This window comes from Microbacterium sp. F01 (genome assembly GCF_056156365.1).
The window spans coordinates 57672-115342 of record NZ_CM149592.1 but is presented as its reverse complement, the minus strand read 5'-3'; the positions used below and the strand labels follow the sequence as shown (position 1 = coordinate 115342).

Genomic DNA, 57671 nt, shown 5'->3' with positions numbered 1-57671 from the left:
CCCGCAGCCGGTCGGCGTCGACGCGGTAGACGATGGTCGCCGGCATGTTCCGCAGCAGCGGATTCGTGCGCGTGCCGTCGTCCTCCGACGACATGCCGAACATCGCGGGGTCGGGCGCCGGCTGGTCGAGATAGTCGTCGGGCACCGGGCCGTCGAGCATGACGAACGGGATGAAGGTCGCCATGGCGGCGCCGTCCCCCTGCTCGGCGTACGTGCGCTTCATATGGGCGACCACGGCGAGCACCGCGTCCCTGTCGGGGAGCACCTCCGCGAGCGGCGGCTCGTGCACAACGGCGATCCGCACGTCCTCGGGGTGCGCCGTGACCAGCGCGAGCAGGTTGACCGCGCCGCCACTGGTGCCGAAGGCATCGACGGGGCCGCAGTCCAGCGCCGCGATCACGCGATGCAGATCCGCCGCGTGCTGCTCGACGGTGATGTCGGCCGTGCCCACCGGGTTGCGCCCGGCGCCGCGCGGGTCGTAGGTCACCACGGGGCGATCCGCGAACTGTCCGGCGAGCTGAGCCAGGCCGCCCGCGTCCATCGGCGCGGCGAAGAGGAACAGCGCCGGCCGCTCGGCGGTGGCCGCTGTCAGATCCCCGTGGATGTCGTACGTGATCGCGTCCTCGCCCGCTCCCACGACGTGGGTGGCGACGGTCCGCTCGACGGTGTTCTCGGTCATCTCGGCTGTGCCTCCGACTCAGACCTGCGCCAGGACGCCCTCGAGGCGCGAGTAGCTGGCCTCCATGCCGTCGGTCATGCCAGTGGCCAGGACGATGTCGCGCGTCTCCTTGTCGGGGTACTCGATCAGGAGCGTGATGAGGGTGGCACCGTCCTCCTCGTAGAGGTTCAGGTCGTTGAGCGTGGACGGGTAGTCGGTGCCCGTCATGTGCTCGGTGGTGACGGCGCGGCGCGGTGCCTCGGACAGCACCGTCTCGCCGTCGAATCCGAAGGTCTCACCCTCGGTGCCTTCGGTCGGCTCCCACTCGTACTGGTACGTGCCGCCGACCGCAGGGTCGACCTCGCATACCGACATGCGCCAGCCGTCGGGGCCGAGCATCCACTTCTCGAGCAGCTCGGGCTCCTGGTGGGCGCGCCACACGAGGTCGATCGGGCCCTCGATGAGTCGCGTGATGCGCACGTGGGTGTCGTCGAGGATCTCGGTCTGCGTGCCCTTGCCGGCGGAGTAGGCCCGGAGCCCCTCGAGCACACGGTCGAGCTGGTTGATCGCCATCGTCGAGCCCTCGACCGCGCCGAAGTCGACGACCTGCTGGAGGGCGTCGGCCGACGCGAAGTGCGACACGTTGACCATGCGCGAGCCGGTCTCGGTCGGCTCGAACGTGAAGACCACCCGCATGACGGGCATGCCCTCGAGCGGGGCGCCGTCCTCGTTGGCGAAGTTGTCGAGCACCGTGAAGCTGCGGGGCGCGTCGATGTCGAGGAACTCCCACGAGCCGTAGGACTTCTCGCCCTGCGGGCTCGTCATGTAGTACACGGCCTTGCCGCCGACTTCGAGGTCGAAGGTCGGGAAGCTCGCCGGCCAGCCGGGAGGGCCCCAGAACCGCTCGAGCTGCTGAGGATCGGTGAAGGCCTCCCACAGCCTGTCGACCGGAGCGGCGAAATCTGCCGTCAGCGTCAGGGTGAGCGCTTCCGGATCGGTGGTGACGTCGGTGACGGGCATCGTCATTCTCCTTCGTTACTGCGGTGGTCGTTCTTCGGTTCTTCGGGGGCGCCGGGAGTGCCGGCGGGTTCGGCGAGCAGGGCATCGAGCCGGTCGATGCGTGCGCGCCACAGTTCCTCGTAGCGGGCGAGCAGTGCGCGAGCGCGGGCGATCATCTCGGGGTCCGCCCGGACGAGACGCTCGCGCCCCTCGGCGCGCTTGACGATGAGGCCTGCGGCCTCGAGCACGGTGACGTGCTTCTGCACGGCCGCGAACGACATGTCATATTCGCGGGCGAGCGCCGAGACGGAGTACTCGCCGGAGAGCGTCCGACGCAGGATGTCGCGCCGGGTCGCCGCCGCGAGTGCGTGGAACACGCGGTCGATCTCGTCATCGCTGAGCTCAATTCCTACAACCATTTGGTTGTAGGTTACGACGGGGATGCAGCATCCGTCAACCCCGTCTTCAAGACGGGGCTCGCCGAGCCCGGCCTCTTCCACCTGGCTAGGAACCTGGCTAGAATCCACCCATGGCGGCGTACAACATCCTCGAAGCGCGCAACAATCTGTCGCGCATCATCGCGTCCGTCGAGTCGGGAGCCGAAGAGGCTGTCATCATGCGGCGCGGCAGGCCGGTGGCGAAGATCGTGCCGGTGACGGACGATGAGCCGGCGCGCCATACCGGGGCGTCGATCGTCGCGTGGCTCGAAGCGAATCCTCTCCCACACGGAGTCGGTCGGACTCCCGATCAGATCGAGGCAGACATCCGCGAAATGCGCGAGGCGGGGGCGTGATCTACCTCGATGCTTGCATCGTGATCTACGCGACCGAACACCAGGGCGGCCTCGGGCGTCGAGCACGCGCGCAACTGGCGGCCGCGGCCTCGACGTCGTTCGCGATCAGTCCCCTCGTGATTCACGAAGTACTCGTCGGCCCGATTCGCCGGGCCGACCGTCGACTTCTCGAGGTCTATGACGCCCGGTTCCAGGATTACGCGACAGTCGATCTCGACCTGCCCGCCTACGTCCGCGCGGCCGAACTCCGCGCAGCTGCTCCCGGCCTGAAGACTGTCGACGCCCTGCATCTTGCCGCGGCACAGCTCGCCGGCTGCACCGCACTGTGGACCAACGACAAGCGCCTCGCAGCGTCCGCCGGCACCTTCGCGGTCGACGTGATGGGCGACTGAACGACTGACGCATGCTGCGGCCCGCGGCATCCGTCACGCCACTCCCGAGCCGAATAGACTTGTCAGGTCCGGCATCCCCGAATTTCTGGAGCTGAGCCGCGTGACCACCCCCTCTTCGACTTCCGTCGCCGACACCGTCTCGAATGCCGAGGCCACGCCCGAGAAGGAGCAGCCGTACGCGGCGCTCGGTCTCAAGCCCGACGAGTACGACAAGATCCGCGAGATCCTCGGCCGCCGCCCCACGTCGGGCGAGCTGGCGATGTACTCCGTCATGTGGTCGGAGCACTGCTCCTACAAGTCCTCGAAGATCTACCTCCGCAAGTTCGGGGAGAAGGTCTCGGACGAGATGAAGGAACGGCTCATGGTCGGCATGGGCCAGAACGCCGGCGTCGTCGACATCGGCGAGGGCTGGGCCGTCACCTTCAAGGTCGAGTCGCACAACCACCCGAGCTACATCGAGCCGTTCCAGGGCGCCGCGACCGGCGTCGGCGGCATCGTGCGCGACATCATCTCGATGGGCGCGCGCCCGGTGGCCGTCATGGACCAGCTGCGCTTCGGCGCGATCGACAACCCCGACACGGCGCGCGTCGTGCACGGCGTGGTCTCGGGCATCTCGTTCTACGGCAACTGCCTGGGCCTGCCGAACATCGGCGGCGAGACCGTGTTCGACGCGGTGTACCAGGGCAACCCGCTCGTCAACGCACTCGCGGTCGGCGTTCTCCGCCACGAGGACCTGAAGCTCGCCAACGCCACCGGCGCGGGCAACAAGGTCGTGCTGTTCGGCGCCCGCACCGGGGGCGATGGCATCGGCGGGGCGTCGATCCTCGCCTCCGACACGTTCGCCGACGGCGGCCCGACCAAGCGCCCCGCGGTGCAGGTCGGCGACCCGTTCGCCGAGAAGGTGCTCATCGAGTGCTGCCTCGAGCTGTACCGCGACGAGCTCGTCGAGGCCATCCAGGACCTCGGTGCCGCCGGCATCTCGTGCGCGACCTCCGAGCTCGCCGCCAACGGCGGATCGGGCATGCGCGTCGACCTCGAGAAGGTGCTGTTGCGCGACCCCACGCTCACGCCGGAGGAGATCCTCATGAGCGAGAGCCAGGAGCGCATGATGGCGATCGTCGCGCCCGAGAAGCTCGATGCGTTCCTCGAGGTCGTCGGCAAGTGGGACGTCGAGACGTCGGTGCTCGGCGAGGTGACCGGCGACGGCCGTCTGCAGATCTTCTGGCACGGCGAGCAGATCGTCGACGTCGATCCCTCGACCGTCGCGGTCGACGGTCCCGTCTACGAGCGCCCCGTGGCGTACCCGACGTGGATCGACGCGCTGCGCGAGGACTCGGCATCCGCCCTCCCGCGTCCGACCGACGCCGAGACGCTGCGCGAGCAGTTCACGAAGCTCGTCGCAAGCCCCAATCTCGCCGACACGTCGTGGATCACCAACCAGTACGACTACTACGTCATGGGCAACACGGCGCTGTCGTTCCCCGACGACGCCGGCATGATCCGCGTCGACGAGCACTCGGGTCTCGGCTTCGCCATCGCCACCGACTGCAACGGCCGCTACTGCCAGCTCGACCCGTACCAGGGCGCGAAGCTGGCCCTCGCCGAGGCATACCGAAACGTCGCCGTGTCGGGCGCCGAGCCGACCGCCGTCACCGACTGCCTCAACTTCGGCAGCCCCGAGAACCCCGAGGTCATGTGGCAGTTCTCACAGACCGTCGACGGCCTGTCGGACGCCTGCCTCGAACTCGGCGTCCCGGTCACGGGCGGCAACGTCTCGTTCTACAACCAGACCGGCGACCAGCCGATCTTCCCGACCCCGGTCGTCGGCGTGCTCGGCATCATCGACGACGTCGCCCGCCGCATCCCGTCGGGCTGGCAGGACGCCGGCGACAACATCTACCTCCTCGGTGTGACGTCGACCGAGCTCTCGGGCTCGCAGTGGGCGGGCACGATCCACGACCACCTCGGCGGACGCCCGCCGGCCGTCGACCTCGCCCAGGAGAAGAAGCTCGCCGAGCTGATCCACGCCGGTTCGCAGCAGTCGCTGATCGCGTCCGCGCACGACTTGTCGTCTGGCGGCCTCGCGCAGGCCCTCGCCGAGGCCACCATGCGCTTCGGTGTCGGTGCGCGCGTGTGGCTGAACGAGATCATGGAGCGCGACGGAGTGGATGCTGCGACCGCGCTGTTCTCGGAATCCACGGGCCGCGTCATCGTCTCGGTTCCCCGCGAGGACGACGTGAAGTTCCGCGGTCTGTGCGAGGGCCGCGGCTACCCGGTGCTGCGCATCGGCGTGACGGACGCGGCGGCCGACGGTGACGAGCCGGCACTCGAGGTACAGGGCCTGTTCACGGTCCCGCTCGCCGAGCTCCGCGACCTGTCGACCTCGACGCTGCCCGACGCGTTCGGCCCGATCATCGCCGAGCACACCGCCTGAGGGTCCCTAGGATAAGAACCATGGCGGCGGAAGACGACGAGTACAGCGGTTTCAACGACACCCGGCAGCGGCGCGTCAAGATCATCGCGTGGGTGACGATCGTCGCCCTCATCCTCGTCGGCGGCGGCGCCACCGTCTTCGCCCTTCTCTTCGGCTGAGGTCGCGGCGCGTGGCCGAGGTGTCAGCAGACTCCCGGCGACAATTGCGCTATATCGCGATTACCATGGCAGGGTGGAGCCCATCCTCCTCGTCATGTCGAGCCTGTGGTGGATCGCTCCGGCGGCCGCGGGCGCCGGAGCGGCGACCTATGCGGGCATGACGACGCGCAGCCGCCGGGCACGTCGCCTGGAGCTCGATGCCGCCCGTGCGGAGGAGTCGCAGGCGTACCGCGAGCTCGTCGCCGCGAAGGCGCGACTGCGCACCGCGCAGGCCGACCTGCTCACCGCGAAGTCGCGCTCCTCGCTCCCGCCCGCGCATGCCGCCGAAGCGCGACGCGAGCTTCAGGCCGCCAGGCAGGACGAGAAGACGGCGTCCCTGGCGCTCCGAGCCAGCCGCACGCGCGTCAAGGCCGGGTACGCCCAGTATCGCGCTGCCTCGTCCCGCGACCCGCTGCCGATCGAGCGCCTCTACGCCGCACACGACAGCGTCAACACCCGGTGGCTGGCGTACGAGACCGACGTCGACAAGGCGCTGGCGTATCCGCAGATGACCGACCCGCGGCATCCGGCCACCGTCGTCTTCCTGCGCGCACAGCGCGAAGCCCTCGCGAAGCGCCCGACCCTGCGCGACCGGGTGACGCCGCAGCAGTTCCTCGAGTACCGGGTCGCGGTGCGACACCTCGAGGCGACGTTCGCCGAGGCAGAGCGTCAGGCAGGCGTTCCCGGCACGGCTCGCCCGTCGTCGGCCGGGGCGACGGCCGCCGCGGGGCTCACTGCCGCGGCCGCGGTGCTCGCCGAGATCGCCGACCGCCTTCCCGCGCTGATCGCACGGATCCCCCCGCCCCGCGCGAGCGAGCCTCCTGCTGGCAGGGTGCCCTGAGCCGACCACGCGGCGGCGACCGGCCGTTAGCATGACAGTGTGCAGCAGTTCTGGGAGTTCGCGGGCAACTTCTGGTGGCTCGTCTTCCCGCTTATGGGCATCCTGGGCATGGTCGGCAATGCCTGGGAGCGTGGCGCGCGCATGCGCCACAAGCGCCGCCTCGAGGTGATGCACGCGAAGGCCGAGCTCAAGGCTGCTCAGGCCGCGGCGCGCGGCAAGCCGGTGGCGGCGGCATCCCTGCCTCCGATCACGGCCGCGACGGCGACCGCCGCGTCAGGACCGGGTGCGTCGGCGTCGCGTGAGACGCAGACGACCCAGCTCGAGCGCCTGTTCGCCGAGCACGACGCGGTCACCGCGCGCTGGCTGGAGTACGAGCTGGACGTCGCGAAGATCATCGCGTTCCCCGCCATGAGCGACGGACGGCAGCCGCTCACCGCCGCGTTCCTGCGCGCGAAGCGCATCGCCGACGGGCTGCGGCCCGCCTCGGCGAAGGCGCGGCTGCCGAAGGAGCAGCTCGCCGAGTACCGCAACGCGGTCGCCGACTTCGAGGTGGCGTTCGACGTCGCCGAGCGCGATGCGCGCCGCCTGCGCGACTCGTCGTTCACCGAAGACGAGCGCAAGCGCCTCAGTACCGCCAAGAAGCTCCTCACCGTCGCGATCGACGAGGCCGCGACGCCGGCCGAGCGCCAGCTCGCCTATCGTCGCGTCCGCGAGGAGCTCGATGGCCTCATCTCGATCTCCGACGAGGCCATCGAGGTGCTCGAGAACAAGGTCATGCTCGAGCTCGGGCCCGTCAGCTCCTCCACGACGACGGTGACGGATGCTGAGCCCCAGCCCCGCGCGGTGGCTCCGGCCTCGCCCGAACCTGAGCCCGTCGCCGAGCCTCTGCCCGCGCCGAAGCGCCCGAGCACGACGCCGCCTCCGGGAGCGACGTGGCCGGTGCCCTCGCGCACGAACGGCGATTCGCCGGGCCGCGTGACGCACCCCAAGCCCCACCGCTGACCTTCCGCCTCGGCGTCAGGCGGCGAGCTCGGGGTGGGCGTCGATCCAGCCGTCGATGCGGGCGAACCAGTCGAAGAGCCACGCGGCGCGGGCGTCCAGGTCGTCGGGAATCTCCGACCGCGGCACGCGCCAGGCGCGCATCGTGATGCCCTTGTCCATCGGCAGCTCGCGCCAGATGTCGCGCAGGGTGTGCAGCCGGTCGAGCCCGGTGTGCGCGATGAACACGACGTCGGCGTCGGGGGCGGCATCCAGTGCCGCGTGCATGCCGCCCGGCTGAGGCGCCATGACGTGCGTCATCGCCTCGGCACGTTCGGCCATCGCCTCGCGCCCGGCGTCGCGCAGCCGCTTGATACGGGAGCGGCGTCGTTTCGGGCTGACCTGACCGCCCTCGGGGAAGATGACGAAGGCGTCTTCTGGCCCCAGTCCGGTCGCGAGGTCACGCAACGCCGCCTCGACCGAGGCGCCGCCGCCCTTGCGCCCGTGGCCGAACCCCGACGGCACGATGAACCGCGCCGGAATGCGGTGCAGCAGGATGTCGATCGCGGGATCCCACTGCAGCGTGTACTTGAGCACGATCCGCGGCCGCCGCGCGACCTCGTTGAGCAGCGTGTGGATGAGGATGAACGAGTCGCCCGGACCGCCATGCCGGCTCGCCACCACGAGCGGGGTGCCGGGGGCGAACAGCGCCTCGAAAGCGGCGCGGCCGGTCGCAGCATCCGTTCCGTCCGAGCCGGTCGTGGTGATCGTGAGCCGCAGCACGCCGCCGAAGACCCAGAACAGGAGGCGCAGCGCCCATCCGCCGAGGCGATAGTGGGCGGTCACGAAGCCCGGCCGGCGCAGGGCGTAGCCGAACCCCGAGGCGATCCACAGTGCGAACAGCGCGATCACGAGCATCGCGTCCCACAGCAGGTACACGGTCACGAGCCACAGCACGCGCGGCAACCGGAACCGCCCGGGCACGAGCGACGTGAGCGCGAGGGCGACGAGCAGCCACAGCGGAGTGAGCAGCAGCATGACGAGCGCCGCCACGATCACGAGCGGAGCGAGAAGGATGCGGCGCACCCAGGTGGGCAGCATCCGCATCAGGTCTCCTCGTCGGCTCGGGGCGTTTCGTCTCGCTTCGCTCGCTCAACCCGCGGGGCGTCGCTCTGGGCGACCAGGCCGCGGTCCGTGAGGAAGGCGCGGCTGGCGTCGTAGGCGGCGTCGATGCGCCGGTGCACGGTGTCCATGCGGCGGTACGACATGAGCGAGTCGTCGCCGTCGAGCCCGCCGCCGCTCGGCAGCACGTGCAGCGCGACGCCCTCGGGGAGCGTCGCCACGTCGCGGGCGTAGCGGTGGCGGCGCGCGATCTCGAAGGCGACGCGCGCCGTGTCGACGGCGGACTTCGGAGCGACCAGCGGGGTCTCGATGCGGCCGACCTGCAGCACGTACACCGTGGTCGCGCCGACCTGCACCGCCTGCTCGATGGGGATCGAGTTGACGATCCCCCCGTCGATGAAATGCTCGTCGCCGATGCGGGTCGGTGGCAGGAGTCCCGGCACCGAGGCCGACGCCAGGATCGCCGGGATGAGCGGACCCGACTCGAAGACGTGCTCCGCGGCGCGCTCGATGCTCGCGGCGACGACCCGCAGCCGCACGGCGAGATCCTCGAAGGTCGTGTCCGCGCCGAGCGCCCGCTCCAGCAGGTGCTGCAGCGGCGCCGGCGAGTTGAGGTGCGTCTTCGTCTTCACGAGGCGCGTGAATTGCGCGAACAGCGAGTCGCCGTAGACCGCGTTGGCCTCGGGCGAAGTCCACGCGTCGAGCAGGCGCTCGATCACGGCGGGCGTCGGGTCGCTCGCGACGAGCGCGCCGTTGATCGCGCCGATCGACGTGCCCACCACGACATCGGGACGGATGCCGGACTCCAGCAGCGCCCGCAGCATCCCGATCTCGACGGCGCCGCGCACCCCGCCGCCGCCGAGAACGAAGGCCACCGTCATGCCCACACCCTATTGCGAGACTTGGCCTGGGCCGACCCGGCGTGCCCGATGCAATTCTCGTCCTGCGGTGTCCGGACATCGCACCCGACGGACGCACCCCGGGGCGCGCGACGCTGGGCGGGGAGTCAGGGGGTGAGGCTGTCGACCCAGTCGCGGTTGTCGGCGACCCACTCGGCCACGACCGGGCCGTAGTCGTCGCCGTCGTAGGCGCCGAACATGGCGTCCTCGAGCGAGTACAGCAGCTCGTTGTCCATGCGGAACTCCTCGAGCCACTCCGAGATCTCGGGGAACTCGCCCGCGAACGAGGTCGACGCCACCGTGTGGATGCCCTCGGCGTCGCCGAGCAGTCCGTCGGGGTCTTCGAGGTCCTTCAGCGGGAACGCGTTGTACGCCCAGTGCGGCCGCCAGAGGGTGACGGCGACGTCGCGCCCGGCATCCGTCGCGGCCTGCAGCTCGGTGAGCATCGCGGGCGTGGACGACGTCACGAACTCCATGCCCTCCAGGCCGTAGCCGGGGATCACGTCGTCCTGCGTGACGGTTACGAGCCCCGACCCCGCCTCGATGCCGACGAGGCGGTTGCCGAACACGTCGGCGTTCGCCGCGAGCTCGGTGAGCGAGTCGACGGGCGCGTCCTCGTTCACGGCGATCGTGAGCTTGGCCTCGTCGTTCCAGGCGCCGAGGTCGACGAGCTGGTCGCCGTACGTCTCCATGTAGTCCGCGTGCGTGAGCGGCAGCCACGTGTCGAGCGTCAGGTCGTAGTCGCCCTTCGCGATGCCGGTGTACGCGGCGGCGGGATCGGCGTACGCGAGGTCGACGGCGTACCCCTTCTCCTCGAGCACCGCCTTCCACAGCTCGGACGCGGCGATGCCCTCGTCCCAGCCGTTGAACACGGCGATCGTCAGGTGTCCCCTGTCGGAGCCCCCCACCCCCGTCTGCACGAGCGCGCCGTTGACGAGCAGGGCGGCGGTTCCGGCCAGGGCGAGGCCGGCGGCGATGATGCGTCGCTTGGTCATGTCGGTTCCTCCTGTCAGGCCGGGACGGGCTCGGGTCGCGGGGCTGCATCGTCGGACGGGACGGATGCTGCGTCCTCGGCCTTCGCCGACGCTGTCGAGGTCGCGGGCGCCGGGGTGGCAGCATCCGTCCCCCCGCTCGTGACGCCGGCGGCGCGCGGCGTGCGGGCACGCGGCTGCGAGAAGCCCGACGTGACGCGGTCGAGGATCATCGCCAGGATGACCACCGAGAGGCCGGCTTCGACGCCGAGGCCGATGTCGATGCGGCTGAGGCTCTGCACGACCTGGCCGCCGAGTCCGCCCGCGCCGACCATGCCCGCGATGACGACCATCGACAGGCTCAGCATGATGACCTGGTTGACGCCGGCCATGATGCTGGGGAGGGCGAGGGGCAGCTGGATCTGGCGCAGGATGCGGCCGGGAGAGGCACCGAAGGCGTGACCCGCCTCGACGATCTCGGGGTCGACACCGCGGATGCCCAGCTCGGTGAGTCGCACACCCGGCGCGAGCGCGAACGCGATGGTGGCGACCATGCCGGGCACGGGGCCGACGCCGAAGATGAGCATCGCGGGGATGAGGTAGACGAACGCGGGCATCGTCTGCAGGAAGTCGAGCACCGGCCGCAGCGTCTTCGAGACGCGATCGCTGCGCGCGGCCCAGATGCCGAGCGGCACGGCGATGGCGATCGCCACGACGGCGGCGAGGATCACAAGCGCGAGGGAGTCCATGGCGTTGGACCACTGACCGACCGCCACGATCACGAGGAGACCGAGCGCGCTGCCGACCGCGAGCACGAGGCCCTTCGACCAGTAGGCGAACGCGGCGATCACGAGGATCACGGACCAGAACGGCGGCGTCGACAGCGAGGCGTCGAGCCAGTCGTAGAGTCCGCGGAAGATCACGGCGACCACGTCGAAGAAGCCGCCGAGGGCGTCGATCACCCAGCGCACGCCGGTCTCGACGACATCGCCCAGGGGGAGGCGGAACAGGTCGGTCATCGCAGGGCTCCTTCCGCCGCGGGGACGGCGTCGAGCGCGCCGACCTCCGTCGGCGCCGCGGCGCGGCCCGCCGGCGCCGTGGTGGCCGACTGGTCCACGACCTCGAGGGTCTGGGTGATGACACTCGCGGGCACCGTGGCGGGTACGTCGATGATCGGGTTCTCGCGGGTCACGGGCGGCACGTCGCCGAGGGCCGCGAGCAGCGTGACGCGCGGGATCGTGCCGACGAGCCGGCCGGCGTCGTCGATCACGGCGACGGGCACCGGGCTCTCCACCGCGCGCTCGACGACATCGGTCAGTGGGTCGTCGACGTGGACGGCGGGCCGGCTGCCTCGAACGAGGGAGCGCAGGTCGGTGCGCCCGTCCTTGACGGCGCGGATGACAGCGCGGTCGGTGACCGAACCGAGGAACCGGCGGTTCTCGATGACCGACACCGAGCCGACCTGCAAGTCGCGCATGACGCGGAGGGCGCCCCGCACGCCGGCGCTGACCGGCGTCGTGGCGACCGGCGGCGCCATGACCGAGCCGGCCGTGAGCACGCGGGCGCGGTCGACGTCCTGCACGAACTGGGCGACGTAGTCGTTCGCGGGGTCGGTGAGGATCTCTTCCGGTGTGCCGTTCTGCACGATGCGACCGTCGCGCATCACCGCGATGCGGTCGCCCAGGAACATCGCCTCGTTGAGGTCGTGCGTGATGAAGACGATGGTCCGGCCGAGCTCGCGCTGCAGCTCGATCAGCTGCTCCTGCATCTCGCGCCGGATGAGCGGGTCGAGCGCCGAGAACGCCTCGTCCATGAGCAGGATGTCGGTGCCCGAGGTGAGCGCGCGGGCTAGCCCCACGCGCTGGCGCATACCGCCCGACAGTTCGTCGGGCATCGCGTCGGCACGATCGCCGAGCCCGACCTTTGCGAGGATCTCGCGAGCCCGCGCGCGGCGCTCGTCTCGCCCGACGCCCTGGATCTCGAGGGCGTACGCCGCGTTGTCGAGCACGGTGAGGTGCGGCAACAGTGCGAAGTGCTGGAACACCATCGAGATGGAACGCTGACGGATGCCGCGCAGCGCCTTGGCCGACGCCTTGGTGACGCTCTGCCCCTGCACGAAGACGTCGCCGGACGTGGGCGGAAGCAGTCCGTTGAGCATGCGCAGGACGGTGGACTTGCCCGAGCCGGACAGCCCCATGATCACGAAGATCTCGCCGGGCTGCACGGTGAAGCTCGCGTCGATCACCGCAGCGGATCCGGCGTCGGCGACGTCGGCACGAGTTGCGCCCGCGCGCAGGCGCTTGACGGCGTCTTTGGGGTTGCGTCCGAAGACCTTGAAGAGATTCCTCGCCTCGATGGCAGGCGGAACGGTCACTGTGCACCTCGGCAGTCCCGGTGCAGGGACTGCATCGGTCGCGCCCGGGTGGCGGCCATCCCCGCAGCGGATGTCGGATCCGCGCCGCGGCCGCCGACCATACGCTCACCGGTCTGACGCTCGGCGCCACCGGAGACCGCGGACTGGTCGGGAGGGCCCGTAAAGGACCTCATCCACCGTTTCATGCACCCGCATGGGCCGCAAATTCGACAGCGGTCTGGCCTTTCGGTACCTCGCGCACGCGCGATATCACGGTCACCGACGACGCGGGCCGCCTCACAGACTTCGCAGATCGCGACGGACTTCGCAGCGCGGCGCCGGAAGCCTGCGAGACCCGCGCGATTCTGCGAACTCTGGGAGCGCCGCGTGGGAGAGGGGTTGACGACCCGCACCTTCCATGGTTACCTACTCAAGTAACTAACCGACCAAGCGGAGTTGATGTGATCGAAGAAGGCCGGGCGCTGTTCCTCCAGATCGCCGAGAGCGTGGAGGACGCGATCATCGACGGCAGCCTCGCCGAAGAGGCGCAGGCGCCGTCGACGAACGAGCTCGCCGCCTTCTACCGGATCAACCCCGCCACCGCCGCGAAGGGAGTCGCGATGCTCACCGACAAGGGCGTGCTGTACAAGCGACGCGGCATCGGCATGTTCGTGGCGCCGGGTGCGCGCGAGCTCCTGATGAACGAGCGCCGCACCGCCTTCGCCGACCGCTTCGTCGAGCCGCTGCTCGCCGAGGCCCGCAAGCTCGGGCTCGGGCCCGAAGATCTGGAACTGCTCATCCGCGACCGCGCTGCGGCGCAGGTCGCCCTCACCACGGAAGGGAACGCACGATGACGACCGGGACGCACGTCATCGAGGTGAAGAATCTCACCAAGCGCTACCGCGACGTCGTCGCGGTGGACGACGTGAGCTTCACCATCGAGAAGGACACCATCTACGGCCTGCTCGGCCGCAACGGCGCCGGCAAGACGACGGTCATGTCGATCCTCACGGCGCAGAACTTCGCGACGTCGGGCGACGTCCGCGTGTTCGGCATGCAGCCGTACGAGAACGCCAAGGTGCTCTCGCGCATGTGCTTCGTGCGTGAAAGCCAGAAATACCCCGACGACGCGCTGCCGAAGCACGCCTTCGGCACAGCGAAGCTCTTCTTCCCGAATTGGGACGACGAGCTCGCCGCGCAGCTCATCGACGACTTCCAGCTGCCGCTGAAGACGCGCATCAAGAAGCTGTCGCGCGGACAGCTCTCGGCGGTCGGCGTGATCATCGGACTCGCCTCCCGGGCCGAGATCACTTTCTTCGACGAGCCCTATCTCGGGCTCGACGCGGTCGCCCGGCAGATCTTCTACGACCGGCTGCTGGAGGACTACACCGAGCACCCCCGCACGGTGATCCTCTCGAGCCACCTCATCGACGAGGTGTCGAACCTCATCGAGCGCGTGCTCGTCATCGATCACGGACGCATCGTGATGGACGAGGCGACCGACACCGTGCGCGACCGCGCCGCGAACATCGTGGGCGACAAGAGCGCCGTCGACGCGTTCGTCGCCGGGCGGCAGGTGATCCACCGCGAGAGCCTGGGGAACGTGGCATCCGTCACCGTCCTCGGGGCCCTCAGCCTCGCCGACCGCGAACGCCTCGCGGCCGCAGGCCTCGACGTCGCGCCGGTCTCGCTGCAGCAGCTGATCGTCCGCACCACCCAGAACGCGGCAGCCGAGTCGGCCGCCTCCGAGGAAGGAGCACTCCGATGAACCGCACCGTCAACGTCGTGCGCATGCAGCTGATCAACAAGCAGACGTTCGTCTGGGTGCCGCTGATCGTGCTCGGCTCCTCGTTCGCGATGTCGCTCGCGATCTACGCGATCCTGAACTCGTCGGGTCTTCCCGGTCCCTTCTACGGCGGCGGCTCGCAGGCTCCGCTGTGGGTTCTGCTGTTCGTGGGGATCTCGTCGCTGACGCTGACCTTCCCGTTCTCGCAGGCGATGAGCGTCACCCGCCGGGAGTTCTTCTTGGGCACGATGCTCGCCGCGGCGATGTGCGCGGTGCTGCTCGCGGTCGTCTTCGCGGTCGGCGGGCTGATCGAGGAGGCCACGAACGGCTGGGGCATCAACGGGTACTTCTTCGCCCTGGACTGGGTCGTCGAAGACGGAGCGCTCGGCGCCGCCTTCTTCTACTTCGTGATGGCGATGCTCATCTTCATGCTGGGGTTCTGGTCGGCCACGGTCTACAAGCGGTCGGGCGCCCTGCTGCTGACCCTCATCTGGGTCGGGGTCGGCGCATTGCTGCTCATCGCCATCTGGGCGATCACCCGTTTCGAGGTCTGGGGCGAGGTGATCACGGCGCTGGTCCAACTCGGCGCTGTCGGTCTCGCCGCGTGGGGCCTCGTCCTCACGGTCGTGCTCGGCGGGATCTCCTACCTCTCGCTGCGTCGGACGGTTCCCTGATCGGTCATGGAAACGGATGCTGCCACCCGGCGATCACGCCGGGTGGCAGCATCCATGTTCCACGTGAAACGGGAGGTCAGCGCGAGTCGGCGGCCTCGGTGTGGTGGCGGATGACCTCGGCGACCACGAAGTTGAACCACTTCTCGGCGAAGGCCGGGTCGAGGTCGGCCTGCTCGGCGAGGCTGCGCAGTCGCGCGGTCTGCTGCTCCTCGCGGGCGGGGTCCGAGGGGGGCATGCCGTGCTCGGCCTTCAGGTGGCCGACCTGCTTGGTCGCCTTGAAGCGCTCGGCGAGCAGATACACCAGGGCGGCGTCGATGTTGTCGATGCTGCTGCGCAGCCGGGCCAGCGTCGTCGTGGGGTCTTCTTCGGTCATGGCGCTCCTTCTCGCCCCTCGACGATACCCGTCATCGCTGTCGGCTCCCCCGGGATGACGCCGGGTCACACGATCCGGGTGAAGTTGCCCTGCGCACCTCGTCGCGCGCACCACCCAGCCCTAGAGTGTGACCCATGACCGATGCCTCGCCCTCGCTCGGCGCCACGTCCGCCGAGGCCGCCGCGCCACTGTCCGCCGACCCCGCGGCCGGCACGGACGCCGCCGCTGTCACGCCCGGCGTGAACGGAGACGCGTCTGCGGACGCCGCCCCGGTGTTCACCGGCGAGGCGCCGGAAGGCAAGACCTTCTGGGCGAACCTCAACAGCCCGTTCCGATTGGGACTGGTGCTCACGCTCGGCGGACTGGCGGCGATCGCCCTGGGCCTCGCGTTCTGGAACCTCTCGACGATCATCATCTACGTCGTCTTCGCGCTGTTCGCCGCGCTGGGCCTCGACCCCGTGGTGCGGTGGTTCGGCAAGCACAACGTCTCGCGGCCGTGGGCCATCGTGATCGTGTACACCGCGTTCGCGCTGGTGCTCACCGGCATCCTGCTTCTCGTGGTGCCGACCCTGATCAAGCAGATGACCGCCTTCTTCAGCGACCTGCCGACGACGATCGCGAACTTCCAGAAGTCCGACTTCTACGGCTGGCTGAGCGACACGTTCGGCTCCCAGGTCGGCCAGATCACCGACCAGATCGAGAGCTTCCTCACCAACCCGACCAACATCGCCGCCATCGGCGGCGGGGTCGTGAACTTCGCGGTGAGCGTGGGCACGACGATCTCGGGCATCATCATCGTGCTCGTGCTGAGCCTGTACTTCCTGGCAGGCCTTCCCGCCATGAAGGTCGCGTTCAACCGGTTCGTCGCGGCCCGCAACCGCGCGAAGGCGGCGGCCATGACCGACCAGATCACCGACTCGATCGGCGCCTACTTGATGGGCATGGTCGTGCTGGCGTTCTGCAACTCTGTCATCGCGTTCCTGCTGCACCTGTTCCTGGGGCTGCCGTTCCCGGCGCTGATGGGCGTGCTCGCCTTCCTCATCACCTTGATCCCGCTCATCGGTTCGGTGCTCTACTGGCTCACCGCGACGACGATCGCGCTCTTCACCGGCGGCTGGGTGCCGGCGCTGATCTTCGCGGTCATCTACCTGATCTACATGCAGCTCGAGGCATACGTGCTCACGCCGAAGGTGATGAACAAGGCGATCTCGGTGCCCGGCGCGCTGGTCGTCATCGGCGCGATGGTCGGCGGGACCCTGCTCGGCCTCCTCGGTGCGCTGGTCGCGATCCCGGTGACGGCGTCGATCCTGCTCATCATCAAGCAGGTCTTCATCCCCAAACAGGACGCCAAGATCTAGCGGCGCTCCCCCGCTCGGGGTCTCAGCGCACGGGAAGCAGGCAGGTCGGTGACGGCGCCTCGGACCGGTGTCGCACGCGGCCGGGCACGCCCGTGCGCACGTCGAGCGTGAGCGACGCGACCTCGTTCGACAGCTGGCCGGCGACGAGCAGAATGTCGCGCACCACCACGTGGTGCCGCGGCCAGTCCACCCCGGCGTCGATGAGGGCGACCGGCTCGACGTACTCGCCGGCGCCCCGCACACGCAGCGTCGCGAGGGTGTTGCTGCCGCGGACCCCGGCGTACAGGAACTCGCCGTCGCGCGATGCCGCGAGCTCGGCGGCGCTGTCACCCGGAAGCGTGCCCGCGCCGAGCGGCGTGCCGCCGACGAGGCTCCACGTGCCGTCGACCGCCGGCGCGAGCACGAACAGCTCGCACGAGAACTCGGTCACGACGTAGAGATGCCCGCTCGGGTGCCACACCATGTGCCGCGGTCCGCTGCCCTGCGGCAGCGCGAGCTGCTGCACCTGGCGCAGCCCGTTCGCGCCGTCACGCCAGAACCGCACGACGTCGTAGCCGAGATCGGTCGTCGCGATGAGCCCGCCCGGCAGGAACACCGCCTCGTGGGCACGCGAGGGACGGGAGACGGATGCTGCGTCCTCGGCGCTCGTCGTCGCCTCGGCCTCGTCGCGATCATGGTCGGGAACGAGGTGCGCGTACTCCTCACCGGCGGCCGCGCGCAGGGCCCGCGCCGCCGCCGCGAGGTCGATGTCGCCGGCCTGGTCCGGTACGCCATCGGGTCCGTACGGGTCGATGGCCGCAGGAGCGATCACCGGCGACGAGGGCCGGCCCGCAGCATCCAACTCCATCCGGACCACGCGTCCGTCGCCCCAGCAGCTCGCGACGAGGAAGCGGCCGTCGGGCGACACCGCGACATGGCACACCGCCTCGCCCGCGGCGACGGGCGCGCCGAGCGGGGCGAACGTGGTCTCGCCCGTACGACGGAACGCCTGCAGCTGCGCCCGCTGCTCGAGCGCCGCGTACACGACGTCTCCGGGCGCGACCGTCAACGAGCCGGGATGCGGCGCGAGCCACGACGGCGAGTCCGTGGTCGCGACCTCGCCGGCGAACGCCAGCGCGCCGCCCGCGGAGGCGTCGTCGGAGGCGCCGGCGAGCAGCATCCCGAACCCGGAGGCGCTGCCGCCCATGTCGGCGGTGTACCCGCCCAGCCAGAACCTCATGCCGACGCGCTCAGTCGACGAGGTCGTGGCGCACGATCACGGCGTCGCGAGCCGCGCCCACGCCGATCACCGAGATGCGGGTGCCGCTCATCGCCTCGAGCGCGAGGACGTACTCCTGCGCCTCGCGGGGGAGCTCGTCGAAGGTGCGGGCGCCCGAGATGTCCTGCTTCCAGCCGGGGAAGTACTCGAGGATCGGCTTCGCGTGGTGGAAGTCGGACTGGTTCACGGGGACCTCGTCGAACCGCTCGCCCTCGACCTCGTACGCCACGCACACCGGGATCTGGTCGAGGCCGGTGAGGATGTCGAGCTTGGTCAGCACGAGGTCGGTGATGCCGTTGATGCGCGTCGCGTAGCGCGTGATGGGCGCGTCGTACCAGCCGACGCGGCGCGGGCGGCCGGTGGTCGTGCCGAACTCGAAGCCGCGCGAGCGCAGGAAATCGCCGTTCTCGTCGAAGAGCTCGGTCGGGAACGGGCCCGAGCCGACACGCGTCGTGTACGCCTTCACGATGCCGACGATCCGGTCGAGGCGGTTGGGGCCGACGCCCGAGCCGGTCGCCGCGCCGCCCGCGGTCGCCGACGACGACGTGACGAACGGGTACGTGCCGTGGTCGACGTCGAGCATCGTGGCCTGGCCGCCCTCGAAGACGACGACGTCGCCCGCGTCGAGCGCGTCGTTGAGCAGCAGCGACGTGTCGGCGACCATCGGGCGCAGGCGCTCGGCGTACGACAGCAGGTCGTCGACGATCTCGTCGGCGGTGATCGCGCGGCGGTTGAAGATCTTGACCAGCAGGTGGTTCTTCTGGTCGAGAGCGCCCTCGACCTTCTGGCGCAGGATGTTCTCGTCGAAGAGGTCCTGCACGCGGATGCCGACGCGGTTGATCTTGTCGGCGTAGGCCGGGCCGATGCCGCGACCGGTGGTGCCGATCTGGCGCTTGCCGAGGAAGCGCTCGGTGACCTTGTCGAGCGTGCGGTGGTACTGCGTGATGATGTGCGCGTTCGCGCTCACGCGCAGGCGTGAGGTGTCGAGACCGCGGGCGTGCAGCGCCTCGAGCTCGTAGAAGAGCACCTCGAGGTCGATGACGACGCCGTTGCCGATCACCGCGTTCACGCCGGGAGACAGGATGCCGGACGGCAGCAGGTGCAGCGCATACTTCTCGTCGCCGATCACGACAGTGTGGCCGGCGTTGTTGCCGCCGTTGAACTTGACCACCCAGTCGGTGCGCTCACCCAGGAGATCGGTGGCCTTGCCCTTGCCCTCGTCTCCCCACTGGACTCCGACGATCACGATGCCTGGCATGGGCTACTCCCCCGTTATCTGACGGTTACACCCCATCCTATCCGGATGCTTCGTTACGCCTTCTGGCGCTGCGAGTCCTCCCGTGACGAACGGGGTTGGACGCACGTATGACCGCGCGGGAATCGTGAGGAGCGGATCGCCTCGTGCGAAGAAAGGACGGGAATCGTGACCGACCAGGTTCACCTCGCCATCGCCCTCGAACGGGCAGGCTGGCATCCCGCGGCGTGGCGCGAGGCCACCGCCCGCCCGCACGAGCTGACATCGGCGCGCTACTGGCGCGACCTGCTGCGCACGGCGGACGACGCGGGCATCGCCCTCGCCACCATCGAGGACGCCCTGGCGCTCACCGATCGCTTCGAATCCGTCGAGGGTCTCCGCCGCGACCGCGTGCGCGGCCGCCTCGACGCCGTGCTCATCGCGTCGTACGTCGCGCCGCTGACGCGCCGCATCGGCCTCGTGCCCACCGTCACGACGGCTCACCCCGAGCCCTTCCATGTCGCCACCGGCATCCAGACTCTCGACTTCGCCAGCCGCGGCCGCGCGGGTGTGCGGCTGGTCGCGGGCGCCTCGGCCGCCGAGCGCGCGAACTTCGGCCGCCGCGCGTCGGGCGTCGACGCGATCCCTGCCTCGGGTCGGGTCGAGGACTCCCCCGAGATCCTCGCTGCATTCCGCGAGGCCGGCGAGTTCGCCGACGTGCTCTCGCGCCTGTGGGACTCCTGGCAGGACGACGCCATCGTCCGCGATGTCGCCGCAGGCCGCTTCCTCGACGCCGACCGGGTGCACAACATCGAGTTCGAGGGCGAGTTCTTCTCCGTCACCGGCGCCTCGATCGTGCCGCGGTCCCCGCAGGGCCGCCCGCTGATCACGGTGCTCGCGCACCAGACGGTGCCGTACCGCCTCGCCGCCGAGCACGCGGACCTGGTCTTCGTCACCCCCGTCGACGAGACGGTTCGGCCCGGCTTCGCGCTTCCCGGCATCCTTTCAGAGCTGGATGCTGCCGCCGACGAACTGCGGACGGGGGACGAGCGCCTGCGGGTCTTCGCCGACCTGCTCGTGCTGATCGAAGACACCGAGTCCGCGGCTCGCGAAGCCCTCGCGCGCCTCGACCAGTGGGACGGTGCGCCGCTGGCCTCCGACGCCCGCATCGTCGCCGGCACGCCCGGCGACGTCGCCGACGCGGTGCGCGAACTCGCCGCCGCGGGTGTGGACGGGGTGCGCCTGCGCCCCGCGCGCCAGCCCGCCGACGTCGTCGCGATCGCCGAGCAGGTCGTGCCGCTGCTGCGCTCGACCGGCACGCTGCGCGAAGACGACGGCGCCGGGTCGCTTCGTGCACGCCTCGACCTCGCCCGCCCCGAGAGCCGTTACGTCCGAGAGAAGGTCTCGCTGTGAGCCGTCCCCGCCAGATCCACCTCGCCGCCCACTTCCCGGGCGTCAACAGCACCACGGTGTGGACCGACCCGACCGCCGGCAGCCAGATCGACTTCGCGTCGTTCGAGCACTTCGCCGCCACGGCCGAGCGCGGGCTGTTCGACTACGTCTTCCTGGCCGAGGGTCTGCGCCTGCGCGAGCACAAGGGCCGCATCCACGAGCTCGACGTGCTGGGCCGGCCGAACACGCTGTCGATCCTCGCCGCCGTCGCGGCGATCACCGAACACATCGGTGTCGTCGGCACGCTCAACACGACGTTCAACGAGCCTTACGAGCTGGCGCGCGAGCTCGCGACCCTCGACCACCTGTCCGGCGGGCGCGCGGGCTGGAACGCCGTGACGAGTTCCGACGCGTTCCACGGCGCGAACTTCCGCCGCGGCGGCTACCTGAACCACGCCGACCGCTACGAGCGCGCCCGCGAGTTCGCGGCGCTCGCGAAGGAGCTGTGGGACTCGTGGCCCGAAGACGGCGTGCGCGCGGATGCCTCGACCGGCGTCTTCCTCGACGACGGCGTCCCCGCGCGTGTGCGCCACACCGGCCCGCAGTTCGACGTCGACGCGCTGTTCGACGTGCCCCGCTCCCCGCAGGGGCGCCCGGTGATCGTGCAGGCCGGCGACTCCGCCGACGGGCGCACGTTCGGCGCCGAGCACGCCGAGGTGATCTTCTCGCTCCATCAGGAGTTCGAGGACGCGCGCGCGTTCTACGACGACGTCAAGGGACGCCTGGCCCAATACGGCCGCGAGGAAGACTCGCTCAAGATCCTCCCGGCCGTGACCTTCTCGATCGGCGACACCGAGGCGGAGGCCCGCGAGCGCGCCCGCGAGGTGGCGCTGCAGCAGGTACGGCCCGAGGTCGCGCTCACGTACGTCGAGCAGGTGTGGGGCCGCGACCTGTCCGGCTATGACCCCGACGGTCCCCTCCCCGACGTCGACCCCGACACCGGTTCCGAGACCGCACGCGGCTGGGCGAACCGGCACGCGGCGGTGCGCGCCAGGATCGCGAAGCTGCGTGAGCTGTCGGAGACCGAGGGGCTCAGCATCCGTGAAACCGTCATCCGCCTCACGGCCACCCCGACCTTCGTCGGTACGCCCGAGCACATCGCCGCCGAGATCGACCGGTACGTGCAGGAGCGCGCGACCGACGGCTTCACCGTCGTCGGGCATCTCACGCCGCACGGCCTCGACGAGTTCGCTGCGCGCGTCGTGCCGCTGCTGCAGGAGCGCGGCTCGTACCGCCAGTCATACGAGGAGGGCGCGACGCTCCGCGACCTGCTCGGCCTCCCGGCGCCGGTGACGGCACCGGCGCTCGCGGCACGATGACGGGCCGCGCGCGCTTGCTGTTCGTCGGAGCCGGCCCCCGGGCGATCATGCTCCTCGAACGCGTGCTGGCGCGTGCGGACGAGCTCACGCAGCTCGACATCGACCTCGTCGACCCGCATCCCGCCGGCGCCGGCCGCATCTGGCGCCACGCCCAGTCGCCGCTGCTGAAGCTCAACTCGATGACGCGCGACGTCACGGTGTTCACCGACGACAGCTGCACGATCGAGGGGCCGGTGCGCTCAGGCCCCTCGCTCAGCGGATGGCTCGAGCAGTGGCGGACGGGCGAGCTGCCCGACGTCGAGCTCGACGAGCTGTCGGCGGCCGAGGCGGGTTCGCTCGGGCCCGAGGGCTTCCCGACGCGGCGCCTGCACAGTCATTACCTCGACTGGTTCTTCCGCCGCACCGCGGCGAGCGCGCCCGACGGCGTGACGATACGACTGCACACGGACACGGTGACGTCGGTGCGGCCCACCGCGGACGGGCGGCACACGGTGTCGCTCGCGAGCGGTCGCGAGATCGAGACGGATGCTGTCGCCTACTGCCTCGGGCACACCGAGCGCGACCCCGATCCGGCGTCGACAGAACTCGCCGCAGCCGCCGAGAAGAACGGGCTCGTGTACGTCGGCCCGGCGTTCACCGCGGACACCGACCTCGCGGGACTGACCCCGGGCGCGGATGTGATCGTGCGGGGCATGGGCCTCGCGGCCGTCGACCTCGTGGTGCTCCTCACGCAGGGTCGCGGCGGACGGTTCGACCGCAACGCCGACGGGGCGCTGCGCTATGTGCCGTCGGGCCAGGAGCCGCGGCTGCACCTCGGTTCGCGCCGCGGGGTGCCGTACCGGTCGAAGGTGACGTCGACGCTCGAGGGCGACCCGCCGCAACGCGACGTGCTCACGCCGGAGGTGATCGAGTCGCTGATCGGCTCGGGCCGCCCGATCGACTTCGACCGCGACGTCTGGCCGCTGGTCGCCGCCGAGTTGCTGCACGGCCACTACCGCGAGCTCTTCACGGGGCACCCCGACCGCGTCTCGGGTACCTGGGACGAGTTCCGGGCGGTGCTGCACGCGCACGCGTGGGACGATCCTGCGATCCGCGAAGCGATCGCCGCGGTCGTACCCGACCCGCTCGACCGGTTCGACGTCGCCGAGTTCGACCGGCCGTTCGCCGACGCATCGTTCGCCGACGCCGAAGACGCGCACGAACGGGTGCGCGCGCACATCCTCGACGACCTCGAGCTGCGCACGACGCAGGAGCGCAGCCCCGCGCAGGGCGTGTTCGTCGCGGCGCTGCTGTCGTTCATGGCGCTGTCGGAGATCCCCAAGGAGCGCTTCACCGCCCGCTCGCGGGCGTACACACTGCCGGTCCGCTGGCACACCTTCTTCAGCTACCTCGCCAGCGGTCCGCCGCCGCACCGGCTGGATGAGCTGCTCGCCCTCGCCGACGCCGGGGTGGTCCGCTTCCTCGGCCCCGACGTCACCGTCGCGGTCGAGCCGCGCGGGTTCGCAGCATCCACCCCCCGCGTGCCGGGCGAGACGGTCGCGGGCGCGCTCGTCGACGCCTGGCTTCCCGCCGCCGACGCAGAGCTGAGCACGAACGTCGCGCTGCGCGAGCTCGCGACGGTGCACGGTAGCGTGCTTCGCGTGACCGACGCCGAGTTCAGCGGCTCGCTCGGCCGCGTGCGCGTCGCCGACGACGGGCGCGTGCTGCGCCCCGACGGTCAGCCGCACGACGCGCTGTTCGCGATCGGGCCGTTCACGTCGCAGACCGAGGCCGGCGCCTTCACCCGCCCGGGGGCGAACTCGCTGTCGCTGCGCCAGACGGATGTCGTGGCCGGCGCCCTCGCCGCGCGTCTCGCGGTGTCGGTGCCCGTCGCCCCCTGACCCCCTGGGCAAACACCACAGGCGTCGCCGGACACCACGGCGCGCCGTGGTGTTTCGTCGCGGGCGTGGTGTTTGCCCACCAAACCGAGGGTGCGGGGACCACGTGCGGGACGGGGTACCGACAGCTCGTGTGACGCCGGATGACGGCGCGTGACCGTGCGCGACCGTGGTTCACGCCGCGTGACATCGCCGATCGAGGCGCCGACGGCCTCTCCGAGACGCTGAAACCACGAGCCGGCACCACCGCCGCGACTCGCCCGCCACAGCTTCTGGAGACACACCATGTCGTTCACCCGACCCCGCACCGCCGCGCTCGCGGCGATCGGCGTCGTCGCGCTCGCGCTCACCGCGTGCGCGACCGGCGCCGGCGACGCCGCACCGTCCGCATCCGCCGAGGCGGAACCCGTCGCGGGCGGCGATCTGACCTTCGCGATCGCCGTCGACAGCCAGTGCATCGACCCGCAGCAGGTCGGCAACAACGACGCCATCGCCATCGCGCGCCAGACCGTCGCGTCGTTGACGATCCAGGACCCCGAGACCGGCGAGATCCTGCCGTGGCTGGCCACCGACTACGAGGTGAACGACGACGCCACCGGCTTCACCTTCACCCTCCAGGACGGCCCCACCTACGCCGACGGCGAGCCCATCGACGCGGCATCCGTCAAGACGAATTTCGAGGCCATCCAGGCGCTCGGCGCGAAGGCGAGCCTCGGCTCGTCGTACCTCGCCGACCTCGAGAGCATCGAGGTGCCCGACGAGCACACGGTCATCGTCAACTTCTCGGAGCCGAGCGCGCAGTTCCTGCAGGCGACCTCGACGTTCTCGCTCGGCCTGCTGTCGCCCGCGACGGCCGCGGTGAGCCAGGCCGACCGCTGCCTCGGGAACTACGTCGGCTCGGGTCCGTTCTCGGTCCAGAGCTACACGCCCAACGAGGGCGCCGTGCTCGAGCGCCGCGAGGGCTACGAATGGGGCCCGTCGATCGCCGGCCACACCGGCGAGGCGTACCTCGACACCATCACGTACAAGGTCGTGCCCGAGTCGGGCAACCGCACCGGCAGCCTGCAGTCGGGTCAGATCGACGCGACCACCGGCATCGCGACGGCGGACGCCGTGCTGTTCGAGGGCGATGACTTCTGGTCGCTCAACCGCGCCAACCCCGGCTCGGTCTACAACCTGTACGCGAACCAGTCGACCGAGAAGCTCGCCGACGAGAACGTGCGTCTCGCGATCCAGAAGGGCATCGACCGCGAGCAGATCACCGCGACCCTCCTCGGCCCCGACGACGTGCCCGCCGTGTCGCCGCTCGCCTCGTCGACGCCGTACTTCACCGACCTCAGCGACGTGCTCGAGTACGACCCGAAGGCGGCGGCCGACCTGCTCGAGGAGTCGGGCTGGACCGAGGGCGATGACGGCATCCGCGAGAAGGACGGCGAGAAGCTCAGCTTCCACGTCACCTACTGGCAGTCGCCGAAGGAGGTGCTCGAGCTCGTGCAGCAGCAGCTGCGCCAGATCGGCGTCGACCTGCAGCTGACCTTCGCGAGCATCGCCGACGTGCAGGCCGCGAACGCCGACGGCACGTACGACTTCTCGTACGGCAACCTCACACGCGCCGATCCCGATGTGCTGCGCACCGTGTTCTCGGTGAACGGCACCAACAACGCCACCAAGCGCACCGAGCCCGCCGAGATCGACGAGCTGCTCGACGAGCAGGCCGCGATCATCGACCCGGCCGAGCGCCAGAAGGTCGTCGACGAGGCGGCCGAGCTGCTCATCACGGGCGGCTACTCGATCCCGATCTACCAGCTGTCGACCACCATCACGGCAGCGGCCAAGGTGCAGGGTCTGACGTTCGAGGCGTCCAGCCGCCTGGACTTCTACGACGCCTGGATCGCCGAGTAAGCCCGCCACGGGCACAGCGCACAACGCAAAAGGATGAGGAGCGAGATCATGTGGCTGAGCTACATCGCCCGGAGGATCGGTCAGGGCCTGGTGGTCCTGTGGGCCGCGTACACGATCTCGTTCCTCATCCTCTACCTCCTTCCCGGCGACGCCGCGACGCTGTTCGCGGGCGGCGGCGACCAGGAGGCCATCGACCCCGAGCTCGTCGCGCAGCTGCGCAGCGAGCTCGGGCTCGACCGCCCCTTGTACGAGCAGTACCTCGTCGCCCTGGGCAAGGCGCTGACCGGCGACTTCGGGGTGTCGACGCAGACCGGGCGACCGGCATCCGATCTGCTCCTCGAATCCCTCCCCCCGACACTCGCGCTGACCGCCTTCGCGTTCGTGCTGTCGGTGGTGTTCGGCATCGTCCTCGCGCTCTCGGCCTCACTCGCCCGCGCGCAGTGGCTGCGCAACCTGCTGTCGTCCCTGCCGCCGCTGGGCGTCTCGATCCCGGTGTTCTGGATCGGCCTCCTGCTGCTGCAGGCCTTCTCGTTCCGCATCCGCCTCTTCCCCTCGATGGGCAATGAGGGCTTCGAGAGCCTCGTGCTGCCGGCCATCACGATCGCGATCCCCTCCGGCGCGTTCATCGCGCAGCTGCTGTCGCGCAGCCTTCGCTCCACCCTCGCTCAGCCGTACGTCGAGATCGTCCGGGCGAAGGGCGCGAGCGAGCGCCGCGTGCAGCTCGGCCACGCCTTCCGCAACGCCGCGATCCCCTCGCTCACGATGGTCGGCGTGCTGATCGGCGGCCTCCTCTCCGGCGCCGTCGTGACCGAAACCGTGTTCTCGCGCCTCGGCATCGGCCGCCTCGTCGTCACCGCCGTCAACAACCGCGACGTGCCCGTCGTGCAGACCGTGGTCGTCTTCGCCGCCCTCGTCTTCGTGGTCGCGAACCTCGTCGTCGACCTCGTGTATCCCCTCATCGACCGCCGCATCACGCTCGCCCGCACGGCGTTCGTCGCCGCCTGACAGGAGCCGCCATGACCGTCGAGAACGTCCTCTCCCCGCCCGCGCGCACCCTCGAGCCGCACGACCCGTTCCTCGAATCGATCGTCGACCCCGACGCCGATCCGTCGGGCAGCCCGCACGCGGCCGCCCTCGATGAAGAGCGGACGGATGCTGCGTCCCGCCGGGTTGCCCTTCGCCCGGTGATCGCGGTGCTGAAGCAGCCGACCCTCGTGGCGTCGATCCTCGTGCTCGCCCTCGTGACGCTGTGGGCGCTGGTGCCCTCGTGGTTCACCGCGTGGGACCCGATCGTCGGAGTCCCCCAGGACCGCCTGCTGCCGCCGAGCGCCGAGCACCTCTTCGGGACCGACAACCTCGGACGAGACCTCTACGCCCGCGTCGTCTACGGATCGGCGACGTCGCTGGCAGCGACCTCGGTGGCCGTGATCGTCGGACTCGCGGTCGGGTCGCTGTTCGGGCTGCTGGCCGGGTTCCTCCGCGGGGTCGTGGACGACGCGATCATGCGCTTCATGGACGTGCTGCTCGCGATCCCGAGCCTGCTGCTCTCGCTCGCGCTCATCACCGCGCTCGGCTTCGGCACGCTCAACGTCGCGATCGCGGTCGGACTCGCGAGCATCGCCTCGTTCTCCCGCGTCATGCGCGCCGAGGTGCTGCAGATCGCCACCGCCGTCTACGTCGAAGCCGCGCACGTCTCGGGCGTGCGCTGGTACACGGTGCTCCGCCGGCACGTGCTGCCGAACGCCTCCGGACCCGTCGTGGCGCTCGCCGCCCTCGAGTTCGGCGTCATGGTGCTCGCCATCTCGTCGCTGTCGTTCCTCGGCTTCGGCGCTCCGCCGCCGACACCGGAGTGGGGATCGCTCGTCGCCGGCGGGCGGGACTATCTCGCCGTCGCCTGGTGGCTCACGACCTTCCCCGGCCTCGTGATCGTCGCCGTCGTGCTGTCGGCCAACCGCATCTCGCGCGCCCTCGAGCGAAATGGAGGAATCCGATGACCGCCCTGCTGGAGGTCTCGAACCTGTCCGTCTCGTACACCCTGGGCGGCGAGTCCAAGCCCGCCGTGCGCGACGTGAGCTTCACCGTCGACCGCGGCGAGGTCGTCGCGATCGTCGGCGAGTCCGGCTCGGGCAAGAGCACGACGGCGCACGCCGTGATCCACCTCCTCGCGTCGAACGCGTCGGTGGACGCCGGCTCGATCGTCTTCGACGGCACCGACCTCACCGGGCTCTCGCGCCGCGCCTGGCGCGAGGTGCGCGGACGCGCGATCGGGCTCATCCCGCAGGACCCGACCACGAGCCTCAACCCGGTCAAGCGCGTCGGCCGCCAGGTGGGCGAGCCGCTCGTGATCCACGGCCTCGCCACGCGCCGCGGTGCCGACGCGCAGGCCGTCGAGCTGCTGCGCCTCGCCGGCATCGGCGAGCCCGTGGCGCGCGCAAAGCAGTTCCCGCACCAGTTCTCGGGCGGCATGAAGCAGCGTGCGCTCATCGCCACGGCGCTGGCCGCCGAGCCGAAGCTCGTGATCGCCGACGAGCCCACGAGCGCCCTCGACGTCACCGTGCAGAAGCAGATCCTCGACCACATCGACACGCTGGCGTCGACGCTCGGCACAGCCGTGCTGCTCATCACGCACGACCTCGGCGTCGCCGCCGACCGCGCCGACCGCATCATCGTGATGCAGAACGGCGAGATCGTCGAGACGGGCGCGGCACGCCAGGTGCTCGCGGATCCGCAGCATCCGTACACCCGCTCGCTCATCGCCGCGGCACCCGGGCTCCGCGGCGAGACCGTGCGCGTCGGGGAGCGACCGCTTCGGACGGAAACGGATGCTGCGTCCCCGCCGCTCCTGGAGGTGACGGGTCTGCGCAAGGAGTTCCCGCTCGCCGGCCGCGAGAAGCTCGTCGCCGTCGACGACGTCACGTTCCGCATCGACCGTGGCGAGACGCTGGCGATCGTGGGCGAGTCGGGCTCGGGCAAGAGCACGACGGCGCGACTGGCTCTGCGCCTCGAGAAGCCGTCGGCGGGCAGCATCCGTTTCGACGGAGACGACCTCGTCGCCGCGAGTCGTGAAGAGCTGCGCGCGCTGCGCCGGCGGTTCCAGCTCGTCTACCAGAGCCCGTTCGCGTCGCTCGACCCGCGGTTCACGATCGCCGAGGTGATCGACGAGCCGCTGCGCGCGTACGGCATCGACAAGGCCGAGCGGGGGCGCCGCGTGCGCGAGCTGATCGAGCAGGTGGCGCTGCCGGCGGGCACCGCGTCGCGGCGGCCGGCCGAGCTCTCGGGCGGTCAGCGGCAGCGGGTGGCCATCGCGCGTGCGCTCGCGCTCCGGCCCGACCTGGTCGTGCTCGACGAGGCCGTATCGGCACTCGACGTGTCGGTGCAGGCGCAGATCCTCGACCTGCTCGCGGCGGTGCAGCACGAGGTGGGGGTGTCGTACCTGTTCATCAGCCACGACCTCGCCGTGGTCCGCGAGATCTCGGACCGCGTCGCCGTCATGCAGCACGGGCGGATCGTGGAGCAGGGCGCGACCTCGCAGGTGCTGAGCGCGCCGCGCGAGGAGTACACGCGCCGTCTCATCGAGGCGATCCCGGGGTCGACCCTGTCGGGGCCCGTGCTCGCGGAAGGGGCGGTCGCGTGAGCGCGCAGGGACTTCGCGCGCGGGGACTGCCGGCTCAAGGAACGCTCGCGCAGCAGACGACCGAGCTGCTGCAGGAGCTGATCCGCAACGCCGCCGTCAACGACGGAACGCCGGACTCGGGTCACGAGCACCTGCAGGTGCAGACGCTGCAGCGGTTCTTCGAGGGCTCCGGGCTCGAGGGCGTCGTCGTCGAGCCGCACCCCGGACGTCAGTCGCTCATCGTGCGCATCGAGGGCACCGACCCCACCGCGCCGTCGCTCGCACTCGTCGGGCACACCGACGTGGTCCCCGTCGAGCCGTCGGGCTGGTCGCACGACCCGTTCGCGGCCGAGATCGTCGACGGTGTGCTGTGGGGCCGGGGCGCGATCGACATGCTCAACCTCACCGCCGCGTACGCCGTCGTGACGCGCGCGGTCGCGACCGGATCGTTCCGCCCGCGCGGCGACCTCATCTTCGCCGCCGTCGCCGACGAGGAGAACGGCAGCCGCTTCGGGGTGGGCTGGCTCACCGAGCACCGCCTCGACCTCATCGACGCCGACTACGTGCTCACCGAATCCGGCGGCGCCCACGCCGGGTCCCGTCCGCACCTCGGCGTCATGGTCGGCGAGAAGGGCGGTGCCGGGCGTCTGCTGCGCGTGACCGGCGCGCCCGGTCACGGTTCCGCGCCGTGGGGGTCTCGCAACGCCGCGGTCATCGCGGCCGAGGCCGTGACGCGCCTCGCACGGCACCGCGGTACGACCGTCATCACGCCGCAGTGGCGCGCGTACGCCGAGGCTCTCGATCTCGAGCCCGAGACGCGGGCCGCGCTCACCGACTCCGAGCGGTTCTACGACGGGCTGCCGCACCTGGGCGCCCTGGGCGGGTTCGCGCACGCGTCGACGCACACGACGATCTCGCCGACGATCGTGCGCGCGGGCGAGAAGGGCAACGTCATCCCGGGCACCGCGACCGTGCAGCTCGACATCCGCATCCTGCCCGACGTCACGCGCGACGACGTCGAGGGCCTCATCCGCGACGCGCTCGGCGACCTCATCGAGCACATCGAGATCGAGGGCGACTGGTTCGGCGAGTCGACTCTGTCGCCCGTCGACACTCCGCTCTTCGATGCGCTGGGCAGCGCGGTGCGCCGCGCCTACCCGAGCGCGGAGCTGCTGCCGATGCTCGGCGTCGGCGGCACGGACGGCCGCTTCTATCGCCGCCGGGGCATCCCCGCCTACGGGTTCGGGGTGCTCAGCGACCGCTGGGACTACGGCACCTTCCGCCGGCTTTTCCACGGCAACGACGAGCGCATCGACCTCGACTCGATCGCGCTCACCGTCGATGCCCTCGACCACGCCGTGCGCACCTTCCACGCCGACACCAGCACCGCCACGCGCACCCGCGTCTCGGAGTCCGTCGACGCCTGACCGGGGACGCTGCGCAGGGCGCAGCATCCCTTCCCATCCACCCCACCCAGGAGGACTCATGACCACCGCACTCAACACCGACATCGACCGCGCCCAGTTCGGGCGCGAGTGGGAGGAGTGGCACCGCACGCACGAGACGCGGCGCGCCGACTCCCTCGGCTTCTTCGCGATCACGGGCCTGCACTGGCTCGGCGCCGCCCCGGTCACGCTGCCCGGCGCACCCGGCACCTGGCGTCTCGGCGAGGACGGCGTGGTCGTCGAGCTCGCCGACGGGGAGAGCCTGACGCTCGACGGCGAGACGCTCACCGGCACGCACGCGTTCGGCGCGATCCCCGAGCGCGGCAGCATCACGCCCACGTTCACCGACGGCGACGTCGCCGGCGCGGTCGAGATCGCGATCCGGGGCGGCCACACGATCCTGCGCCCGCGTCGCGCCGACCACCCGTTCCTCGCCGAGTACTCAAGCACGCCGACCTACGTGCCGAATCCGCGCTGGCGGGTCGCGGCGCGCTTCCGCCCGTTCGACGCCCCGCGCCCGACCGAGGTCGGGGCGGCGGTCGACGGACTCACCCACGTCTACGACGCGCCGGGGGTGCTGGAGTTCTCGTGGCGCGGTGAGGAGTTCGCGCTCACCGCGTTCGAGGGCAAGGCTCCGGGATCGCTTCTCGTGCTGTTCACGGACGCGACGAGCGGGATCACCACGTACGCGGCCAACCGCTCGGTCGGCATCGACGCGCCGGATGCCGACGGCTGGACGACCATCGACTTCAACCGCGCCGTCAACCTGCCCTGCGCGTACACGGACTTCGCGACGTGCCCGCTGCCCCCGGAGGGAAATCGCCTGCCGATCGGCGTCGAGGCCGGCGAGAAGACGCCGCTCGCACGTGTCGTCTCGAACACGGAGCTCGTCGCGCCGGGGGTGGCCGCATGAGGTTCCAGCTTCTCGACATCGTCCCCTACCGTGCCGATCCGATCACCGGGCGGCAGGTCTCGCCGGCCGAGCGGTTCGCCGAGACGCTGCAGCAGGCGATCCGCGCCGAGGAGCTGGGAGTGGATGCTGTCGCCATCGGCGAGCGGCATGCCGGGCATTTCATCTCCTCGTCGCCGACGGTGCTCCTGGGTGCGATCGCGGCGCAGACGCGCAGCATCCGTCTCAATTCCGGCGTGACCGTGCTGTCGGTGCTGGATCCGGTGCGCGTCGCCGAGGACTACGCGACCATCGACCAGCTCTCGGGCGGGCGCCTCGACATCACGATCGGCAAGGGCAACGAGGTGGCGCAGTTCCCGCTGTTCGGGCTCGACATCGACGACCAGTGGGAGCTGCTCGCCGAGAAGTACGAGCTGCTGCGGACGCTCTGGCGCGAGGAGGACGTCACGTGGCCGGGCACCGAGTTCACGCGGGCTCTCACCGGTGTGACGACGCTGCCGCGGCCGTTCGCGGGGGCGCCGCGCGTATGGCACGGATCGGCGACGACGCTGTTCTCGGCGGGCCTTGCTGCCAAGTTCGGCGACCCTCTGTTCAGCGCGAATGCGATCCAGCCGCTCGAGAACTACGGCGTGCTCGTCGACCACTACCGGTCGGAATACGCGCGCCACGGCCATGATCCTGCGGGCGCGTTCGTCGCCGCGGGATCCGGCGCGCTCTTCATCGCCGACACGACGCAGGAGGCGATCGCGCAATACGGACCGGTGTACAACGCGATCGTCGCCGCCACCAACGTGCCCGGGAACAACACTCCGTTCCGCGACATCGAGCACGCCGTCGCCGAGGGCCCCGCCCTCGTCGGCACACCGCAGCAGGTGATCGACAAGATCGCCCGGTTCCACGGCCGGCTCGGGCACGACCTGCAGTCGATCAGCCTCCCCACCACGGTGCCGTTCGCGCAGCAGCTCGAGATCCTCGAGCGCTTCGCCGTGGAGGTCGCGCCGGTGCTGCGGCGCGAGTTCCCGACGGCGCTATGGACGGATGCCGACCCGCTCGGTCAGCGCACCCCCGAACTCGCCGCGGTGTGAGTCCGGCTCCTCAATGACGGTTCAGGGCGCGGACTCCGCGCGGCGATCCCGCGCGCGGCCCGCGCTCTGGGCGTGTCTGGCCGCGGGCTTCGCGACGCTGTTCGACGCCGTGGTCATCACGTACGCCGCACCCGCCGTGAGCACGTCGCTCGGCGGTTCGACGGCGGGCGTGCAGTGGCTGCTCGCGTCGTTCTCGCTGACGTTCGGGCTCGGACTGATCCCGTCGGGACGCCTCGGTGATGTGTACGGGCGACGGCTGCTGTTCCTCGTCGGCCTCGGGATCTTCCTAGTCGGCGGCGTCGCCGCGGTGGTCGCGCCGACGATCGCGGTGCTGGTCGCGGCGCGGTTCGTGCAGGGTCTCGGCGCCGGCGTCATCAGCGCGCAGGTGCTCGGCGCGATCCAGGACCTGTTCACCGGCAGAGCGCGTTTGAGCGCCCTCGCCGCGTACACCGCGGTCGGCGGGCTCGCGGGTGTGCTCGGCCCGGTGCTCGCGGCCGCTCTGCTCGGGCTGTTCCCGGCCGATGCCGCGTGGCGTCTCGTGCTGCTGACGCCGCTGCCTCTGGTGGTCGCCGCCTTCGTGCTCGGATGGCGAGGGATGCCGGGACGCCGTGTCCGCGCGGAGGCCTCGGTGTCGGGCCACGTGTGGCTCGACCTGCCGGGCATCGTCCTCTTGTGCCTCGTGGTGGTGGCGCTGACGCTGCCGGTGGTGGAGCCGGGACTCTCAGGACTCTCGGGTCTGGCGGTGGCCGGCGCCGCGGTGGTGCTGGGGCTCGTGCTCGTGTGGTGGGAGCGCCGGTACGCACGGCGCGGACGGCTGCCGCTGTTCGCCCCGGCGCTGGTGCGGTCACGAGGGTTCGTCGTGGGAAACGTAGTCGCACTGCTGTGGTTCGGCAGCGGCATGGCTGCGGGTTCGGCGGTGACCCTGTACTTCTTGCAGTCGCCGGTGCTGTCGGCGCTGGTGATCGCGCTCGTGTTCGCTCCGGGTGCGCTGGCGCGCCTCGGCGGCTCTCTGTTCAGCCTGCGCGTGGTCGGCATCCTCGGGTCTTCGGCGACGGTGTGGCTGGGTCTCGGGCTGCAGGCCGTGCTCTTCGCGGGACTGGCGGTGGCGGCGCCGCTCGTGCCCGGCGGCGCGCTGTTCGTCCTCGCCGCGGTTACGCAGATCGGGTTGGGCATCGGTGGCGGGCTCGTCGAGCCGGTGGTGCGCGCCACCACCCTCTCGTTCGCGCCCGCCGAGCTGCACGGCGTCGCGGCGTCGTTCCTGCAGCTCACGCAGCGGCTGGCCGCGACGTTCCTCGTCGCCCTCGCCACCGGCATCCTGCTCACGTCGACAGGTGTGTCTACCGCCGCGACGCTGCAGGCGGCACTCGTGACGTGTGCGGCGGGCTCGGCGGTGGCGCTGGTGGCGTCGGCGGACCCCGCGTTCCGGCGGGCAGGGACGCGGGCAGAAGCTGCGGCGCCGCTGCGCGATGGCTCGCGAAGCGCTGCGAGGACGTGACTGGCTGCTTCTCCGGCGTCGGCGCCGTCTATCGTTCGGTGTCGCGGAGCTGTGCCAGCAGCACTGTCAAGGAGGTCAGCGCCCACGGCGCGAGGCAGCGGAGTCGCGGGGGTCAGTCGATGCGCACGGCCGATCCCGACACGACGATCCCGCCGGTCGCCCGGATGTCGACGGTGAGCTCGCTCGGCCTGCCGACGTGGCGCCCCTGGAAGATCACCACTTGCGCGGGCGCCTTCGCCGCGTGCGTGGCGCGAAGGTATCCGCCGGTCGCGGCCGCCGCTGCCCCGGTGGCCGGGTCTTCGATGATCGGGCCGACCGGGAAGACGTTGCGGGCGTGCCATCGATCAGCGCTTTCGGGCCACAGCACGATCATGGTCGCGGGCCACCCCCGCGCGTCGAGCACCGCGCGCGCCCGGTCGGGGTCGATCGCGAACCCGTCGAACACCACCCGGTCCTCCAGCACGACGAGCGGGTGCCAGTTGCCGCCGAACGCCTGCGCGGGGACGAAGTCCGGATGAAGGTGCTGGGCTGAGAGCCCGATCGCGCCGAGCACGTCGGCCAGGGCGTCCGCGGGCAGGGGGGCCATGTCCGGCTCGACGCTGGTGAACGACACCCGCCGTTCCCCGGAGTCCGTCGCCGTGACGATCTCGACGACGCCGACCGGAGTCTCGAACGAGATCGCGCCGTCGCCGTCGGCCTCCGCAATCGCTGCCGCCGCTGCGACGGTGGCGTGACCGCAGAACGGCACCTCGGCGAGGGGTGAGAAGTAGCGGATGCCGCGACGTTCGCCGCCGGCGCCCACGAAGGCTGTTTCGGCGTACCCGAGGTCCGCGGCGATCCCGAGCATCGCAGCATCCGTGAGTCCGTCCGCGTCCAGCACGACACCCGCAGGATTGCCTCCCGCGGGGTGGGAAGAGAAGGCCGTCCATCGCTGAATATCGATCGAAGTCACCTGGTCACGATAGGCGCCCACGCCCTGGCCTGGTCGCCAGGCAACGACCGATTCCTGCCGATCAGCGGGTGCGGCGTCGGCGTCGCGCGATCCCGATCCAGATCAGCACCAGGCCGACGATGAGCACGATCGGGCCGATCGTGGCCCACAGCGAGGACCCGGTCATCGCCGAGCCCTGCAGCACGCCGACACCCTGCAGGGTCCACACCAGCCCGATCGCGCCGAGGATCACGCCGGGCACGAGGAACGGCCACATTCGCTTCACGGTCCCGACCCTAGTTGCGCGCTGTCCCTCGCGACAGGTGCGCCCGCCATGGCGGCTCACCGACGTCGGGCCCCGCCGGACCGGGCGGTGGCAGGATCGGAGCGTGGTGTCGTTGACGCAGCCGGCGAGCGCGGACTGGCGCGAGCGTCCGGAGGGCTTCCAGCGCTGGGAGAGGTCGACGAGACTCGGCGAGGGCGACGACCTCTGGAACTGGGCGCGCGCCGAGGTGCTGAAGTGGGGCGTGAAGACCCGGAGCGGCTTCAGCGTCGACCCGGAGGAGACCGTACGCTCCGGCGATCGCCCGGTGATCGTGGCGCACCCCTTCGGGCTGTCGGTGCGCGAGCCCGTCGAGGTCGTCGCCGTCGTCGACGAGGACGACCGCGTCGGCTTCGCCTACCGGACGCTTCCCGGCCACCCGGTCACGGGGGAAGAGGCGTTCATCGTGCATCGCGTCGGCGCCTCGGTGATCCTCACCGTCCGCTCGCTCACGCGCCCAGGACGGCGACACTGGCGCCTGCTGTACCCGGTGCTGCTCCTCGCGCAGGCGGTCGCACGCCGCCGCTACCTCCGTGCACTGCGCGTCCGCGCGGCGCGCTGACCCTACTCCCCGCCGAGCTCCCCCGGGTTCGTGAGGCGCCACTCGTCCGTCGGCGGGACGATGGTGCCGTCGATCTCGATCGGAACGGTCACCGTGTTCGGGCCCGCGGTCCACGTGATGCTCCCGACCTCTTCACCGTCGGTATACGTCTTCGGCGTGGTCGTCGTCATCTCCACCGTGATCGGGGTGTCGGACCACGTGAAGATCGTCGCGTAGTCGGAGACGACGATCTGCGCCGAGGAGCCCCAGGGCGTCGTGATCGTGCCGACCTGCTGATCGCGCTTCGCGAGCGGCACCTCGTGGAAGCCGGCACGGATGCTGTCGATCAGCTCCATCACGTCATGGTTGACGTTCGCGCGGGTGAAGCCGCCGAGCAGGACTCCGGTCACGGCGAGCGGCTGCGCGGTTCCGACGGGGACGGATGCGGTGAACAGCAGGTTGTAGGTGCCCTCGCCGAGGTTGCCCGTCTTGAGGCCGGTGATCCCGTTGCTTCCGAGCAGGTCGTTGGTGTTCACGATCCGGCCCGGACCGGGCAGCGAGAGTGACGACGTCGCAGCGATGCTCGCGATCGTCGGATTCGCGGCGGCGAGCTTGCCGAGCGCGATGAGGTCGGACGGCGTGCTCGTGTTGCGCGCGTCGAGGCCGGTGGGCTCGACGATCGTCGTGCCGGTGAGCCCGTTCGCCGCGAGCCACCGCTGCGCGGCGCCGCGGAAGGCGCCCTGCGAGCCGAACGCCCACGTCGAGACGGCCTCCGCGTAGTTGCTCGCCGACGGGATCAGCATCGTCGCGATCGCGTCGTGCAGCGACATCGAGCTGCCCGTCGGCATGGCCGCGATCGTGGCACCGCGCACGTAGTACTGGTCGTAGAGATCGTGGTCGGCTCTGCTGAAGGTGATCGTGGGTCCGGGATCCGAGGCATCCGCCAGCGGATGCCGATCGAGGATCACGAGTGCCGTGATGACCTTCGTGATGCTCGCGATCGACTGCGGTTCGCTCGCGCCACTCGTCGCCCAGATGCCGCTCGCCTCCGGTCCGAGGTACTCGTCCGCACCGGCGACCGCGATCGCTGCGGAGCCGGTGGAGGGGAGCGCCAGAGCGGCAGCCGCCGGCACCGTCACGGGCGGCTCGTGCGTTTCGACGACGGGTGCGCTCAGCGGCGCCGTCAGCGCCCACCACACGTAACCGCCGGGGACGCCGAGCAGCACCACGAGCACGAGCGCCGTGACGATCAGACCGATGCGCCGCCGGCGACGCCGGGCCTCGGGATCGACCGAACGGCGCGGTGGCGCGCCGAACATCTGCTCCTGGCTGATCAGCTGCGTGAACTCTTCGAGCTCATCCGTCGGCTGCTGGGGTGTCGAAATGGAAGGCTCCCGTCCCGAATGCTGAACCCATCATGCAGCATTGAGACTGCCCGTCTCACGAGTCCGCAGAAAGAGCGCAGCGCCTCATGCCGGCGGAGCGAGCTCCTTCGCGAAGCACTGCGAGAACGCGAACGCCTTGTACGGCTCGAAGATCGGGATCGGCCGATACCCGATGCGCTCGTACAGCACCACCGCGTCGTGCTGGCGGTCACCTGTCTGCAGGATCAGCCGGCCGGCGCCGCGATCCTGCGCGATGCGCTCGAGTTCCCCCATCAGGGCGCGGCTCGCGCCCGTGCCGCGTGCGCGCGGCTTCACGAACACGCGCTTCACCTCGAGGTCGCGCGTGCCGTCGTGGGCGAGATCGCGCAGCGCCGCGTGACCGACCGCGTCGCCGGCTGCGTCCACGGCGAGCACGGTCGCGACGATCGTGTCAGGGTCGACCGCGAACGTGCGCTGGGCCTCCTCGGCCGCGGCGGGTGCAGCATCCGTGAGTCGATCCGCGTAGCGAGGCGAGACCTCAACGTCCATCGCCTCCCGCAGCGCTCGGGCGCGGGGGTCGTCCCACCGGACGGTCTCGAAGGTCCACGAGGCCTCGTCCGCCGACGCGGCCGCGGGCTCGGGCGCGAGGTCATAGCCGAACGTGTACAGCTCGATCCACCGGCCGGGCTGCACCTCCTTCAGCCCTTCGCGCTCCGACAGCCTCCGGAACCCGAGCTTCGCGTACAGCGCGTGGGCGCCAGTCATCTCGGGGCCGCTGTTCATCACCACGCGGTGCGAACCCCGCTCGCGCGCGAGCTCGATGACGTGGCGGGTGAGCGCCTCGCCGATCCCTCGCCCGCGGGCGGACGGAGCCACCGCGAGCTGCCGGAAGTCCGTCTCACCAGGCTGCGCCATCTCTGCGAGCGGTCGGTTCGGTCGCGCGACCCACACCGTCCCCAGGATTTCGCCATCGAGTTCGACCGCGATCCAGACATCTCCCCCGCGCACGCGGCTCGCGACGTCGCGCAGCGACGCGACGTACTCCGGCGACAGCGAGTCGTAGCTCGACAGGTACGCCTCGGCCGTCACTTCGCCGGCGCGCTCGTACTCCTCGGTGCGAACGAGCCGGATGGTCCAGTCGCGGGACACGGATGCTGCGCCCTCAGCGTCGCCGGCAGGCTCAGCCACTCCCGCGCTCCACGCTTCGGCGAGCAGCGCGTACGAGCGCACGCGGTCGGCGGGGTCGTGCGTGACCGTCGTGACCAGGAGCTCGTCGGCGCCGGTCACGCGCTGCAGCGTCTCGAGGCGCTCGACGACCGTCTCGGGAGACCCGACGAACTGCGTCTCGAGCCGGTCGCGCACGACGGCGAGTTCGTCGGCGGTCAGCGGGTCGGCGTCGGCCTCGTCGGGCGAGGGGAAGGGGACGGCGCCCTGGCCGGCGCGGATGCTGTGCACCCATCGACCGTTACCCGCGGCGAGACGGCGGGCCGCGGCATCCGTCTCCGCGACGACGGCGTCGACCGACACGATCACGTAGGGCTCGGCGATGCGCCCCGGGCGGAACGCGGCGCGGTACTCGGCGATCGCCTCGAGCACGAAGCCGGGGGCCACGTGGTAGTTCGCGCCGAACGGCAGCCCGAGCTCACCCGCGAGGCGGGCGCTGGGGCCGGCGGTCGAGCCGTGGATCCAGACCGTGACGTCGGCGCCTTCGGCGGGCGTGACGTGGATCGGAACGTCCTCGGGGGGCGAGAAGGTGCCGTCGAAGAACGACAGGATGTCGGCGACATCGTCGGCGAACCGTTCGGCATCGCCCTCGGTGCGCCCCAGCAGCCGCGCCTGCACGACGAAGCGCTCGGAGTCGAACCCGGCGAACGGGCGCGCGGCCGGCAGCAGCAGGCCGTCCACCACGCGGTCCTCGGGGGTCGACGGCAGCGCGGTCGCCGCGGCGCTGCGCGAACCCGAGCGGCCGATGCCGAGGTCGAAGCGGCCGGGGTGCAGCTGCGCCACGACGCCCGCCGCCTCGGCGACCTGCGCCGGCGAGTAGTTGGCGATGATCGTGGCGGCGGTGCCGACACGGATGCTGTGCGTCAGGGCCGCGACCGACGCGAGAAGCACGTGCGGCGCGGCGCCGGCGACACCGGGATTGAAGTGGAGCTCCGCCACCCAGTAGCGCCGGTAGCCGAGGCGCTCGGCCGCCTGCGCGAGCTCGATGCTGGCACGCAGGCCGTCGGCGGGAGTCTGACCCGAGCCGAACGGCGACAGGTCGAGGACGGAGAGCGGAACGCGGGACATGTGTGCTCCCTGGAGAAGGTGCGGCGGTGGCACGCGGCGAGATCGCAGGGGCACAGAATCGGAGGTCTTCGGTGACGCGCCGGGTGGCAGCATCCGCTTCCCGGCGTGTCGTCCGCAACCTCCGATTCTGTGCCCGTCGGAGTCAGGACTTGGGCAGTCCCGGCGGGTTGATGAGGCTCTCGTCGACGCGCTCCGACTCGAGGTCCCAGATCTTCAGGACCTCGTCGTACTGGCCGTTCTCGATGAGGTGGTTGAGCGCGATGCCGACCGGCTCGATGAGGCCGTTGCCCTTGGCGGTGGCGGCGGCGATGTTCGCGGTCAGGGGCCAGCCGCCGGGCACGAGGCCGACGAGCTTGGTGTCACCGGTCTCGCGGGCAGCCCACGCCGACGTCGCGTTCGGACCGAACGTCGCGTCGATGCGGCCCGACTGCAGCGCGAGCACTGTCGCGGCGTTGTCGTCGAAGTACTGCAGTTCGGCGGGCTCCTCGCCCGCGGCCTCGAGCTCCTCGTTCCAGGCGAGCAGCACCTGCTCCTGGTTCGTTCCCGAGCCGACCGCGATCTTGAGGCCCGAGATGTCGGCGGCCTCCTCGATCTTCTCGATGTCGCTGTCGCTCTTCACGTAGAAGCCGAGCAGGTCCTCGCGGTAGCTCGCGAAGTCGTAGAGCTCCTTGCGCTCCTCGGTGACGGTGACGTTCGACGTGATGAGGTCGTACTTGCCCGACTGGATGCCGAGGGGCCAGTCCGCCCAGGCGACGACGACCGGGTTGTACTCGAGGCCGAGCGCGTCCGCGATCAGGGCGCCGATGTTGGGCTCGGTGCCGGCGGGGTTCGTCTCGCCCTCGGGGATGTAGCCCAGCGGCGGGACGTATGCCGAGTGCGCCACGGTGAGCTTGCCCGGCTCGACGGGCTCGAAGCCGCTCGCCTCGAGCGCCTCGACGGCTTCGGCCACGGGCTCGTCGAGACGGACCCACTGGATCTCATCGGTCGTGACGTTCGCCTCGGTGGTCTCGGCCGGTGCGGCCGCCTCGGCGGGCTGGTTCTGGTTGACGCCCCAGACGATGCCGCCGACGATCGCGGCCACCGCGACGGCGCCGACACCGATCGCGATGCCCTGCTTCTTACTCAGTGCCATGTGCTGTGTTTCCTTTTCTCGGGTGGAGGACTCGATGTCGAGATCTCGGTGTCAGGCCAGAACCTTCGCGAGGAAGTCCTGGACGCGGGGGTGCTTCGGTGCGACGAGCACCTCGGAGGGCGGGCCCTGCTCGATCACGACGCCGCCGTCGAGGAAGACGACGCGGTCGGCGACCTCGCGGGCGAAGCCGACCTCGTGCGTGACGATGACGAGCGTCGTGCCCAGCTGGGCGAGGTCGCGGATGACGTCGAGCACCTCGCCGACGAGCTCCGGGTCCAGCGCGCTGGTGGGCTCGTCGAACAGGATCACCTTGGGCTTGAGGGCGAGGGCGCGCGCGATCGCGACGCGCTGCTGCTGCCCGCCCGAGAGCTGCCGGGGGTAGTGCTCGGCCTTGTCGGCGAGGCCGACGCGGTCGAGGAGGCCCAGCGCGAGCTCGCGCGCGTCGTCCTTTGAGAGCCGACCGAGGGCGACGGGCGCCTCGGTGACGTTCTCGAGCGCGGTCAGGTGCGGGAAGAGGTTGAAGTTCTGGAAGACGATGCCGATCTGCGTGCGGCGCTCCAGCACTTCGCGCTCGCGCAGCTCGTAGAGCTTGTCGCCGCGCAGCTCGTAGCCGATCAGCTGGCCGTCGACAGTGACCGAGCCGCGGTCGACGCTCTCGAGATGGTTGATGGTGCGCAGCAGGGTCGACTTGCCCGAGCCGCTGGGGCCGAGGATGGCGACGACCTCGCCGGGCTGCACCGTCAGGTCGATGCCGCGCAGCACCTCGATGCCGCCGTAGCTCTTGTGGACGTTGTGGATCTCCACGAGGCCGCGCGTGGGGGTCTCCGTGATGGTGGTGGTCATGTCAGCGCGCTCCGAACTTCGCGTCGTTGCTCGAACCCTGCTGAGCCGCAGAGGTCCGGGGCGCAGCATCCGTCCCCTCCAGAGGAGGTGGTGAAGCGTCGCTGTCGCCGAGGCGGGCCCACTGCACGGCGATCCAGTGGCGCGCCAGCTGCACGGGCGTCGGCGGCAGCACGCGCACGGTGCCGCGGGCGTAGTGCCGCTCGATGTAGTACTGCGCGATGCTCAGGATCGTGGTGATGATCGTGTACCAGACCACGGCGACCAGGAGCAGCGGGATCACGCGGCTGTTGCGGTTGTAGATGACCTGCACGGCGTAGAAGACCTCCGGGATCGCGATCACGAACACCACCGACGCGCCCTTGACGAGGCCGATCACCTCGTTGGTGGCGTTCGGCACGATCGAGCGCATCGCCTGCGGCAGGATGATGCGGGTCAGCCGGCGGCGCGGAGGGATGCCGAGTGCCGCGGCCGCCTCGAGCTGGCCCTGGTCGACCGACAGGAGGCCGCCGCGGATGATCTCCGCCGAATAGGCCGCCTGGTTGAGGCTGAGGCCGAGGATCGCGGCCGCGAAGGCGCTGATCAGCTGCACCGTCGGGAACTCGACGATCCAGAAGTCCGTCGTGAACGGGGTGCCGAGGCCGAGGGTCGGGTACAGGTAGCCGAGGTTGTACCAGACGATGATCTGCACCACGAGGGGCACCGAGCGGAAGAACCAGATGAACACCCACGCGGCCGAGTTGAGCAGCGGCGACTTCGCGAGGCGGGCGAGCGCGAGCAGCGTGCCGAGGAAGAAGCCGATCGTCGCCGAGATCACGGTGAGCGCCAGCGTGATGCCCACGCCCTGCAGCACGGGCTCCGAGAGGAAGTAGTGCGCGAAGACGTCCCACCCGTAGTTCTCGTTGGTCACCAGCGACCACGCGAACTGGGCGACGACGAACAGCACGACGATGCCGATCGACCACCGGAACCAGTGCCGGGTGTGGACCACTCGCAGGTCGCCGAGGTCGACGCGCGACGACGCCGCGGTCGTCGGCGTCGCGGCTTCGGCGGCGCCTTCCTGGCGGCGGAGGGTGTCGGTCATGAGGGGCTCCTCGGTCGGGGCGCGGGTTCGGGGGGAGTGCAGGTCGGTGCGCCGGTAGGCCGAAGGTAGAGCCGGGCCGCGCCCGCCGCCCAACCCCGCAGGCCGCGCAGTGACACGGATCGTGACGGTGTGCAACGCGGCGTCACACTCCGGAATCGGGCGACGCAGTCGGGGTCGGAGGGGACGCGGCGACCTACCGTGGCCGCATGTCCGACAACCCGTTCGCCGTTGCCCTCGAGCTGGACGCCCACGGCGCCCACCCCGCTTCCGGCGCCGCTGCATCAGGCGCCCTGTCGCCTCGCCTGCTCGCCTCCCGCGTCGCGAGCGCCGAGCGCTTCGGCTTCACCGCCGTGACGTTCGACGACTCACCGCTGCCGGTGGACGACACGGTCGCCCGGCTCGACGCCGTGCAGCGCGCCGCGTACGTCGCGCCGCTCACCTCGGCCATCGGCCTCGTGCCGGTCGCGCACGTCGCGTACAGCGAGCCGTTCCACGTCGCGACGCAGCTCGCGAGCCTCGACTGGGCCTCGAACGGACGCGCGGGCTGGATCGCCGCGGCCTCGGGATCCCTGCGCGAGGCCGCCGCCTACGGGCGCGAGGCGCTGACCGACGCCGAGCTCGCCCGCGAGCGCGACGACGTCATCGAGGTGGCCCGCCGGCTCTGGGACTCGTGGGAGGACGACGCCGTCATCCAAGACGTGGCGACCGGCCGCTACCTCGACGCCGACAAGCTCCACTACGTCGACTTCGAGGGCGAGCGCTTCTCGGTGAAGGGGCCCCTCATCACGCCACGGCCCCCGCAGGGGCAGCTCGTAGTGGTGGCGCCGGCCGGCGCGGCCGGCGCGGACGTCGCGCTGGTCACCGGTGCCGATCCGGCGGAGATCACGGATGCTGCGTCCCGCGCGCGTGCCGCGGGCGCGGGACTCGTCTGGGCCGAGGTCGAGGTCGTGCTCGATGCGCGCGGGGTGTCCGCGGCGCGGCGTCTCGACGCCCTCGGAGCGTGGCCGGACGCCGGGCGCCTGCGCCACGCCGGCGGGGCGGACGGTCTGGTCGCGCTGATCGCGGAGGTCGCAGCATCCGTCGATGGCGTTCGCCTGCACGTCGCCGAAATCGATGTCGATCTCGAGGAGGTGGGACGCGCGGTCCTGCCGGTGCTGAGGGAGCGGATCGGCTTCCGCTCGCCACGTGCCGGAGAGACCCTGCGCGACGCGCTCGGCCTCGAGCGCCCCGTCAGCCGCTACGTCACCACCACTGCCCGCACCGCTGTGAAGGAGTTCGCATGACCACGTCCCGTCGCATCCAATTCGGCGTGTTCTTTCAGGGGGTCAACTTCGGCACCATCTGGTCGAGCGACCGCAGCGGCTCGCAGTACGACTTCGAGTCGTTCCGCCGCATCGCCCAGACCGCCGAGCGCGGCCTGTTCTCGGCCTTCTTCCTCGGCGAGGGCCTGCGGCTGCGCGAGCATTTCGGGCGCATCCACGACCTCGACATCGCGGGCCGCCCCGACGCGCAGACGCAGCTCGCGGCGCTGGCGGCCGTCACCGAGCGCATCGGGCTCGTCGCGACGCAGAACACCACCTACAACGACCCGTACGACCTGGCGAAGCGCCTGAACTCTCTCGATCTCTTGAGCGAGGGTCGCGCGGGCTGGAACATCGTCACGACCGACAACGCCTGGACCGGCGCCAACTTCCGCCGCGGCGGCTACCTCGAGCACGCCGATCGCTATCGCCGGGCGGCGCAGTTCGTGTCCGCCGCACAGCGGCTGTGGGATGCCGGCGCGGGCGGCGTCGGAACCCCGGTCTCGGTCGCCGACCAGCTGGTGTCGTTCGATGCTCCCGCGCCGCTGCCGCCGAGCCCGCAGGGGCGGCCGGTGCTGTTCCAGGCGGGCGACTCGGACGAAGGCCGTGAGTTCGCGGCGTCCAGCGCCGACGTCATCTTCTCGGGGCACCCCGGCCTGGAGGACGCTGCGGCGTTCGCGGCCGATGTGCGTCGCCGGCTCCCCCGCCACGGTCGCTCGCTCGACGAGCTCAAGTTCTTCCCGGGCGCGCAGTTCATCCTGGCGGCGACCGATGCCGAGGCCCGCGACAAGGCCGAGTGGGTCACGCGCGCCCAGGTGTCGCCGCAGACGGCGATCCGCTTCCTCGAGCCGATCTGGGGCCGCGACCTCTCGGAGTACGACGCCGAGGGACCCTTCCCCGACATCGACCCCGTCGTCGACGAGGTGGACGGGCAGCGCGGGTCGCTGTTCCAGGGGCGCCGCGCGCTCGAGACGGCGAGCGAGTGGCGCGAGAGCGCGGCCGCCGAGGGACTGTCGATCCGCGAGTTCGTCATCAAGCGCTCGTCGCTGCGTACGTTCGTGGGCGGGTACTCGACGATCGCCGACCGCATCGTGGAGTACGTCGACGCGGGTGCGGTGGACGGCTTCAACGTCTCGCCGTACCTCGTGCCGGAGGGCCTCGACGACATCGTCGACGGGCTCATCCCCGAGCTCCAGGAGCGAGGCATCTACCCGACGGAGTACGTGGGCACCACGCTGCGGGAGAACCTCGGCCTGCCGGAGGTCGGCGAACGGGCGGAGCTCGCGGCCTGACATTCGATAACGGATGCTGCGGTCCCACGCCACGGCTAGGGGCCCGGGGGGGCAGCATCCATGCGTCTTCCTGAGATCAGGAGATCAGGCGGAGGCAGGACGATTCAACGGGGATCGTCCTGCGTGGGTCAGATCTCCTGATCCGGTGGACGAGGCTCAGCCGAGCGCGGTGACGAGGTGCGCGTTGCGCCGCGCGATGAGTCGGCGCACGTAGGGGACGAGGACCAGGCGCTCGGCGAGGGACCCGAAGACCGGGGAGGCGACCGTGATGGTGTCGGTCATGCGGGACCCGTCGGCGAGCTGCTCGAAGCGGTGCTCGTGGACGAAGGTCTTGAATGGCCCCCGCACCTGCTTGTCGACGAAGCGTGACGGGCGGTCGAGCGCCGTGATCTGCGAGGTCATGGTCCACCAGACGCCGAAGTGGCGGGCTCGCCAGGTCACCGTCTCCCCCAGGCCGATCCGTCCCGCGGTGACACCGGCGACAGCGCGCTCCGCCGACGGAGACATCGACGCGACGTGCGCGTCGATGTCGAGCGAGAGGTCGAAGAGCGCCTCGACCGGGTACGGGGTCTCGGTCACCAGCGTGAAGGTGGAGGTCACGTCTCCATACTGGTGGCACGCAGCCCCTGGTACGCCGGCGGGTGCCGACCGTAGGGTGGGCCCGTGTCGGTCAGGTCGGTCGTCAGGAGCGCCATCGGTGCTGCGTTGCTCGTCAACGCCGTGCCACACGGGGTGAGCGGCGTGCAGGGGAGGCCGTTTCCCAGTCCGTTCGCCGAGCCGCCGGGTGTGGGGCTGTCGTCGCCGCGGGTGAACGTCTTGTGGAGCGCGGCGAACGCGATCGCGGGCGTGCTGCTGTTGCGACGAGGCATCCGTTCCCGGAGCGAAGCCGTCGGAGCGGCCGCGGGTGCGATCGCGATGGCCGTGACGATCTCGTTTCACTTCGGCGATGTGCTCGCCGGTGGAAGCGGGCTTCGGGGGCTGGCGGGGAGAGGCTTCGGGGGTGGTTCGGGTCCGCCGCGCGTTCTCGTGAAGCTGACGGAACCGATCGCGACCGCACTCGCCGGACGCCGCTGGTTCCCGCTGTGGGCGGTGCTGCACCATCGTGGGCGCAAGAGCGGCACGGAATACTCGACTCCCGTCGCCGTGGTGCCCTCGGTGGATCCGGCGCTGGTCCTCATCGGTCTGCCGTGGGGTCGGAACACGAACTGGGCTCGGAACGTCGTCGCGGCGGGGTCCGCCGCCGTCACCTGGTCGGGCGCGATCCACTCGACCTCGTCGCCCCGCATCATCGAGCCGGCGGAGGCGGCAGATCTCGCGAAGCCGATGTTCCGCGCGATCGTGGCGCGGATGCCGGCGGCGATCGTGCTGAGGCGGTCATCAGGGTCAGATTTTTGAGCGATCCTGCGTCATGTGGATTCTCCTTCAATGTCGGAGGTGTGTTCTAGGGTCGAAGCATGTTCATCGACCCGGAGCTCCCCCACCAGGCGTTCCCTGATGAGCTCGATCTGGTCGTCGAAGCCGCCGACATGATGACGGTGCTCGCCGCGCAGCGCTTGGTGCGTATCGACGCGATGCGGCGCGAGGCGCTCCGCGACGCGACGCGCCACGGACGAGTCCTGACCGAGGTGTTGGAGCGAGGGGTACGACTGGAACTCGCGGCCGCGCTGCGCATCACGGAGAATGCGGCGGGCGATCTGCTGGGCTTCGCGGAGGCGTTGGTGCATTCGTATCCCGCAGTGCTGACGTCGATGGAGCGCGCACGCATCACGGAGCGGCACGCCGAGATCCTCGTCGCCGCAGTGAACGAACTCGAACCGGAGTTCCGCGCACAGGTGCTCGAGCCCGGCCTCGCGCTGGCCGAGGCGGAGGCGGTGGGCACGTTCCGCCGCAAGCTCCGTACGCTCGTCGACACCGTGAGATCGGCGACGCTCACCGAACGATACGAACGCGCCGTGACGAAGCGCCGGATCGCCGTGGAGCCCGACGACGACGGGATGGGGTGGCTGCACCTTTACGGTCCGATGGTCGCGATCACCGCAGCACACACACGGGCCACCGCGATGGCGAAGATCGTCAAGGCAGCCGACGGCGACACGCGCACCCTCGACCAGGCCCGCGCCGACGTGGTGCTCGACCTGCTCATCGACGGCTCGGTCGAAGCCCATCCCGATCAGGCGCGCGGCGTGCGGGCGACGGTGTTCGTCACCGTCCCGGTGCTCGCACTCCTGCACGAAACCGACGCCTCTCGCGCGGCCGCGGGCATCGACCCGCCGGTCGTCGAAGGGATCGGGCCGATCCCGCTGCCCGTGGCTCGGGAGCTGGCCGGCGGCGCGCCCGGGTGGACGCGGGTACTCACCCACCCCGAGACGGGAATGGTCCTCTCCGTCGGCCGTGATCTGTACCGGCCCCCGCCGGCGCTGGCGAAGCTCGTGAAGTGGCGGGCGGATCGATGCATGGGGCCAGGCTGCGGGATGCCGGCCTCCCGGTGCGACATCGACCACAACGTCGATTGGGCCCTCGGCGGAAACACCGAACTGACGAATCTGGGGCCGCTGTGCGAAGGCCACCACACCGTCAGACATCACACCGACTGGACGATCGAACAGGTCCCCGGTTCGGGTGGTGCCATCCTGTGGACGTCGCCCGCCGGTCGCCAGTACCTCGTCAAGCCGGAGCGCACCGTGCCCGTGTTCCGTTCGACGGACCACGGCGACGCGCCGTTCTGATCGCCACCCTGCTGTCGATGCTGGGTGCCGTTCCGCCGCGCCCTCGAGGGCCACGTCCGAGAGTCTGGGACAAGGACGCCGCGCAGCCGCTGAGCGGATACAGGCCTTAACAGTTCGGCGGCGAGTGACCCGCTCCGCCCGCCTGGCTCTCGTACGTCCCGGTGTGAACCATCGTGGCGCCATGTGACGAAGCGATGCCCGGTGCGGCCCACTCCGGCCGTAGCGTAACGCCGAGGAGCGGCATCCGTCCGTCCGACATCGTCCGTCCGTCCGAGAGGATCACCCGCCATGACCGACACCACCGACACCGCGGCCGAGCCCACGTTCGACGCGCCCCTCATCACCGCCGAAGAAGCCGCCGGGCGCGCCGCGGCGGGCGCTCTCGTCATCGACGTGCGCAGCGACGCCGGCCGGGCGCGCGACGGTGTCATCCCCGGGTCCATCCGCGGCGACCGGAACAACCTCGACGCGCAGTTCCTCATCGACTCACCCGAGAAGTTCGCCGAGATCACCGACTGGGACCAGGACATCGTCATCGTGTGCGGCACGATCAACGGGTCGGGCCCCGTCGCCGAGCAGCTCCGCGCGAAGGGCTTCACGAACGTCGCCCACGTCGACGGCGGCTTCCCCGCGTGGAAGGAGTCGGGCGCACCCACCGCGGAGGCCCCGGCCGCCGAGTAGACACTCGGCACCGGATCACGGATGCTTCGGCCCTGCCCCCGCGGGCGGGTCGAAGCATCCGTCATTGCGTCAGGCAGTTCGCAGGATCCGCTCCGTCACGCGCGCCGAGAAGTGGAGCGCGTCGACCGGAATGCGCTCGTCCGCGGCGTGGAACTGCGCGAACACGTCGAAGTCGCGGGGAACCCGCAGCGGCACGAACCCGTAGCCGTGGATGCCGAGCTTCGCGAAGTGCTTGTTGTCGGTGCTGGCCGGCAGCAGGTACGGCACGACGACGCCGTCGGGGTCGTCGACCGAGATCGCGTCCTGGAAGACGTCGATGATCGGCGCGTCGACGGGCGCCTCGGTCGCCGACCACCAGCGCCCCTCGCGGATGTCGATGTCGTCGCCGACGAGTTCGCGCAGGCCCTCGCGCAGCGCGTCGTCCTGCCCCGGGAGGATGCGGATGTCGAGCCGTGCTGCAGCCTCGGCCGGGATGATGTTCGTCTTGTCGCCGGCGTCGAGCACGGTCGGGGTCGCGGTGTTGCGCGTCGTCGCGCCGACGAGCGACGACACGAACCCGAGGCTGTCGAGGTCGTCGGCGAGCGACTCGTCCGTGAAGGCGAGCCCCCGGGCCTCGCCGAACACGTCGAGGAACCGCTGCAGCGCGGGCGTGCGCACCACCGGGAAGCGGTGCTCGCCGACGGCGGCCACCGCACGCGCGAGCCGCACCACGCTGTTGTCGGCGGTGGGCCGCGAGCCGTGCGCCGCGCGGCCGCGGGCGCGAAGGGTCGACCACGCGACGCCCTTCTCGCTCGTCGCCACGAGGTACGCGCGGCGGTCGTCGCCAGGGTCGGCGGCAAGCGGCACCGAGAATCCACCCACCTCGCTCAGCGCCTCGGTCACACCGGCGAACAGTTCGGAGCGGTTCTCGACCAGCCACCCCGCTCCCCACACGCCGCCGCTCTCTTCATCGGCGAGGAACGCGAAGACCAGGTCGCGCCGCGGCACGATCCCTTCGCGGGCGAAGTGCCGCGCCACCGCGAGGATCGTCCCCGCGTAGTTCTTCATGTCGACGGCACCGCGACCGTACAGGTAGCCGTCCTCGATGTCGGCGCCGAACGGCGGGTGCGTCCAGTCCTTCTCCTCGACCGGCACGACGTCGAGATGCGCGTGCACGAGCAGGGCGCCGGCGTCAGGATCGCTCCCCGGAATGCGCGCGATGAGAGACCCCCGGCCCGGACGCGACTCGACGAACTCCGACTCGACGCCGACCTCGGCCAGGCGCTCCTGCACCCACCGCGCCGCGCGGGCCTCGCCGTCGCCGATGGTCGCGGCGACGCCGGTGTTGACGGTCTCGATGCGGATGAGATCGCGCACGAACTGCAGCGCCTCGTCCTCCAGCAGCGTCGGCACGGGCTTCTCCCTCGGTTCGGGCACGGCGGTCACTCCGCCGGGCCCGAGGTTAGCCCGACTCCTCCCTCCCGCGTCCCTCCGCGCGCCACGCGGGGTCACACCCCGACGCGCCGCGACACAGGTCAGTCGATATGGTGAGCGCATGACGCGCACACGGGGATGGGCGACAGTGTGGACGGTGCTGCGATTCGCGATGGCGGCGGTGACGATCACCGCGATCACCGCGCAGCTGACGAAGTCGATCGGCACGGCCATCGAGCTCGGCCGCGACGTCCCGACGACGATCGCGAACTTCTTCAGCTTCTTCACGATCCTCTCGAACGCCTCCTCGGCGATCGTGCTGGCGTGGATCGCGCTCTGGTACCTCTTCAAGGGGCGCCGACAGGAGACGGATGCTGAGCCCCACGGTCTTGCGGTCGCGCTGGCGTGTGTCAGCACGTACATGATCATCACCGGCATCGTCTACAACACCCTGCTGCGAGGCATCGAGCTGCCGCAGGGCAGCGAGCCCATCCCGTGGTCGAATGAGGTGCTGCACCTGATCGGCCCGATCTTCCTGCTTCTCGACGTGTTCCTCGGGCCGCTCCGCCGAGCGCTCCCCTGGCGCACCCTCTGGGCGGTGGTCGCTTTTCCGATCGTCTGGGTGATCTACACGATGATCCGAGGACCCCTCGTCACCAACCAGGCGAGCGGCGATCCGTTCTGGTACCCGTACCCGTTCCTCAACCCCAACAACCCCGGTGGCTGGCCCTCGGTGGTCCTCTACGTCATCGGGATCGCGGCCGCGATCGTCGCGGTCGGGGCCTTCGTCGTGTGGTGGGGCCGGCGCCGAGTGGCCACCGCTGGAGCATCCCGCGACGCCGAAGCGGCAGCATCCGTCCCCTCCTCCGTCGCGTCGGACTGACGTCCAACCAGCCGTTCCCACAGGCTGAATCGTGTCCCCCGAACGGTGGACACGCCCGGATTTCCGCGGCTTTTGTCGACGTTGTCCACCAAACGGTGGACACGTTGTAGCTTCCTGACAACGCCGGGTGCCGGGCGCGCGTTTTCCGCACGTTGCCGACACAAAGGTTTGATACACCCCCGTATCGAGGGGGGTACATCTGTGCTCGGGGCAGAAAGCGACACGCACTACGCGTGATGTCGAAAGGGGTAGGACATGCACTGGGCATGGTTTCGAATCGCCGCGGCACTCACCGGGATCTCCGGAGTCGTTGCGGGGTTCATCGTCAACGTAGACCGCGCAGCGCGCCAGGGGCAGGGCCTCGGCGATGTGCTGGCGAACTACTTCAGCCTGTTCACGATCGTGTCGACGCTGCTCAGCATCGTCACACTGTTCGCGGCCGCATCATGGGCGATGCGGCACCCGGGCTCCTCGCGCGAGCCGTTCGGCATCGCGCTGGCCCTGGCGGCGGTCACGGGTCCCGTGCTGCTGCTCGGGCTGGTCTACAACGCACTGCTGCGCGGACTGCCGTCGGCCGTCGCGCTGGGCGACTCCGCCGGGATCGCGATGCTCGACAAGTACGCGGCCGAGGTGCTGCACGTGGTCCTGCCGATCTACTTCGTGCTGGACCTGCTGCTGGCCCCGCGCCGGCGGGCGCTGCCCTGGTGGTCGCTCGCGGTGCTGGTCGGCTACCCGCTGGCATGGACGACGTACACGATGGTCCGCGGCGAGCGCGTCGCGAACCCCGACGGCACCACACCGTGGTGGTACCCGTACCCGTTCCTCGACCCGCACGGCGCAGGCGGCTACTCGTCGGCGTTCACCTACATCGCGGTGATCCTCGTCGGGTTCCTGGCGATCGGCTCGATCATCATCCTGATCGGCCGGTACCGCGAGAAGCGCGCCACGGGCCACGGCGCACCGGCCGCGCGCCACACGCTGGCTATCTGAGCTCGGCAGAGCACGGAGAGGTGGGACCGGGATCCGGTCCCACCTCTTCTCTGTCGATCAGCTCACCCGCCGTCGGCGCATCCCCGCGAATGCCAGCACCGCACCGGCGGCCAGCGCTGCGAGGCCCGCGGCGAGACCGATCACGACCGCGCGGCCCTCGAGGCCCGTCGGCGGCAGCGGCGCGATGAACGTGTTCGTGAACACGATCGAGACACTGCCCGACGCGAGGGTCACCGTGCCGGTCGCGCCCGGCTGCTCCACACCGTTCACCGTCATGGTCGTCTGCGCGGCGTCGCCGGCATCCGTCTCGGAGACGCTGCACTCGCTGCCGGCCGGGAGATTCTCGATCTCGGCGGTGAGTCTGCTCGGGCCCCCGATGTCATAGGAGGCGTCGTGCACGATGAGCCCGGGTTCGGGGTGCGACGGATCGACGAGCACACACGTCACGTCGACGGGGAAGGTGCGCGTGACGCTCGACGCCCCGGTGCCGTCGACGATCTTCGAGATGCTCAGCGCGCTGACCCCGAACGTGTTCGTGATCGCCACCGACGTCTGGTCCTCGGCATCCGTGTTCGGAAGCGGCTCGAGGGATGTCGTGGTCGCGGTCTGCGGGTCGCCGGTGGCCCCGCCCTGTGTCACCACGATCGTCGTGGACTCCGCTCCCGCGGTGTCGGTCTCGGTGACGGTGCACTCGGCACCCTCGGGAAGCTCCGTCCACGTCACCGTCTCGCCGTCGGCGATCGTCTGGGTCATCGGTTCGGCAGCGGTGACCTGCTGCTCGTCCCACACGCAGGCGAGAGTCACCTCGAACGGCCCGTACTCGATGGGCTGACCGTCCTGGTCGACGGCGCCGCCGTTGTCGACGGTCTTGGTGACCGAGACCTGCGCGAGGTTGAAGGTGTTGCGCACCTCGAGGCCCGGCTGCGGCTGGTCGTCGACGGTGAGGTTCGTCGGGTCTGTCTCGACGGTGAAGGTGTAACCCTCACCGTCGCCGGCGACCACATCGCCGTTCTCGTCGAGGATCTCGGTCGAGTTCGCGCCGCCGTCGTCGACCTCCACCAGCGTGCACTGCGCACCGGTGGGCAGGTTCTCCCACAGTGCGGTCGGCGAATCGGCGCTGACGATGCGGATGTTCCCGCCCGGGATGTCGACGAGCTCACCGTCGCGCACGCAGCGCAGTCGCAGCTCGTACGCGGCGGTGCCGAACTTGTCGGCGCCGTCCCCGGCGAAAGTCTTCGTGACCTCGAGCGATCCGGTCAGGTACCAGTTGGTCGCGGTCACCGTGACCAGACCTCCCTGAGCGGGGACGACGCCAGTGCCGATGGCGGTGTTCTCACCGTCATTCGGGGTGATGACGACCGCGTCCGCACCGTTGAGATCGATCTCCTCGACGACGCAGAACGAGCCCGCGATGACATCGGTGACCGCCGAGCTCCAGCCGTTCGCCGCGTTCAGCTCGACCTCCCCCGAGAGCTCGACCTCGCCTGCGTAGGCGCACGCGTAGCTGAAGGTGAAGGTCCGGTCGATGCCGAACTGCTCGGCGCCGCCTCCCTCGAACTCCTTGACGAGCAGGAGCGCCGTCGCGTCGTAGAGGTTCGTGTACGTCACCGTGTTGACGACCGCGGTGCTGTCGGGCTGCAGCTCGGGGATCACGACGGTGCGCGTCTCCTGATCGATCTGCGGCGCGAGCGGACCGTCCGCGCCGGGGACGTCCGCCTCGGTGATCGTGCCGTTCGCGCTTCGGTCGTCGGTCTCGGTGATCGTGCACTCCGACCGTGCGGGGATCTCGGTGATCGTCTCGGTCTCGTTCGCGTCGAGCGTGAACGTCTCGTCGACCACCGTCTCACCCTGGAAGGTGCAGACCACGTGGAACTCGAACTGCGTCGGCACGAACGGCGAGTCCGACTCGACGAGCTTGCCGACTTCGAGCGAGGCCCACTCGTAGGTGTTCCCGACCTCGATGGCGAAGGTCTGGTCGGCCTCCGTCACGGTGATCGATTCGGGCGTGACGGTCGTGCCGGTCTGACCGAAGTCGTCCTCATCGACCGTGCAGATGGACCCGACCGGGACATCGGGGATCACGGCCGGCGTGCCATCGGATTCCAGAGTCACCACACCGTCGTCGACGAGCGGCACCTCGGCCCCCTGCCAGGTGCACGAGACCGTGGCCCTGTACTCCTCGGGAACCGGGAACCCGTCGGGAGCGTCCACGACCTTCGCGACCGACACCGCGCCGTTCTCGAAGACGTTGGTCACCGTCACCACGACGGGCGTCTCGCCCTCGCCGATCGTGACCGGCTGCTCGGGGCTGATCTGCACGTCGCCCGTCGCGAACCCGGGGTCGGTCTCGGTCACGGTGCACAGCGCACCGGTCGGCAGGCCCTCATACAGCGCCGTGCCCGCGCCGGTGATGGTGCGCGTCGCACCGCCGGGGATGGGCACGTCGACCATGTCGCCGTTGACCTCGCGGACGCACGACAGGCTCACCTCGTACTCGTAGGTCGTGGCGGGATCGAGCGCGTTCGCCGGGACCCCGTCGAGCTCCTTCTGCACCTGGAGCGAACCCACCGTGAAGGTGTTGGTGACGTCGGCCGGGGTCGGGACCTCGGGGTCGTCGCCCACGGTGACGGTGACGCTGCCGCTGTTGGAGTTCGCGCCGCCGTCCTCCGACTCGGTGATGGTGCACTCCGCGCCCGTCGGGAGGTTGCTCACGAGCCACGTCGGGTCGTCCCGGCTGAGCGTTGCCGAGTTCTCGTACACAGGGTTGGGCGTGACACCGTCGAGGGTGCACGTCATCTCGACGGTGAAGGTGGCGTCGCCCCATGCGTCACCGCCCGCCCCCGCGATCACCTTCGTGACCTCGACCGCACCCACCGTGTACACGTTGTCGAATCCGACCGCGGTGAGCGCCGTCGTCGAGCCTTCTTCGTAGGGCAGGACCGTGAAGGATGCCGCATCCGTCGTCTCGGGATCTCCTGCGACCCCGTTCTCGGTCACCACGACCGTCGTCGAACCCGCACCCGCAGCATCCGTCTCGGTCACGGTGCATTCTGCGCCGGCAGGGATGTCGGAGAACTCCTTGGACTCCCCATCGCTGAGGGTGAACTGTCGATCGGCCTCGGGGATCGTCTCCTGCCCGAGGTAGATGCAGCTCGCCTCGAACGAGTACGTGCGCTCGTAGACGATGGGAACGTCGTCCTGGTTCACGGCGCCGCCGTTGTCGACGCTCTTCTCGACGGTGAACCCGCCCGCGGCGTACTGGTTGGTGATCTGAATCGACGACTGCTCGGGGTCTCCGGTGTACGGGTTCCACACCGATGGCTCGGTGCTCCAGTCCCGGTCGGCGATGACGCCGGCCTCGGGATCGACGGTGACCGTCACGCCCGGGATGAGCGGGTCCTCCGCAACGGTGCAGGTCGAGAACAGCGGCAGGTTCACGGGGCCGGTGATGCTGTTGTACTCGAGCACCATGCCGTCCGCCGCGACGGAAGGACGGCTCGCGTCGCTGCCGTCGGCATGCTGGAGGGTCACCGGCTGTCCACCGGACGTGCAGGTCACCAGCAGCGGGTAGCTGTCAGGCAGGTCGATGTCGGTCGCGAAGTCGGGGGCGAGAACCTCCTTCGACAGCAGCAGCTGGCCCGTCGCCGCAGCGATCCCGACCTTCTGCGGCTCGACGATCAGCGACGGGCGCTCCGGCTGCGTCACTGTGGCGTTGGAGCGGGATGCCGTGGCGAACGAGTTGTAGGCGACGGGCAGCCCTTCGGGGTCGGCCGAGGCGGGCGGCAGCACGTAGGGGGTGACGGTGTTGTAGGTGACACGGAGCGTCTCGCCCGGCCGCAGGCCAGGGGCGGGTGAGACGCCGTCCGGGGTGTCGTAGACCAGCACGATCATGAACGTGCGCATGGCGTCGATCACGTCCTGCGGAACGTCGGGCGTGCTCAGCGTCCACTCGGCGTCGCACCCCGGATCGGGGGTGGCCCCTTCGGTGACGACCCGGATGGCGTTCGCGTTGCACGCCTGACTGAGGATATGCGGCGACAGCAGGATCGCACCCGACAGGTATGCGCTGTCGGCGAGCTCGTCGAAGTTCGCGTCGAGCTGCCCGGTGACTTTCACCGGGAACTGCGACCCGCGCCCGCCGGGCACGATCACGCCTTCGTCCCCGACTGTCGGCAGCGTGTCGACCGCGGCGATGATGCGGGCGCTGGTGTTGCCCGAGTTCGTGAAGTCGAGGCGCCACGTCTCCTCGCCGCCGGGGCGGGTGATCGGAGCGCACGGGTACGAGTAGAAGCCTTCGTTCAGCACGCCGGGGAGGCTCGGATCGCACGCCGAGCCGTCACCGTTCACGTTCAGCACGCCGAGGTCGTCGTCGGTCGTGGCAGGGTCGCCGGCGCCGTCGCCCTTGACGTACTTCTTCGCGGCGATGGTGGCGATCGCGATGGGCGCGACCGTCGTGTCGGCCGAGCATTCCGGCACGCCGGGCGGCGTGTTCTCGATCGGCTTGGGGGTGAGATCGGTGCCGTTGACCACCGTCGTGCCCTCGCACGTCTCGAACAGCCGGTCGGACGAGACGGTGACCTCGTTCGACACCGTCGTGTCGGGGGTGACATCGTCGCGGAAGAGCAGCGGGGCGTTCACGGTGAGGGTCCAGCCCGCGTTGAACACGAAGTCCATCGGCGACTGGATGAGCAGCTCACCGGTGGTCTCGTCGAGGGATGCCGTGAATCCGGGGTCGCCGCTGGGCGCGCCCGCGCCTGTCAGGGCGAAGGTGTACTGCGGCGGAGCCGGCTCGACGAGCAGGGAGCCCTGGGCGTCGGTCTGGACCTGGTCGACGACCTTCAGACCGGTCATGTTCCACTGGCCGGTGTTGGTGACCGTGATGACGTACGGGATCGTGCCCGCCTGACTCACGAGCGAGGACGATCCTCGCGTCTTGGTGACCTTCACGGCGTTCGGCCGATGCAGGACGACGGTGGTGTCGACGGCCTCGCCGGTCTGCTCGAACGTCTGCGCGCCGAACTGCGCCGTGCTGTACGACTGCACATCGTCGCTGATCACGCCGAGCGCGGTCTCCCCCGGGTTCGGCGCGAGGTCGGGGCGCGTCGTCGACACCTGCACGGCCGGGTCGCTGCGCAGGAAGTCGCGCCTCGTCGTGGACAGCGCGAAGTTCAGCTGCGGGTTGTACGGCCGCTCCCACTGAAGGATGTTCCCGTCGCCGTCGACCTGCTGGGCACGGAAGCGGACGCCGACGACCGTGCCCTCGTCGGCGACACCGGCGGGAAGGTCGAAGTCGATGTTCTGGTTCGGGATCGCCGCGACCCACGCGCCGTCGACCCAGCACGGCGAGAGATCGTCGAGGGGCGCGCCGTTGCAGGTCGCCGTCAGCACGCCGCCCGCCTCCGCGTACTCGACGTCGCGCGTGCCGTCGTCGTCGACGAGGACGTCCATCGCGACCTCGTTG

General features: G+C 70.5%; 50 protein-coding genes (2 of these 50 cut by a window edge). 29 read left to right on the top strand and 21 right to left on the bottom strand.

Going from position 1 to position 57671, the window contains the following annotated elements; all coding sequences use genetic code 11:
• The 3 genes in view from ACVN90_RS00500 to ACVN90_RS00490 are tightly spaced (at most 18 nt apart) and all read right to left on the bottom strand, a layout consistent with a single transcriptional unit that may run on beyond the window.
• On the bottom strand, positions 1–679 hold the 5' portion of the coding sequence (locus tag ACVN90_RS00500) for an alpha/beta fold hydrolase (protein ID WP_475100205.1). It extends 200 nt beyond the left edge of the window; 679 of the gene's 879 nt are visible here — the first part of the coding sequence; it begins with the start codon at positions 677–679; its stop codon lies beyond the left edge, outside the window.
• Positions 680–697: 18 nt separating this feature from the next.
• A complete protein-coding gene (locus ACVN90_RS00495; RefSeq protein WP_475100204.1) occupies positions 698–1678 on the bottom strand; it encodes an SRPBCC family protein in 981 nt (326 codons plus the stop codon).
• 2 nt (positions 1679–1680) lie between these two features.
• On the bottom strand, positions 1681–2076 hold the full coding sequence (locus ACVN90_RS00490) for an ArsR/SmtB family transcription factor (RefSeq protein ID WP_475102168.1): 396 nt from the start codon (positions 2074–2076) through the stop codon (positions 1681–1683).
• A gap of 110 nt (positions 2077–2186) precedes the next feature.
• On the opposite strand from ACVN90_RS00490, the gene ACVN90_RS00485 reads away from it, so the two are divergent.
• From ACVN90_RS00485 to ACVN90_RS00460, 6 genes are all read left to right on the top strand, one after another.
• Entirely contained in the window at positions 2187–2450 is a 264-nt protein-coding gene (locus tag ACVN90_RS00485) for a type II toxin-antitoxin system Phd/YefM family antitoxin (protein WP_475100203.1), read from the top strand.
• Positions 2447–2842: a type II toxin-antitoxin system VapC family toxin gene (locus ACVN90_RS00480; protein ID WP_475100202.1), complete on the top strand. Its 396-nt coding sequence runs from the start codon at positions 2447–2449 to the stop codon at positions 2840–2842. Before ACVN90_RS00485 ends, ACVN90_RS00480 begins: the two co-directional genes overlap by 4 nt.
• A gap of 100 nt (positions 2843–2942) precedes the next feature.
• The gene (purL, locus tag ACVN90_RS00475; RefSeq protein ID WP_475100201.1) at positions 2943–5276 is read left to right on the top strand and encodes a phosphoribosylformylglycinamidine synthase subunit PurL; all 2334 of its coding nucleotides are present in this window, start codon (positions 2943–2945) and stop codon (positions 5274–5276) included.
• 20 nt (positions 5277–5296) lie between these two features.
• Positions 5297–5434: a hypothetical protein gene (locus ACVN90_RS00470; protein WP_181911767.1), complete on the top strand. Its 138-nt coding sequence runs from the start codon at positions 5297–5299 to the stop codon at positions 5432–5434.
• A gap of 73 nt (positions 5435–5507) precedes the next feature.
• The gene (locus tag ACVN90_RS00465; RefSeq protein WP_475100200.1) at positions 5508–6314 is read left to right on the top strand and encodes a hypothetical protein; all 807 of its coding nucleotides are present in this window, start codon (positions 5508–5510) and stop codon (positions 6312–6314) included.
• Positions 6315–6353: 39 nt separating this feature from the next.
• Positions 6354–7316: a hypothetical protein gene (locus ACVN90_RS00460; protein WP_475100199.1), complete on the top strand. Its 963-nt coding sequence runs from the start codon at positions 6354–6356 to the stop codon at positions 7314–7316.
• A gap of 15 nt (positions 7317–7331) precedes the next feature.
• Here ACVN90_RS00460 and ACVN90_RS00455 read toward each other — a convergent pair whose 3' ends face one another.
• The 5 genes from ACVN90_RS00455 to ACVN90_RS00435 form a co-directional block, all read right to left on the bottom strand.
• On the bottom strand, positions 7332–8399 hold the full coding sequence (locus tag ACVN90_RS00455; RefSeq protein WP_475100198.1) for a 1-acyl-sn-glycerol-3-phosphate acyltransferase: 1068 nt from the start codon (positions 8397–8399) through the stop codon (positions 7332–7334).
• Positions 8399–9295, bottom strand: a complete 897-nt coding sequence (locus ACVN90_RS00450) for a patatin-like phospholipase family protein (protein ID WP_475100197.1) — start codon at positions 9293–9295, stop codon at positions 8399–8401. Before ACVN90_RS00450 ends, ACVN90_RS00455 begins: the two co-directional genes overlap by 1 nt.
• Positions 9296–9420: 125 nt before the next feature.
• On the bottom strand, positions 9421–10308 hold the full coding sequence (locus tag ACVN90_RS00445; protein WP_475100196.1) for a glycine betaine ABC transporter substrate-binding protein: 888 nt from the start codon (positions 10306–10308) through the stop codon (positions 9421–9423).
• A 14-nt stretch (positions 10309–10322) separates the two neighbouring features.
• Positions 10323–11303 (bottom strand): ABC transporter permease, encoded by a 981-nt coding sequence (locus tag ACVN90_RS00440; protein ID WP_475100195.1) that lies wholly within the window; start codon positions 11301–11303, stop codon positions 10323–10325.
• On the bottom strand, positions 11300–12658 hold the full coding sequence (locus ACVN90_RS00435; protein ID WP_475100194.1) for a quaternary amine ABC transporter ATP-binding protein: 1359 nt from the start codon (positions 12656–12658) through the stop codon (positions 11300–11302). Before ACVN90_RS00435 ends, ACVN90_RS00440 begins: the two co-directional genes overlap by 4 nt.
• A 440-nt stretch (positions 12659–13098) precedes the next feature.
• Between ACVN90_RS00435 and ACVN90_RS00430 the strand changes: the two genes are divergently transcribed.
• Genes ACVN90_RS00430 through ACVN90_RS00420 form a run of 3 tightly spaced genes read left to right on the top strand, consistent with a single transcriptional unit; the run spans position 13099 to position 15097 of the window.
• Positions 13099–13491 carry a GntR family transcriptional regulator gene (locus ACVN90_RS00430; protein ID WP_475100193.1) on the top strand — a complete coding sequence of 131 codons (393 nt, stop codon included), beginning with the start codon at positions 13099–13101 and terminating at the stop codon, positions 13489–13491.
• Positions 13488–14405: an ABC transporter ATP-binding protein gene (locus ACVN90_RS00425; protein WP_475100192.1), complete on the top strand. Its 918-nt coding sequence runs from the start codon at positions 13488–13490 to the stop codon at positions 14403–14405. The genes ACVN90_RS00430 and ACVN90_RS00425 overlap by 4 nt, the downstream gene beginning before the upstream one ends.
• Positions 14402–15097, top strand: coding sequence for a hypothetical protein (locus ACVN90_RS00420; protein WP_475100191.1), 696 nt, complete (start codon positions 14402–14404; stop codon positions 15095–15097). Before ACVN90_RS00425 ends, ACVN90_RS00420 begins: the two co-directional genes overlap by 4 nt.
• Positions 15098–15173: 76 nt before the next feature.
• Here the strand turns inward: ACVN90_RS00420 and ACVN90_RS00415 are convergent, their stop codons facing one another.
• On the bottom strand, positions 15174–15470 hold the full coding sequence (locus tag ACVN90_RS00415; protein ID WP_475100190.1) for a chorismate mutase: 297 nt from the start codon (positions 15468–15470) through the stop codon (positions 15174–15176).
• 134 nt (positions 15471–15604) lie between these two features.
• On the opposite strand from ACVN90_RS00415, the gene ACVN90_RS00410 reads away from it, so the two are divergent.
• On the top strand, positions 15605–16828 hold the full coding sequence (locus ACVN90_RS00410; protein ID WP_475100189.1) for an AI-2E family transporter: 1224 nt from the start codon (positions 15605–15607) through the stop codon (positions 16826–16828).
• A gap of 22 nt (positions 16829–16850) precedes the next feature.
• On the opposite strand, the gene ACVN90_RS00405 is transcribed toward ACVN90_RS00410, so the two are convergent.
• The gene (locus ACVN90_RS00405) at positions 16851–18047 is read right to left on the bottom strand and encodes a lactonase family protein (RefSeq protein ID WP_475100188.1); all 1197 of its coding nucleotides are present in this window, start codon (positions 18045–18047) and stop codon (positions 16851–16853) included.
• A 10-nt stretch (positions 18048–18057) separates the two neighbouring features.
• On the bottom strand, positions 18058–19344 hold the full coding sequence (locus ACVN90_RS00400) for an adenylosuccinate synthase (protein ID WP_116195056.1): 1287 nt from the start codon (positions 19342–19344) through the stop codon (positions 18058–18060).
• Between the two features lie 165 nt (positions 19345–19509).
• On the opposite strand from ACVN90_RS00400, the gene ACVN90_RS00395 reads away from it, so the two are divergent.
• From ACVN90_RS00395 to ACVN90_RS00345, 11 genes are all read left to right on the top strand, one after another.
• Positions 19510–20733, top strand: a complete 1224-nt coding sequence (locus ACVN90_RS00395; protein ID WP_475100187.1) for an LLM class flavin-dependent oxidoreductase — start codon at positions 19510–19512, stop codon at positions 20731–20733.
• Positions 20730–22091: an NtaA/DmoA family FMN-dependent monooxygenase gene (locus ACVN90_RS00390; RefSeq protein ID WP_475100186.1), complete on the top strand. Its 1362-nt coding sequence runs from the start codon at positions 20730–20732 to the stop codon at positions 22089–22091. Before ACVN90_RS00395 ends, ACVN90_RS00390 begins: the two co-directional genes overlap by 4 nt.
• A complete protein-coding gene (locus ACVN90_RS00385; protein WP_475100185.1) occupies positions 22088–23971 on the top strand; it encodes an FAD/NAD(P)-binding protein in 1884 nt (627 codons plus the stop codon). The genes ACVN90_RS00390 and ACVN90_RS00385 overlap by 4 nt, the downstream gene beginning before the upstream one ends.
• 282 nt (positions 23972–24253) lie before the next feature.
• Complete coding sequence (locus ACVN90_RS00380) at positions 24254–25870, top strand: ABC transporter substrate-binding protein (RefSeq protein WP_475100184.1); 1617 nt, start codon at positions 24254–24256, stop codon at positions 25868–25870.
• A gap of 48 nt (positions 25871–25918) precedes the next feature.
• Positions 25919–26875 (top strand): ABC transporter permease, encoded by a 957-nt coding sequence (locus ACVN90_RS00375; protein ID WP_475100183.1) that lies wholly within the window; start codon positions 25919–25921, stop codon positions 26873–26875.
• Positions 26876–26886: 11 nt separating this feature from the next.
• Positions 26887–27864 (top strand): ABC transporter permease, encoded by a 978-nt coding sequence (locus ACVN90_RS00370; protein ID WP_475100182.1) that lies wholly within the window; start codon positions 26887–26889, stop codon positions 27862–27864.
• Positions 27861–29504, top strand: coding sequence for a dipeptide ABC transporter ATP-binding protein (locus ACVN90_RS00365; RefSeq protein WP_475100181.1), 1644 nt, complete (start codon positions 27861–27863; stop codon positions 29502–29504). Before ACVN90_RS00370 ends, ACVN90_RS00365 begins: the two co-directional genes overlap by 4 nt.
• Positions 29501–30910, top strand: coding sequence for a M20/M25/M40 family metallo-hydrolase (locus ACVN90_RS00360; RefSeq protein ID WP_475100180.1), 1410 nt, complete (start codon positions 29501–29503; stop codon positions 30908–30910). The genes ACVN90_RS00365 and ACVN90_RS00360 overlap by 4 nt, the downstream gene beginning before the upstream one ends.
• Before the next feature lie 58 nt (positions 30911–30968).
• Positions 30969–31841, top strand: a complete 873-nt coding sequence (locus tag ACVN90_RS00355; RefSeq protein WP_475100179.1) for a DUF1684 domain-containing protein — start codon at positions 30969–30971, stop codon at positions 31839–31841.
• Positions 31838–32923 carry an LLM class flavin-dependent oxidoreductase gene (locus ACVN90_RS00350; protein WP_475100178.1) on the top strand — a complete coding sequence of 362 codons (1086 nt, stop codon included), beginning with the start codon at positions 31838–31840 and terminating at the stop codon, positions 32921–32923. Before ACVN90_RS00355 ends, ACVN90_RS00350 begins: the two co-directional genes overlap by 4 nt.
• Before the next feature lie 13 nt (positions 32924–32936).
• Positions 32937–34418: an MFS transporter gene (locus tag ACVN90_RS00345; RefSeq protein WP_475100177.1), complete on the top strand. Its 1482-nt coding sequence runs from the start codon at positions 32937–32939 to the stop codon at positions 34416–34418.
• Positions 34419–34530: 112 nt separating this feature from the next.
• Here the strand turns inward: ACVN90_RS00345 and ACVN90_RS00340 are convergent, their stop codons facing one another.
• Together ACVN90_RS00340 and ACVN90_RS00335 are read right to left on the bottom strand one after the other, a co-directional pair.
• Positions 34531–35370, bottom strand: coding sequence for a PhzF family phenazine biosynthesis protein (locus tag ACVN90_RS00340; RefSeq protein WP_475100176.1), 840 nt, complete (start codon positions 35368–35370; stop codon positions 34531–34533).
• 61 nt (positions 35371–35431) lie between these two features.
• Positions 35432–35626 carry a hypothetical protein gene (locus tag ACVN90_RS00335; RefSeq protein WP_475102167.1) on the bottom strand — a complete coding sequence of 65 codons (195 nt, stop codon included), beginning with the start codon at positions 35624–35626 and terminating at the stop codon, positions 35432–35434.
• A gap of 112 nt (positions 35627–35738) precedes the next feature.
• On the opposite strand from ACVN90_RS00335, the gene ACVN90_RS00330 reads away from it, so the two are divergent.
• Complete coding sequence (locus ACVN90_RS00330; protein ID WP_475100175.1) at positions 35739–36233, top strand: DUF1990 family protein; 495 nt, start codon at positions 35739–35741, stop codon at positions 36231–36233.
• Positions 36234–36235: 2 nt separating this feature from the next.
• Here ACVN90_RS00330 and ACVN90_RS00325 read toward each other — a convergent pair whose 3' ends face one another.
• The 5 genes from ACVN90_RS00325 to ACVN90_RS00305 all read right to left on the bottom strand — a co-directional run bounded on the left by ACVN90_RS00325 (position 36236) and on the right by ACVN90_RS00305 (position 42924).
• Positions 36236–37531: a D-alanyl-D-alanine carboxypeptidase family protein gene (locus tag ACVN90_RS00325; RefSeq protein ID WP_475100174.1), complete on the bottom strand. Its 1296-nt coding sequence runs from the start codon at positions 37529–37531 to the stop codon at positions 36236–36238.
• Between the two features lie 150 nt (positions 37532–37681).
• Positions 37682–39868 (bottom strand): LLM class flavin-dependent oxidoreductase, encoded by a 2187-nt coding sequence (locus ACVN90_RS00320; protein WP_475100173.1) that lies wholly within the window; start codon positions 39866–39868, stop codon positions 37682–37684.
• A 142-nt stretch (positions 39869–40010) separates the two neighbouring features.
• Positions 40011–41000, bottom strand: a complete 990-nt coding sequence (locus tag ACVN90_RS00315; protein ID WP_475100172.1) for an ABC transporter substrate-binding protein — start codon at positions 40998–41000, stop codon at positions 40011–40013.
• Positions 41001–41051: 51 nt separating this feature from the next.
• The gene (locus tag ACVN90_RS00310; RefSeq protein ID WP_475100171.1) at positions 41052–41843 is read right to left on the bottom strand and encodes an amino acid ABC transporter ATP-binding protein; all 792 of its coding nucleotides are present in this window, start codon (positions 41841–41843) and stop codon (positions 41052–41054) included.
• A gap of 1 nt (position 41844) precedes the next feature.
• A complete protein-coding gene (locus ACVN90_RS00305) occupies positions 41845–42924 on the bottom strand; it encodes an amino acid ABC transporter permease (RefSeq protein WP_475100170.1) in 1080 nt (359 codons plus the stop codon).
• A gap of 206 nt (positions 42925–43130) precedes the next feature.
• On the opposite strand from ACVN90_RS00305, the gene ACVN90_RS00300 reads away from it, so the two are divergent.
• Together ACVN90_RS00300 and ACVN90_RS00295 are read left to right on the top strand one after the other, a co-directional pair.
• On the top strand, positions 43131–44207 hold the full coding sequence (locus ACVN90_RS00300; RefSeq protein WP_475100169.1) for an LLM class flavin-dependent oxidoreductase: 1077 nt from the start codon (positions 43131–43133) through the stop codon (positions 44205–44207).
• Complete coding sequence (locus tag ACVN90_RS00295) at positions 44204–45517, top strand: LLM class flavin-dependent oxidoreductase (RefSeq protein ID WP_475100168.1); 1314 nt, start codon at positions 44204–44206, stop codon at positions 45515–45517. The genes ACVN90_RS00300 and ACVN90_RS00295 overlap by 4 nt, the downstream gene beginning before the upstream one ends.
• A gap of 156 nt (positions 45518–45673) precedes the next feature.
• Here ACVN90_RS00295 and ACVN90_RS00290 read toward each other — a convergent pair whose 3' ends face one another.
• Positions 45674–46117: an SRPBCC family protein gene (locus ACVN90_RS00290; protein ID WP_475100167.1), complete on the bottom strand. Its 444-nt coding sequence runs from the start codon at positions 46115–46117 to the stop codon at positions 45674–45676.
• Between the two features lie 63 nt (positions 46118–46180).
• Here ACVN90_RS00290 and ACVN90_RS00285 point away from each other — a divergent pair, with 63 nt between their 5' ends.
• From ACVN90_RS00285 to ACVN90_RS00275, 3 genes are all read left to right on the top strand, one after another.
• Entirely contained in the window at positions 46181–46912 is a 732-nt protein-coding gene (locus ACVN90_RS00285) for a nitroreductase family deazaflavin-dependent oxidoreductase (protein WP_475100166.1), read from the top strand.
• A 59-nt stretch (positions 46913–46971) separates the two neighbouring features.
• A complete protein-coding gene (locus tag ACVN90_RS00280) occupies positions 46972–48243 on the top strand; it encodes an HNH endonuclease signature motif containing protein (RefSeq protein ID WP_475100165.1) in 1272 nt (423 codons plus the stop codon).
• Positions 48244–48531: 288 nt separating this feature from the next.
• Positions 48532–48924 carry a rhodanese-like domain-containing protein gene (locus ACVN90_RS00275; RefSeq protein WP_475100164.1) on the top strand — a complete coding sequence of 131 codons (393 nt, stop codon included), beginning with the start codon at positions 48532–48534 and terminating at the stop codon, positions 48922–48924.
• Between the two features lie 69 nt (positions 48925–48993).
• On the opposite strand, the gene ACVN90_RS00270 is transcribed toward ACVN90_RS00275, so the two are convergent.
• Positions 48994–50340, bottom strand: a complete 1347-nt coding sequence (locus ACVN90_RS00270) for a M20/M25/M40 family metallo-hydrolase (RefSeq protein ID WP_475100163.1) — start codon at positions 50338–50340, stop codon at positions 48994–48996.
• Between the two features lie 118 nt (positions 50341–50458).
• On the opposite strand from ACVN90_RS00270, the gene ACVN90_RS00265 reads away from it, so the two are divergent.
• A complete protein-coding gene (locus ACVN90_RS00265; protein ID WP_475100162.1) occupies positions 50459–51220 on the top strand; it encodes a Pr6Pr family membrane protein in 762 nt (253 codons plus the stop codon).
• Positions 51221–51475: 255 nt separating this feature from the next.
• On the top strand, positions 51476–52210 hold the full coding sequence (locus ACVN90_RS00260) for a Pr6Pr family membrane protein (protein WP_475100161.1): 735 nt from the start codon (positions 51476–51478) through the stop codon (positions 52208–52210).
• 57 nt (positions 52211–52267) lie between these two features.
• Here the strand turns inward: ACVN90_RS00260 and ACVN90_RS00255 are convergent, their stop codons facing one another.
• Positions 52268–57671, bottom strand: partial view of a DUF5979 domain-containing protein gene (locus tag ACVN90_RS00255; RefSeq protein WP_475100160.1) — the 3' portion only. Its footprint extends 3590 nt past the window's final position; 5404 of the gene's 8994 nt are visible here — the last part of the coding sequence; the start codon falls outside the window, past its right edge — the gene reads right to left on this strand; it ends in the stop codon at positions 52268–52270.

Bases quoted from the DNA above. Each gene is read 5' to 3' on its own strand.
- ACVN90_RS00495 (WP_475100204.1), bottom strand. From the start codon at position 1,678: ATGCCCGTCACCGACGTCACCACCGATCCGGAAGCGCTCACCCTGACG.
- ACVN90_RS00490 (WP_475102168.1), bottom strand. From the start codon at position 2,076: ATGGTTGTAGGAATTGAGCTCAGCGATGACGAGATCGACCGCGTGTTC.
- ACVN90_RS00485 (WP_475100203.1), top strand. From the start codon at position 2,187: ATGGCGGCGTACAACATCCTCGAAGCGCGCAACAATCTGTCGCGCATC.
- ACVN90_RS00470 (WP_181911767.1), top strand. From the start codon at position 5,297: ATGGCGGCGGAAGACGACGAGTACAGCGGTTTCAACGACACCCGGCAG.
- ACVN90_RS00455 (WP_475100198.1), bottom strand. From the start codon at position 8,399: ATGCGGATGCTGCCCACCTGGGTGCGCCGCATCCTTCTCGCTCCGCTC.
- ACVN90_RS00450 (WP_475100197.1), bottom strand. From the start codon at position 9,295: ATGACGGTGGCCTTCGTTCTCGGCGGCGGCGGGGTGCGCGGCGCCGTC.
- ACVN90_RS00445 (WP_475100196.1), bottom strand. From the start codon at position 10,308: ATGACCAAGCGACGCATCATCGCCGCCGGCCTCGCCCTGGCCGGAACC.
- ACVN90_RS00440 (WP_475100195.1), bottom strand. From the start codon at position 11,303: ATGACCGACCTGTTCCGCCTCCCCCTGGGCGATGTCGTCGAGACCGGC.
- ACVN90_RS00425 (WP_475100192.1), top strand. From the start codon at position 13,488: ATGACGACCGGGACGCACGTCATCGAGGTGAAGAATCTCACCAAGCGC.
- ACVN90_RS00420 (WP_475100191.1), top strand. From the start codon at position 14,402: ATGAACCGCACCGTCAACGTCGTGCGCATGCAGCTGATCAACAAGCAG.
- ACVN90_RS00415 (WP_475100190.1), bottom strand. From the start codon at position 15,470: ATGACCGAAGAAGACCCCACGACGACGCTGGCCCGGCTGCGCAGCAGC.
- ACVN90_RS00410 (WP_475100189.1), top strand. From the start codon at position 15,605: ATGACCGATGCCTCGCCCTCGCTCGGCGCCACGTCCGCCGAGGCCGCC.
- ACVN90_RS00405 (WP_475100188.1), bottom strand. From the start codon at position 18,047: ATGAGGTTCTGGCTGGGCGGGTACACCGCCGACATGGGCGGCAGCGCC.
- ACVN90_RS00400 (WP_116195056.1), bottom strand. From the start codon at position 19,344: ATGCCAGGCATCGTGATCGTCGGAGTCCAGTGGGGAGACGAGGGCAAG.
- ACVN90_RS00385 (WP_475100185.1), top strand. From the start codon at position 22,088: ATGACGGGCCGCGCGCGCTTGCTGTTCGTCGGAGCCGGCCCCCGGGCG.
- ACVN90_RS00380 (WP_475100184.1), top strand. From the start codon at position 24,254: ATGTCGTTCACCCGACCCCGCACCGCCGCGCTCGCGGCGATCGGCGTC.
- ACVN90_RS00375 (WP_475100183.1), top strand. From the start codon at position 25,919: ATGTGGCTGAGCTACATCGCCCGGAGGATCGGTCAGGGCCTGGTGGTC.
- ACVN90_RS00370 (WP_475100182.1), top strand. From the start codon at position 26,887: ATGACCGTCGAGAACGTCCTCTCCCCGCCCGCGCGCACCCTCGAGCCG.
- ACVN90_RS00365 (WP_475100181.1), top strand. From the start codon at position 27,861: ATGACCGCCCTGCTGGAGGTCTCGAACCTGTCCGTCTCGTACACCCTG.
- ACVN90_RS00355 (WP_475100179.1), top strand. From the start codon at position 30,969: ATGACCACCGCACTCAACACCGACATCGACCGCGCCCAGTTCGGGCGC.
- ACVN90_RS00350 (WP_475100178.1), top strand. From the start codon at position 31,838: ATGAGGTTCCAGCTTCTCGACATCGTCCCCTACCGTGCCGATCCGATC.
- ACVN90_RS00345 (WP_475100177.1), top strand. From the start codon at position 32,937: ATGACGGTTCAGGGCGCGGACTCCGCGCGGCGATCCCGCGCGCGGCCC.
- ACVN90_RS00335 (WP_475102167.1), bottom strand. From the start codon at position 35,626: ATGTGGCCGTTCCTCGTGCCCGGCGTGATCCTCGGCGCGATCGGGCTG.
- ACVN90_RS00325 (WP_475100174.1), bottom strand. From the start codon at position 37,531: ATGTTCGGCGCGCCACCGCGCCGTTCGGTCGATCCCGAGGCCCGGCGT.
- ACVN90_RS00320 (WP_475100173.1), bottom strand. From the start codon at position 39,868: ATGTCCCGCGTTCCGCTCTCCGTCCTCGACCTGTCGCCGTTCGGCTCG.
- ACVN90_RS00315 (WP_475100172.1), bottom strand. From the start codon at position 41,000: ATGGCACTGAGTAAGAAGCAGGGCATCGCGATCGGTGTCGGCGCCGTC.
- ACVN90_RS00310 (WP_475100171.1), bottom strand. From the start codon at position 41,843: ATGACCACCACCATCACGGAGACCCCCACGCGCGGCCTCGTGGAGATC.
- ACVN90_RS00305 (WP_475100170.1), bottom strand. From the start codon at position 42,924: ATGACCGACACCCTCCGCCGCCAGGAAGGCGCCGCCGAAGCCGCGACG.
- ACVN90_RS00300 (WP_475100169.1), top strand. From the start codon at position 43,131: ATGTCCGACAACCCGTTCGCCGTTGCCCTCGAGCTGGACGCCCACGGC.
- ACVN90_RS00295 (WP_475100168.1), top strand. From the start codon at position 44,204: ATGACCACGTCCCGTCGCATCCAATTCGGCGTGTTCTTTCAGGGGGTC.
- ACVN90_RS00280 (WP_475100165.1), top strand. From the start codon at position 46,972: ATGTTCATCGACCCGGAGCTCCCCCACCAGGCGTTCCCTGATGAGCTC.
- ACVN90_RS00275 (WP_475100164.1), top strand. From the start codon at position 48,532: ATGACCGACACCACCGACACCGCGGCCGAGCCCACGTTCGACGCGCCC.
- ACVN90_RS00265 (WP_475100162.1), top strand. From the start codon at position 50,459: ATGACGCGCACACGGGGATGGGCGACAGTGTGGACGGTGCTGCGATTC.
- ACVN90_RS00260 (WP_475100161.1), top strand. From the start codon at position 51,476: ATGCACTGGGCATGGTTTCGAATCGCCGCGGCACTCACCGGGATCTCC.